Below are 56,709 nucleotides of genomic sequence, written 5' to 3'. Positions count from 1 at the left end.
GCGGCCCGCTCCGGCACCGGCGGGGTGGCGTCACCGATCTCGGCCGCACCGCGACGGCCGGCGAGTGCGGCGGCCAGCAGCAGGGCCCCGGCCACCACCAGGGCGGCCGCCCACGCCGGCAGGGCGAGCGCGACGCCGAGCACGGCCGCGGCGACCAGCGTGGCCAGGCCCAGGAAGGCCAGCACGCCGGCGGCGCCGACCACGCCGAGGCCCACGCCGGCGCGCTTCCCCTTCTCGGTCAGCTCGGCCTGCGCGAGCCTCACCTCGCTGCGGACCAGTGCCGGGACGTCCTCCGACAGGCGGTGCACGAGGGCCCCCAGGGTCTCCTCCTGCAGCGGGCCCGTGGACGTGTCGTGCGAGCCGTTCATGCCGTGCCCGTGCCCCGTCCCCGCGAGGTCAAACGTCGATCAACGACCAGGCGATGCCGTCGAGGATGTCGGCCTCGGAGGCGACCAGCTCCGTGACCCCGGCCCGGCGCAGCACCCGCGCCAGCACGAGGGCGCCGGCGTCGATCACGTCGGCCCGCCCCGGGTGCAGCCACGGCAGCTCCAGGCGCTCGGCCAGCGGCATCGCGACCAGCCGCTCCACGAACGCCGCCACGTCGGCGACCGGGACCACCGACTGGTCGATCGCGTCGCGGTCGTACGCCGGCAGGTCGAGCACGCCGGCCACCACCGACAGCACCGTGCCGGCCACACCGACGACTGTCGCCGCCCGGGCGGGATCGACGGGGCAGGCGTCAAGCGCAGCGTCGATGTCGGCGACGCAGGCGGCGACCTGGTCCGCGGTCGGCGGGTCGTCGTGGAGGTGCCGCTCGTGGAGCCGCACCGAGCCGATGTCCATCGAGTGCGCCACCTCGGGTCCGCCGCGGGTGCCGAGGACGAGCTCGGTGGAGCCACCGCCGATGTCGATCATCAGCAGCGGCTCGGCCGGCGGAGTCCGCAGGTGGCGCAACGCGCCGTCGTAGGCCAGTGCGGCCTCCTCGTCGCCGGTGACGACCTCGGGGCGCACCCCCAGCCGCGCCTCCACGCCGGCGGCGAACACCTCGGCGTTGGCCGCGTCCCGCGTGGCGGACGTCGCGCAGAAGCGGATCCGCTCCACGTCGTGCGCGGCGATGAGGGCGGCGTACTCGTCGAGGGCGGCGAAGGCGCGCTGGAGCGCCTCGTCGGCCAGCCTCCCGGTCCGGTCGACACCCTGCCCGAGCCGGACCATGCGGCTCTCGCGCACGGCCACCTCCGGCAGGTCGCCGATCAGCAGCTTGATCGTGTTGGTGCCGCAGTCGACGGCGGCGACGGTGGTCATGCTCCCGGCGCGGCCGGGTCGGGCTCCGGGTTCACAGGCTCCGGGCTCACGCAGGGGCCCTCGGCCCACCAGTCGCCGAGCCGGTCCAGCACCTCGTCGCCGAGCGGGTTGACGCCGCGGCCCTGGGCGAGCGACTGGCCCGCGAGGACGTGGAGGCACTTGACCCGGTCGGGCATGCCGCCCGCCGAGATGCCCTCGATCTCCGGCACGTCGTGGCCGCCGGCCCGCGCGATCTCGCCGCGTGCAGCGAGGTACCGCTCGTGGGCCTCCCGGTAGGCGGCCGCGAGCTCGGGGTCGTCGGCCAGCCGCTGCTGCATCTCCTTCATCAGCCCGGACCCCTCGAGGGTGCCGATGCGGGAGGCCGCACGCGGGCAGGTGAGGTAGTACGTCGTGGGGAACGGCGTCCCGTTGGGCAGCCGCGGCTCGGTGGTCACCACGTCGGGGTTGCCGCACGGGCAGCGGTGGCCGACCTCGTGGATCGCCCGGGGCTCGCGGCCCAGCTGGGCGTGGATCACGGCCTCGTCGGCGGGGTCGATCACGGAGTGCTGTCCTCGGTCTTCTCGGGGTCTGACTGCTCGGGGGGCGCCTTGATCTTCTCCGCCGGCGGCGGCGCGTGCCGCGGCGGGTTGCCGGCGAGCTCCACCGACTCCCACGCCCGGTCCCACCAGGCGACGGGCTCGGGCTCGAGCGCGGCCGACGGGGTCGGCAGCTCGGCATCGCCCTCCAGCGGGCGGCCGTCCTCGTCGAGCACGACGTACGACGTCTCGCCGGGCATGAGGTAGCCGAAGCGCTCGCGCGCCTGGGCCTGGACGTACGCCGGGTCGTTCCAGCGCCGCTTCTCACGCTCGAGGTCGTCGATGTTGGCGGAGCGGGCCGCGATCTCGGCCTTGAGGTCGCTGATGTGCTCGCGCTGCTGGAGGTAGGCCCGCAGCGACGACGCGTAGGAGACCGCCAGCACGGCCAGCACGAGCACCAGCACGGCGGCGCGGCCGGTCAGCCGCGGCCGGCGGCGGCCCGACCGGCCCGGCCGGCCCGAACGACCTGCTCCGACGGCGGGCAGGGAGCCACTGGTCGACGTCGAGACCCGGGAGCGGGCCGGCGCGGCCCGCTCCCCCGGTCGTCTGCTGCCGCCGGGCCCGCCCCGCGGCGTACGTCGCTGTGGCACCGGCAGCTCAGCCCTGGTAGCGCGGGAAGGCGCCGGCGCCGGCGTACCGGGCGGCGTCCCCGAGCTCCTCCTCGATGCGCAGCAGCTGGTTGTACTTCGCGACCCGCTCCGACCGCGCCGGGGCGCCCGTCTTGATCTGGCCGCAGTTGGTGGCGACCGCGAGGTCGGCGATGGTGGTGTCCTCGGTCTCGCCCGAGCGGTGGCTCATCATGCAGCGGAAGCCGTTGCGGTGGGCGAGCTCGACGGAGTCGAGGGTCTCGGTGAGCGAGCCGATCTGGTTGACCTTGACCAGCAGCGCGTTCGCCTGGCCGCCCGAGATGCCGCGCGCGAGCCGCTCGACGTTGGTGACGAAGAGGTCGTCGCCGACGAGCTGGGTCCTGCTGCCGAGCTGGTCGGTGATCTCCTTCCAGCCATCCCAGTCGTCCTCGTCGAGCGGGTCCTCGATCGACACGATCGGGTAGGCCGCGACGAGGTCGGCGTAGTAGGCGGTCATCTCGCCGGCGGTCTTCTTCGCGCCCTCGAACGTGTAGCTGCCGTCCTCGCAGAACTCGCTGGCGGCCACGTCGAGGGCCAGCACGATGTCGCGGCCGAGCTCGAGGCCGGCGGCGTCGACGGCCTCGGCGATCAGGTCGAGCGCCGCCCGGTTGGAGTCGAGGTTCGGCGCGAAGCCGCCCTCGTCGCCGAGGCCGGTGGCGAGGCCCTTCTTCTTCAGCACCGACTTGAGCGCGTGGTAGACCTCGGCGCCCGTGCGCAGCGCCTCGCCGAAGGTGGGCGCGCCGATCGGCGCGATCATGAACTCCTGGATGTCGACGTTGGAGTCGGCGTGGGAGCCGCCGTTGAGGATGTTCATCATCGGCACCGGCAGGAGGTGGGCGTTGGGGCCGCCCACGTAGCGGTAGAGCGGCAGCCCGGCGGAGTCCGCGGCGGCGCGGGCCAGGGCGAGCGAGACGCCGAGGATCGCGTTGGCGCCGAGATCCGCCTTGTTGGGGGTGGCGTCGAGCTCGAGCATCGTCTGGTCGACGAGCCGCTGGTCGTCGGCGTCGAGGCCCTCGATGGCCGGGCCGATCTTCTGGATGACCGCGTCGACGGCCTTCGTGACGCCCTTGCCGAGGTAGCGGTCGCCGCCGTCGCGCAGCTCCACGGCCTCGAACGCACCGGTGGAGGCGCCGCTCGGCACCGCGGCCCGGGCGAACGCTCCGTCGTCGAGCAGCACCTCGACCTCGACGGTGGGGTTGCCGCGCGAGTCGAGGATCTCGCGAGCGCCGACGGCTTCGATGGATGCCACGTTGATGCTCCTGCAGGTCGGGGTCCCGGGCTGGGGTCGTCGGGCTCAGCGTAGTCGCGCGGCGCGCCGAACCCGGGAGCACCCGCCCGTCCTCCGGACAGGGCCGGATCAGCCTCGCGGCCGGGTCAGAGCAGCCGGCGTACGGCGTCGCGCAGCGCCTGCTCCGGGTCGACCCCGGCGTCGCGGGCCTCGGCCACCAGCGCGAGCAGCCGGTTCCCGAGGTCGCTGCCCTCGTCGGCCGTCGGAAGGTCCGGGGTCTCACCCGCCCGACCGAGGCGGTCGAGCACCTTGTCGGCGTACAGCAGCGCGGGCAGGCCCGGCGGCAGACCGTCGGTCACCGACGTACGCCGTTTCTCGCTCGCCTTGATCGCCTCCCACGCCTCGTTGATCGCCGCTGCGTCGCCGCCCGGGGCGGGCTCGCCTCCCTCGGGCGGGAACACGTGGGGGTTGCGGCGCCGCATCTTCTCGATGATGTCGGCGGCCACGTCGTCGATCGTGAACTCGCCCGACTCCTCGGCGATCACGGCGTGGAAGTAGACCTGCAGGAGCAGGTCGCCGAGCTCCTCGCGCAGGTGCGCGGGGTCGCCGGACTCGATGGCCTCGATCGTCTCGTGGGTCTCCTCGAGGAGGTAGCGGGTCAGGGACCGGTGGGTCTGGCCCGCCTTCCAGGCGCACTCGGCCCGCAGTCGACGCATCACGTCGACGAACTCGACGAGCGGCTCCTGCGGCCCAGACGCCTGGGCGTCCATGTCAGCCGCAGCGCTGCGTCGCGGGCAGGCCGCGCGCGTACGCCTGGTCCGGGGAGTCGGCGACGCCCTGCTGGGCGGCCTCGCTGAACGGGTAGGAGACCGAGCTGTCGAGCGGCACGGGCACGCCGTCGGCCATCTCGAGGCGCAGCTGCGGGTCGAACTCGACGCCGTTCTCCTCGATCCAGTCGCGGAACTCCTGCTGGCCGCGCTCGACCGTGGCGGAGTACGGCGCCTCGGGCTCGCCCTCCTGGGCGAGCAGCCGCTCCCCGATCGAGGCCTGGATCGACTCGACGTAGGCGGCGGCGGTCTCGACCTGCACGACCGCGTCACGCACCTCCTCGGGCAGCAGCTGCACACTGCTGCGGAGGCTGGCGACCTGACGGTCGTAGACCCGGCCCGGCTCGGCGTCGTACTCGGCGGCGAGCTGCTCGCCGATGGAGCGCATCGCGAGCTGGCCCGCGATGCCACTGCGGAAGTAGCGGTTCGGAACGACCTGGTTGTTGCCCTCCAGCTGGCCCTCGATCGCCTCGCAGTAGTCGTCGGTGACCCCGTCGACCTCGCTGACCGAGATGGTCTCGTCGCCGACGCTGACGGCGGTGCCCGGCGAGAGCGAGCCGCATCCGGTCAGCAGGGCGACGGTCGCACCCACGGCGGCCAGTCCGAGACGGGGCTTTCTCACGAGGACTCCTTCTGCTGGGCCCGCTCCTGCGGCGGGTCGATCACGCTGTCGATGACCGAGCGGGCCCATTCAAGCAGGGCGACGCCGTCGAGCGGACGACCCCCGACGGACGCCGTCTGCGGCCGCGGCACCAGCACCGTGTCGACCTGCGCCTTGACGATGCTCCTCGGGTACATCCGGTTGAGCCGGACGACGCGCGACTCGGGCAGGCTCACCGGCGCGAACCGCACGTGCTTGCCGGCGATGGTCACCTCGCCGATGCCCGCCTGGCGGGCGCGGGCGCGGAACCGGGCGACCAGCAGCAGCGACGCCACCACCTCGGGCGGTTCGCCGTACCGGTCGACCATCTCCGCGAGCAGCAGGTCGACGTCGCCGTCGGTGCGGACCTCTGCGAGCCGCTTGTACATCTCGAGGCGCAGCCGCTCGCTGGGGATGTAGTCGTGCGGCAGGTGGGCGTCGACCGGGAGCTCGATGCGGACCTCCTTGAGCTCGGGCTCCTGGTCTCCCCTGAACTCGTGGACGGCCTCGCCCACGAGCCGGACGTACAGGTCGAAACCGACGTCGGCGATGTGGCCCGACTGCTCGCCGCCGAGCAGGTTGCCGGCGCCGCGGATCTCGAGATCCTTCATCGCGATCGCCATGCCGCCGCCGAGGTCGGAGTGCTGCGCCAGCGTCGCGAGCCGCTCGTGCGCGGTCTCCGTCAGCGGCTTCTCGGCCGGGTAGAGGAAGTAGGCGTAGGCGCGCTCCCGGGACCTGCCGACGCGGCCGCGCAGCTGGTGGAGCTGCGAGAGGCCGAGGGTGTCGCTGCGTTCGATGATCATCGTGTTGGCGTTCGACACGTCGAGGCCGGACTCGACGATGGTGGTGCACACCAGCACGTCGAAGCGCTTCTCCCAGAAGTCGAGCATGACCCGCTCGAGCTGGTGCTCGCCCATCTGGCCGTGCGCCGTGGCGACCCGGGCCTCGGGCACAAGCTCCTTGATCCGCGCCGCGGCCTTCTCGATCGACTGCACCCGGTTGTGGATGTAGAACACCTGGCCCTCGCGCAGCAGCTCGCGACGGACCGCCGCGATCACCTGCCGGTCCTCGTAGGCGCCGACGTAGGTCAGCACCGGGTGGCGCTCCTCGGGCGGGGTGGTGATCGTCGACATCTCGCGGATGCCGGTGATCGCCATCTCGAGGGTTCGCGGGATCGGCGTCGCCGACATCGACAGGACGTCGACGGAGGTGCGCAGCCGCTTCATCTGCTCCTTGTGCTCGACGCCGAACCGCTGCTCCTCGTCGACGATGATCAGGCCGAGGTCCTTCATCCGGATGTCGGGGTTCAGCAGCCGGTGGGTGCCGACGACGATGTCGACCGAGCCGTCGGCCAGGCCGTCGATGACCTCCCGCGCCTCCTTCTCGGTCTGGAACCGCGAGAGCCCCTTGAGGACCACCGGGAAGCCGCTCATCCGCTCCATGAACGTCGAGAGGTGCTGGGTGACGAGCAGCGTCGTCGGCACCAGCACCGCGACCTGCTTGCCGTCCTGCACCGCCTTGAACGCCGCCCGGACGGCGATCTCGGTCTTGCCGTAGCCGACGTCGCCGCAGACCAGCCGGTCCATCGGGACCGTCCGCATCATGTCGGCCTTGACCTCGTCGACCGTGCTGAGCTGGTCGGGGGTCTCCTGGAACGGGAAGGCGTCCTCGAGCTCGCGCTGCCACGGGCTGTCCGGCCCGAATGCGTGGCCCTGCGTGGCCTGCCGGGCGGCGTACAGCTTGATGAGCTCGGCCGCGATCTGCTTGACCGCCTTGCGGGCCCTGCCCTTCCGCTTGGCCCAGTCGGCGCCGCCGAGCCGGTCGAGCGAGGGCTGCTCGCCGCCGACGTAGCGGGTGACCTGGTCGAGCGCGTCCGCGGGGACGTAGAGCCGGTCCGGCGGGCCGCCGCGCTTGGAGGCGCCGTACTCGAGCACGAGGTACTCGCGGACGGCGCCGCCCACCTCGCGCTGCTTCATCTCGACGAAGCGGCCGACGCCGTGCTGCTCGTGGACGACGTAGTCGCCGGCGCTGAGCTCGAGCGGGTCGATCTGCCGCTTGCGGCGGGCCGGCATCTTGCGCATGTCACGGGTCGACGACTTCTGGCCGGAGAGGTCCTCGCCGGTCAGCAGCACGAGCCCGTTGCGCTCGTCGACGAAGCCCTCGCTCGCGACGCCGCAGGTCACCGAGACGACATCGGTCGAGAGGTCGGCGGCCGTGCCGACCTCCTCGAGCAGCCGGGCCGGCACGTCGTGCTCGGCGAGCACCTCGACCATGCGCTCCGCGGGTCCGTGGCCGGGGTGGACCACGACGATGCGGAGCCCGTTGCGACGCCACTGCTCGATGTCGGCGACGGCGCGCTCGAAGTCGCCGCGGTAGGTCTCGACCGGCTTGGCGGTCAGGGCGCGCGACTCCACACCGTCCACGTCGAGGGCGGCGGCGAGCACCGCGTCGGCGGAGCCGGCCGTGGGGTCGTCGGGGTCATCGGCCAGCCCGAACGGACTCATCGACCACCACGGCTTGCCCTGCGCCATGGTGTGCTCGCGGACATCGGCGATGGAGCGGTACGACGCGGCGCCCAGGTCGATCGGCGCCGTGCCGCCGCTGGCGGCGGCGGCCCAGCTGGCGCCGAGGAACTCCTCGCTGGTGGCGACGAGGTCGTGGGCGCGGGTGCGGGCCCGCTCGGGGTCGACGACGAGCACGTGGGTCTCGCCCGGCATCAGGTCGACGAGCAGCTCCATGTCGTCGACCAGCGCGGGCGCCAGCGACTCCATGCCCTCGACGGCGATGCCGGCGGCGATCTTGTCGGTGATCTCGACCAGGGTCGGGTGCTGCCGGCCGAGCTCGGCGGCCCGCTCGCGCACCTCGTCGGTGAGCAGCAGCTCGCGGCAGGGCGGCGCCCACAGCCGGTCGACCTTGTCGAGGGTGCGCTGGTCGGCGACCGCGAAGCTGCGGATCTCCTCCACGTCGTCGCCCCAGAACTCCACCCGCAGCGGGTGCTCCTCGGTGGGCGGGAAGACGTCGACGATGCCGCCGCGCACTGCGAACTCGCCACGCTTCTCGACGAGGTCGACGCGGGAGTACGCCGCGTCCGCGAGCCGTCGTACGACGTCCTCGAGCGGCGCGGTGTCACCGGGGGCGAGCTCGACCGGCTCGAGGTCGCCGAGCCCCTTGACCTGGGGCTGCAGGACCGAGCGGATCGGCGCCACCACGACCTTGAGCGGGCCGTTGGTCTCGTCGGAGCCGGGGTGGCAGAGCCGGCGCAGGACCGCGAGCCGGCGGCCGACGGTGTCGCTGCGCGGGCTGAGCCGCTCGTGCGGGAGCGTCTCCCAGCTCGGGTAGTAGCCGACCAGCGTCGGGTCGATGACGTCGCCGAGCGCGGCGACGAGGTCCTCGGCCTCGCGGGCGGTGGGGGTCACCGCCAGCACGGTCCGGCCGGCGTCGACGAGGCCGCGGACCACGAACGGGCGCAGCGCAGCGGGGCCGGTCAGGTCCAGTGCCGGGGAGGTGGCCTCCCGGGCGTCGGCCACCACCTCGGCGAGGACGGGGTCGGTGAGGACGGCCTCGGCCAGTCCGGTGAGGTGCACGGGTCGCTCCAGGGTCGCGGGACAGCACGACAGGCCCCCGGCCGGGCGGGACGGGGGTGACCCGCCCAGTGTACGGAGCGGGGGTACCGCCTCAGCGGGGCGCTTCGGCGGCGTACGCGGTGGCCGCGTCGTGCACCGCCTCGACGTACGAGGTGGCGTGGTTGTAGGAGAAGACCGCCCGCTCCCAGTCGGCGGCGGTGCCGAGGTCGGGGTCGCCCGCGCACAGGTAGCGCCGGGCCGCCGCGGCGGCGTCGTCGAGGTCGTGGGGGTCGGCGGTCCCGTCGCCGTCGCCGTCGGTGGCCCAGGTCTCCCAGCTCGCCGGGATGAACTGCATCGGGCCGACGGCGTGCTCCCAGTGCGGGTCGCCGTGCCACCCGCTGGAGCGCGGCGTCGCCGGGATGGCCGCGAACGAGCCGCTGCCGTCGAGCGCGGGGCCGAGGATCCGGCGCGAGGGGCGCCCGTCGCCGTCGAGATCCCGGCCGCCGATCGTGCCGTGCTGGGACTCGACCCACCCGATCCCGGCCAGCGTCGTCCAGCCGACCACGCACGTCGGGTCGGAGGCGAGGTGGGCGCGGGCGTAGGCCCGCAGCGCGGGCTCCGGGATGTCGGTGGCGGCTGCCGTCTCCTCGACCCACGCGGGGTCGGGCTCGGGCGGCCCGAGCGGCTCCCCCGGCGGCACGTCGGGGTCGACGGCGGGCGGGGTCGGGGCGGCCACGTGGTGGCGCTCCGTCAGCCGGGACCCGTCGTCCGGCGCGAGGACCGTCAGCGACGCCCATCGGGCGACCAGCACGGTGACGGCGAGCACGATGGCCAGCCCGCCCACGACCCGCCCAGTCACGGGCGGGAGTATCACGCGCGCCGCCGACGGTCCCCGCGCCGGGGTCAGCCGCCGGTGCCGGGCGACCAGGGGTCCCGGTGGTCCGGGTCGTCCTTGAGCCAGCCGAACGCCGCGACCGCGGCGAGCTGGGAGTTCACCTCGAGCTTGTGGAGAACGGCCTTGACGTGGCTACGCACGGTGGCCTCGGAGACGCCGAGCAGGCCGGCGATCGTGCGCACCGAGTCGCCGGCGTACAGCAGCCGCAGCACGGTGCGCTCGCGGGCGGTGAGGGAGCGCATCTTCTCGATGAGCACCTCCTTCTCGCTGCGCGCGCTGCGCCACTCGCGGATGAGGGCGTCGCGGTCCTCCTGGACCACGTCCTGCGGGTGGTCGGTGAGCTGGCGCAGCACCTCGCCGACCTCGTCGAGCGAGGTGGAGCTGGTACGGATGGTGGCCACCCCGGCCTCGAGCATCGCGCCCCAGAGCGGGCCGCGCTGGGCGGCGGTGAGCAGCAGCCACGGGACACCGCTGTCGAGGACCAGGGCCTGCGACTCGCGCAGCCGGGCCGCGGGCTCGAGCTCGGCGAGCATGAGCGCCACGTCGGGGCCGATACCGGCGACGGCCGCCGCGCCGGCCCCGCGTCCTGCCCACGGAACCACGACCGCATCGAAGCCCCGGCTCAGCAGGGCGGTCCGCACGGCCTCCGCCACGAGGGACTGGTCGGACGCGACGGCTACCCGTCGGGTGCGGCGCTGCATCACCGCCCCCTCTCCACGTTTGTCACGGCTCCCGAGAGGGATAGTCCGCGCACGTCCCTCGGCCATGGAGGTTGCCTTTCCATCTGGCCTCACACTCTGCAGGGCAGAAACGACTGTCCCGGCTGTCACACCGGCATCTCACCTACATTTGGGGATGGTGGCGAAGCGGGCCCCTGACCCATCGTGGGAGCAGGTCCTCGGACCTCGTGAACGGCCCACCAGCCGCGATCGACCTCGGCAGGGGAGGAGTCCAGGCGGTTACCGCTGCTACCGTCCCCCACGGCAGTGGGACGCGACCAGCCTCGCCGGCCTGGCGGGTAGGCACGCCGGGCCTCGCCCGGTCGCAGCGACTGGTGGGCCCTCACGACATGCTCGGACAAGTCAGCTTGCGGATTCCCGCTGAGCGGACGGACGCGGCGACTGATTCCATCGCCGAACGCTCCCCAATTTGTGGTAAGCATCCCCAATTTTGCTAAACCGCCCCGCACCACAAGGCATACGGTCACACTGTGTTTTGAAGGCACATGGGGCAGGCGGGGACACCAACACTGCGGGGGCGAGGGGGCAGCCGCGGTTCACGGGTTCCGGGGGAACGCCTGATGGTGAGCGGTGACGCGTGGGGCGGGACCATCATGACCAGCAAGGCTTTGCGCATCCCTCCGGGGGTGTGGGACTGGAGAGGGACAGCCATCGTCCTGGTGGTGGTGGGGGCACCGCCACTGGTGACGATCCAGCTGAGCCCGACAACCGAGACCTGGGGATCCGTCGCGTCGACGGTCGGCCTGGTGGCCTACCCCGTGGCGATGGCTGCCGCGCTGCTCCTGTACTTCCACTGGCGACTCGTCGACGGCCGGGGAACCGCGTGGCTGGTCGCTGCCCTCACCGCCGTATCCCTCAAGGGGATCGCCACGGCCGGCATGCGGGCGTCGTACGCCGAGGAGATCCGGGCCAACGCGACCAGCCTGATGCTCGTGGACCTCGCGTTCGCGGGCGGCGTGCTCGCCATGCTGGCCCTGTTCGCGCAGCGCCAGCGACCGCCGTTCGACCCGATGGCGATGGGCCTGCTGATCGGCCTCTTCGTCACCTCGGCCGAGTTCGCCCTCCTGACGAACCCGCCGTTCCTCGACCGGTCCTTCAGCGCCGTGACGCTCGGCAACGTGCTGCTGCTGACCCTGCAGCTCACGGCGGCGTACGCCGTGCTGCACATCGCCGCGCTGCCGCCCTGGGCGCGGGCGCGGCTCGGTGTGGCGCTCGGCCTGCTGAGCCTCAACCGCGCCATCACCTACCCCGTCGCCGGCTCCGCCGTGGTGAGCGCGACGGCCATCGTCACCGACTTCCTCGGCGCCGTGCTGGTCTTCGGGACGGCGCTCGCCCTGCTCCGCACCACCATCAACGACAACGCCGAGGCCGTCGACGAGCTGCACCAGCGGGTCGAGCACTTCGAGGCCGAGTCGCGCAACGACCGGGCACGGCTCCACGAGATCAACGCCACCATCGCCGGCATCGCCTCGGCCACCCGGCTGATCCACCGCGGCCCGGACCTCCCCTCGCACCGCCGCGGCCTGCTGCAGGAGATGCTCGACTCGGAGATCTCGCGGCTCGAGCGGCTGATGGAGGCCAAGGGCCAGCAGCTGCGCGACGTCGAGCTCGACGACGTGATCCGCCCCCTGGTCGTCGCCCAGCACGCGCTCGGCCGGCCCGTCTTCTGGACGCCGAGCGGGCAGTGGGCGCACGGGCGCGCCGACGACATCGCCGAGGTCGTCAACGTGCTCCTCAACAACTCAGCGCGCCACGCCCCCGGCGCCGCGGTCGTCGTCAACACCCGCCGGGTGGGTGACTGCGTGGAGATCCGGGTCTCGGACTCCGGTCCCGGGATCTCCAAGGAGATGACGGCACGGCTCTTCGAGTGGGAAGCCCACTCACCCGACTCCCCCGGCGAGGGAATCGGACTGCACGTGGCGCGTCGGCTCATGGAGGAGCAGGGTGGGTCGTTGAGACCTGTACTGTCCCATGCATCAGGAGCCGTCTTCGTCGTCGGTCTACAGCCTCCGAGGGACATCCATGAGTCAGCAAACGCTCGCGCGGAGTAGCGTCCGCATCCTCATCATCGAGGATCACACGCTGTTCGCAGAGTCCCTCGAGCTCGCGCTCTCGATGGAGGGCTACGACGTGCGCCGGCTTCCCGTCCAGGAGAACCACCTGACCCAGGGCGCGCTGCTCTCGTCGGTCGTGCGGCTGCACCCCCGGATCGTGCTCCTCGACCTCGACCTCGGCCACCTCGGCGACGGCGTCCGGCTGATCGCGCCGATCGCCCGCTCCGGCGCCCACGTGGTGGTGGTGACCGCCTCGCCCGAGAAGGGCCGCTGGGGCGAGTGCCTGCGGTACGGCGCCCGCAAGGTGCTGAGCAAGGCCCGGCCGCTCAACGAGATCATGGCGACGGTCCGTCGGCTCAACCAGGGACTGCCCGTCATGGACCGCGAGGAGCGCGAGGACCTGCTCCAGGCCTGGCACCGCGAGCGGCAGCACCAGCAGGAGCTGCGCACCCGGCTGCAGCGGCTGACCAACCGCGAGCGCGAGGTCCTCGGCCACCTCACCGAGGGGCACACCGTCCGCGACATCGCCCGCATCAGCGTGGTCTCCGAGGCCACGGTCCGCACCCAGGTGAAGTCGATCCTCGCCAAGCTCGAGGTGTCCTCGCAGCTGGCGGCCGTGGGCGTCGCCCACGCCGTCGGGTGGCGTCCGCCCGGTCCCTGACCCGCTGTTCCAGCCGCACTCCCGGGTGGGACACCGCCCGCCCTGACCCCGCCCGGGTTTCTGGCCTTCTTGCCGAATTTGTGGCATGCCCCCCGTGTCGTCCGCTGCCTACGGTTGCGGGACCGACCACACCAAGGGGGTAGGGGCGGTTTGACCTCACTGACTGACCTCGGCACGTCCGTCGCACCCGGTTCCCTCGCCGGAAGCCTGCGGAACGTCGCACGCCGGGCACGCGGTGCCCGCGGGGTGCACGCTGCCCCGCTGCCCGCGACCCGGACCCGGCCCGGCGCCGGGCGGCTCCCGCTGCTCGTGCTCGCCGACGTCGTCGCTGCGCTCCTCGCGGTGGCGGTGCTGGCGCTGACCGGTGGGCCCTTCGGGCTCCGGGTCGTCGTCGCGCTCGCCTCGACCTGGGTCGGCCTGCTCGCCGTGAGCCGCACCTACCAGGCCGGCCGCGTCGCCGTCGGCGCCACCGAGACCACCCGGCGCGTGCTGCGGGCCGGGGTCGCCCTGACGCTGGGCTGCCTGCTGCTCGCGCCCTTCACGGCGCTCCCCGACGGCTCGGCACTGCTGCTGGTCGCCGGCACCGCCAGCGCCGTGTCGCTGGCGCCGCGACTGGTGGCGCACGCCCGCGCCACCTCCTCGGACCACGCCGTCGGGCGACGGGTGCTGGTCGCCGCCAACCACCCCGACGACGCCGCCCAGGTCGTCGCGGAGCTGCGGCGCGACCGCTCGCACGCGTTCGAGCTCGTGGCCGTCTGCGTCGACGAGCCCGGCGAGGAGACCACGTTCGGCGTGCCCGTCACGACCGACGTACGCCGGCTCGCCGCGCACGCGACCGAGTGCGGCGCGGAGGCCGTCATCGCGATCCCGTCGCACGAGCTCGACGCCGCGACGCTGCGCCGGATCGGGTGGGAGCTCGAGCTCACCGGCACCCAGCTCTACGTCGGCACGCCGCTGCTCGACGTCGCCTGCGGCCGAGCCACCATGGCGCCCGTCGCCGGGCTCCGCATGCTGCACGTGGAGTCCCGGACCCGCCGGGTCTCCTGCCTGCTCGCCAAGGAGCTCCTCGAGCGTCCGCTCGCGGCGCTGATGCTGCTGGTGCTCGCGCCGGTCTTCGTCGCCGTCACGATCGCCGTACGCCGCGACACCCCAGGGCCGGCGTTGTACCGGCAGACCCGGATCGGTCGCGACGGCGTGGGCTTCACGATGCTGAAGTTCCGCACGATGACCACCGACGCCGACCGGATGCTGGCCGAGCTCAGCGAGCAGAACGAGTCCGACGGCAAGCTCTTCAAGATGCGTCAGGACCCCCGGATCACCAAGGTCGGCGCCGTGCTGCGCAAGTACTCCCTCGACGAGCTGCCGCAGCTCATCAACGTCGTGCTCGGCCACATGTCGCTCGTGGGGCCCCGGCCGGCGCTGCCCTCCGAGGTCGTCCGCTACGACTACGACGAGTGCCGCCGACTGGCGCTCAAGCCCGGCATCACCGGCCTCTGGCAGGTCTCCGGTCGCAGCGACCTCTCCTGGCAGGAGTCGGTCCGCCTCGACCTGAAGTACGTCGACAACTGGTCGCTCGCCCAGGACGTGGTGCTGCTCGCCCGCACCGCCAGCGCCGTCCTCTCCCACCGCGGCGCCTACTGATCTCATCCGCACCGGTGCTCGAGGTGCGGGCACAGCGAGCGGCGCCGGTGGTCGAGGCGCGAGCGGAGCGAGCCTTGAGACCTCCGTCGCCGGTGCAGGGCAGCGAGGTACGCCGGTCGAGCTCGTCGAGACCTGCCGACCCGGTTGGTTGCGGCCCTGCGTTCCCTCCGGGGCTTCGAGACTCGGGGCCGGGACGTCTCGCGCCTCAGCCACCGGCCGGGTCGCGGTCTCGAAGATCTTTACTTTCTTCTTTCCCCAGATGCCCTCAACCACGGCCTTCTCGGGCCGGGAGTGTCGGTGGCCGCTGCTTGAGTGGACCCATGACAGCCACCGCCGAGCACACCTTCCCGGGCGAGTCCCCGGTCGAGGTGCTGGCCCAGGCCCGGGACCGCCGGCGTGCGGCCCAGGTGGCGGAGGCCGAGCTGCTGCAGCTCGCCGTGGAGTGGGCGGTGCACCACCCCGCCGAGTCGCTGGCGGCCGCGGCCACCATCGAGCTCGACGGTGTCGACACCGGCATCCCGGTCGCCGGGGAGGGGGCGCCGTGGATCACCGAGTTCTGCGTCGCCGAGTGGGCCGCCTCGCTGGGGATGTCGACCGACGCGGGTCGGGCGTTCCTGGGTGAGGCGGTCGAGCTGCGCTACCGGCTGCCGAGGGTCTACCGCCGCGTCGTCAATGCTGAGCTGCCAGCCTGGCGGGCTCGCCACATCGCACAGAAGACCCAGGCCCTCAACCCCGAGGCCGCCGACTACGTCGACCGGCACGTCGCGCACGTGGCCCACAAGATCGGCCCCACCCAGACGATGAACCTCATCGACGAGGCGATCGCCCGCCACGACCCCGCCCTGGCCGCCGAACGCTTCCAGAAGGCGATCGACCACCGGGCGTTCAACATCCACCTCGGTCAGGCCTCGCTGGATGGCACCGTCGACGTGACCGGCGTCCTCGACGCCGCCGACGCGGTCGACCTCGAGCACGCCGTGGCCGACCTCGCCACCCAGCTGCGCCGGCTCGGCTCCGAGGAGTCCCTCGACGTCCGCCGCTCCCGGGCGGTGGGTGAGCTGGCCCGCGGCGCCCAGACGTTGGACCTGACCGGCGACCCAGCCGAGGAGGGTCCGCGGCGGTTGCACCGGCGGCCCGCACGCCGCCGCAGGGTCAGCCTGGTGATCCACCTCTCCGAGGACGCCGTCACCGGCCACGAGGGTTCTGCCCCGCTCGGGCGGGTCGAGGGGATCGGCTGCCCGATCACCAGCGAGCAGATCCGGACCTGGCTCACCGCCCCGGACGTGGACATCACCGTCAGGCCGGTGGTCGACCCGTCCGGCTGCGCCCCGGTGGGGGCCTACGAGGTGCCGGACCGGCTGGCCGACCTGGTCGACGACCGCGACCACCACTGCGTCTTCCCCTGGTGCACCCGCAAAGCACGCGGCTGCGACCACGACCACGTCATCCCAGACTCTGCTGGCGGGCCGACGTGCCGCTGCAACCTCGCCGCCCTGTGTCGCAAGCACCACCGGCTCAAGACCCACGGCGGCTGGACCCACACCCACGTCGACGACGGCACCTTCCTCTGGCGCAGCCCCCACGGCCACGCCTACCTCCGCGACGAGACCGGCACCCGTGACGTCACCCCCGACCCCGACGCCACCCGACGCCGCATCGTCGAGGCACACCGTCGGGTCGACCCGCCCGAGCAGTAGCTGCCCCGCCCCACACCCCGCCAGACGACGCTCGGCGGGGACACGGGCATGTCCGGTCACCGCGCCCTGCACCGGCTGCGGGGGTCTCGAGGCCCGCTCCGCTCGCAGCTCGACCGGTGCGGGGGGCTCAGCCGGCCTCGACGACGACCTCGACCTCGAAGCCCTCGGAGTTCTCGAGGTACAGCGCGGTGTGCTGCTCGCCCCCGGCGTGGGGGTAGCGGTCGGCGAAGAGCTCGTGCCAGCCGTGGCCGGAGGACTCCGCCCGCATCCGGTCCAGCAGCTCGCGCGACTCGCAGGTAAGCGCCAGGTGGTTGATCCCGGGACGGAGCCGGTCGTGGGGAGCGTCGACCTGGTCGGCCGACCGCTCGAGGAAGGCGTAGGTGCCGTCGGGGTGGACCCAGGAGCGGTCGCCGTCGGCCTCCCAGCCGAGCTCGCCGAGCAGCCAGGCCCACTCCCCCGCGGCGACCTGCGGGTCGCCGACCCACAGGTCGAAGTGGTGGATCGCCCGGCCCACGCCGGCGCTCACTCCGCGCTCATCCCGCGGTCACTCCCACTCGATGGTGCCGGGCGGCTTCGAGGTGATGTCGACGGTGACCCGGTTGACCTCGGAGACCTCGTTCGTGATGCGGGTGGAGATCCGCTCGAGGACGTCGTACGGCAGCCGCGCCCAGTCGGCGGTCATCGCGTCCTCGGAGGTCACCGGCCGCAGCACGACGGGGTGGCCGTAGGTGCGGTGGTCGCCCTGGACGCCCACCGAGCGGACGTCGGCGAGGAGCACGACGGGGAACTGCCAGATGTCGCGGTCGAGGCCGGCGCGGGTGAGCTCCTCGCGGGCGATGGCGTCGGCCTCGCGCAGGATGTCGAGTCGCTCGCGGGTGACCTCGCCGATGATGCGGATGCCGAGCCCCGGCCCCGGGAACGGGTGGCGCCAGACGATCTCGGACGGCAGCCCGAGCTGCTCGCCGACCAACCGCACCTCGTCCTTGAACAGGGTCCGCAGCGGCTCGACGAGCTCGAACTCCAGGTCGTCGGGAAGCCCGCCCACGTTGTGGTGGGACTTGATGTTGGAGGTGCCGGCACCGCCGCCCGACTCCACGACGTCGGGGTAGAGCGTGCCCTGCACGAGGAAGGCGACCTTCTCGCCCTTGTCGACGACCGCCGCGCCGAGCACGTCGGCCTCCGCGGCCTCGAAGACCCGGATGAACTCGCGGCCGATGACCTTCCGCTTCTCCTCGGGGTCGCTCACCCCGGCGAGCGCGTCGAGGAAACGCTTCTCGGCGTCCACGACGTGCAGGTCGACGCCGGTGGCGGCGACGAAGTCGCGCTCCACCTGCTCGGCCTCGCCCTTGCGGAGCAGGCCGTGGTCGACGAACACGCAGGTGAGCCGGTCGCCGATGGCCCGCTGCACCAGCGCCGCGGCCACCGCGGAGTCGACGCCGCCGGACAGGCCGCAGATCGCGTGGCCCTCGCCGATCTGCTCGCGGATCCGCTCGATCTGCTCCTCGACGATGTTGACCATGGTCCACGTCGGCCGGCAGCCGGCGATGTGGTGGAGGAAGTGCTCGAGCACCTTCTGGCCGTGCTCGGTGTGCATCACCTCGGGGTGCCACTGCACGCCCGCCATCCGCCGCTGGACGTCCTCGAACGCCGCCACCGGGGTCACGTCGGTCGAGGCGAGCACGGTGAAGCCGGCCGGGGCCGCGGTCACCGAGTCGCCGTGCGACATCCAGACGGAGTGCGCGGTCGGGATCTCGCTCAGCAGCGTGCCGGGCTCGACGACCGAGACCGGGGTGCGGCCGTATTCGCGGGCGCCGGTGTGGGCGACCTCGCCGCCCAGGCCCTGCGCCATGAGCTGGAATCCGTAGCACATGCCGAAGACCGGGACCCCGGCGTCGAACAGGCCCGGGTCCAGGGACGGGGCTCCCTCGGCGTACACCGACGACGGGCCGCCGGAGAGGACGATCGCCTTCGGCCTGCGCGCCAGCATCTCCTCGACCGGCATCGTGTGGGGCACGATCTCGGAGTAGACCCGCGCCTCGCGGACGCGGCGGGCGATGAGCTGGGCGTACTGGGCGCCGAAGTCGACGACGAGGACCAGGTCGTGCTCGGGGTGATCCATGCGCGAAGCCTAACGGCGCGGCCCCGGGGGTCGTGAACTGCGGACGTACGCCGGTCCGGTGCCCCCACGCTGCCCTGCACGCCCGAGCGCGGGCAGGGCGCGTGGAAATGCACCAGGGCCCGGCCGGGGAGGGAGGGTGGCCGGGCCCTGATCGTCCACGCTTCTGCTGGACAGAGCCTGGACCTTGGGACCCGGCTTGGGAGGGAGCGGTGCCGGGTCCGACCCCTCAACGAGACCCCGACCCGGGGGTTACGGGAGTGACGCAGGAATTTTCCGGAAGTTCCCGGGAGGTCTAGCTGACCCCCACGATCGGCAGCCGCAGCGCCCCCGGAGCCGCCTCCGGCACCGCCGGGGACCTCGGCGGGACGGGCGCCAGCGGCTCGTACGCCGAGCCCAGCGGCGGCCGCGGGTCGGCCTCGCCCTTGTTGGGCCAGTAGGCCATCGCCCGCTCGGCCTGGGCGGTGATCGTGAGCGACGGGTTGACCCCGAGGTTGGCCGAGATCGCCGAGCCGTCCACGACGTGCAGGCCCGGGTAGCCGTACATCCGCTGGTAGGGGTCGACGACCCCGGTCTCCGGGCTGTCGCCGATCGCGCAGCCGCCGATGAAGTGCGCGGTCAGCGGCCGGTTGAACGGCTCGCCGATAGAGCCGCCCTCGGTGCCGCCCATGATCCGCGCCATCCGGCGCACCGCGTCGTTCGCGGCCGGGATCCAGGTCGGGTTGGGCCTCCCGTGCCCCTGCCGCGACGACATCATCCAGCCGAACGGCGTCTTCTTCGGGAACGTCGTGATCGAGTTGTCGAGCGACTGCATGACCAGCGCGATGACGGTCCGCTCGCTCCAGTGCTTCACGTCGTAGAGCGCCCGGACGCTGGACTTCTTCCGCCACAGCTCGCCCAGCCAGGTCCGCCAGCGCGGCATCGGCCCGTCGCCGTCGGTGAGCACCGTCTGCATCAGCGAGAGCAGGTTGGAGCCCCGGCCGTAGCGGACCGGCTCGATGTGGGTGTGCTCGTCGGGATGGAACGACGAGGTGATCGCGACGCCCTCGGTGTAGTCGACCGACAGGTCGGGCGCGATCGCGCCGAGGATCGACTCGGAGTTGGTGCGGGTGAGGTAGCCGAGCCGGCCGGAGATGTCCGGCAGGTCCCCCTCCACCTTGAGCCGGTGAAGCAGCCGCTGGGTGCCGAGCGAGGCCGCCGAGAAGACGACGTGGTCGGCGGTGAACGTCTTGGTGGCGGTGCGTCGCGACAGCTTCGCCTTCGTCCAGCGGGCGTCGACGACGTACCCGCCTTCGTCCCGCGGCCGGACCCGGGTCACCGTGGTGAGCGGGTGGACCTGCGCGCCTTGCTTCTCGGCGAGGTAGAGGTAGTTCTTGACCAGGGTGTTCTTGGCGTTGTGGCGGCAGCCGGTCATGCACTCGCCGCAGTGGCGGCAGGGGCTGCGGTCGGGCCCCGCGCCGCCGAAGAACGGGTCCGGCACGGTGTCGCCCGGCTGCTGGCCGCCCTGGCCGAAGAACACGCCGACGGGGGTCGGGTGGAAGGTGTCCCCGACGCCCATCTCCTCGGCGACCTGCTTCATCACCTCGTCGCTGGGGGTGTGCCGGGGCTGCTGGACCACGCCGAGCATCCGCTTCGCCTGGTCGTAGTACGGAGCGAGCTCGCTGCGCCAGTCGCAGATGTGGGCCCACTGCGGGTCGGTGTAGAAGGCCGGCAGGGGCTCGTAGAGCGTGTTGGCGTACACCAGCGAGCCGCCGCCGACGCCCGCACCGGCCATGATCATGCAGTCGCGGACCATGTCGATGCGCTGGATGCCGTAGCAGCCCGCCTCGGGCAGGAACAGGAACTTGCGGACGTCCCACGACGTCTCCGGGTACGACGCGTCGTCAAACCGCGCCCCCGCCTCGAGGACGCCGACGCGGTAGCCCTTCTCCGTCAGCCGCAGTGCGGTGACCGAGCCGCCGAAGCCGGAGCCGATGACCAGGACGTCGTAGTGGACCGGGTCTCGCCGGTTGGGGGCCACGTTCACTTCCTTCCGATGCGGTGCAGGAACCGCAGCTGGGCCGTCATCACCTTCGCGTAGGTCTCGTCCGACATGCCGAGCATCGGCGCGAACCGCACCAGCCGCTGCGTCGCCACGGACTGCGACTCGGTGTAGCGGTGGATGCCCTCGCTGCCCTGGCGTCGGCCGAGGCCGGAGAGCCGCATGCCGCCCATGGGCGAGTCGATGCTGGCGAACGTGGCACCGAAGGCCTCGTTGACGTTGACCGTGCCGCAGCGGATCTCGCGGGCCAGCCGCCGGGCCCGCGACGTGTCGCGGCTGTAGATCGAGGCGTTGAGGCCGTACTCGCCGGCGTTGGCGCGGGCCACCGCGTCGGCCTCGTCGTGGAAGCGGTAGACGGCGATGACCGGGCCGAACGTCTCGTTGCCGAAGCAGGTCATCTCGGGGGTGACGCCCTCGAGGATGGTGGGCTCGTAGAAGTAGGGGCCGAGGTCGGGTCGCGCCTTGCCGCCCGCGAGCACCCGCGCCCCCTTGGCGACCGCGTCGTCGACGTGGGCGACGACCGTGTCGAGCTGGGCCTGCGAGATCAGCGACCCCATGTCGTTCTCCCAGCCCAGGGTGGCGCCGAGCGTCATGGCCTGGGTCCGGGAGACGAAGCGCTCGACGAACCGGTCGTAGACCTGGTCGGCGACGAAGAGCCGCTCCATCGACACGCACAGCTGCCCGGCGTTCGAGAACGACGCCCGCACGGCACCCTCGGCGGCGCGCTCGAGGTCGGCGTCGCGGAGCACCAGCATCGGGTTCTTGCCGCCGAGCTCGAGGGAGCAGCCGATCAGCCGGTCGGCGCACCGCTTGGCGACGGCCCGGCCGGTGCCGGTCGAGCCGGTGAAGCAGATGTAGTCGGCACGGTCGATGATCGACGTGCCGACCTGCGAGCCGGGGCCGGCGACGACCTGCCACAGGTCGGCGGGGAAGCCGGCCTGCTCCAGCAGCTCGGCGCCGAGCAGCGCGGACAGCATGGTCTGCGCGTCGGGCTTGGCGACGACGGCGTTGCCGGCCAGCAGCGCCGGCAGGCCGTCGCAGAGCGCCATGGTGAACGGGTAGTTCCAGGGCGAGATGATGCCGACGACGCCCTTGGGGATGCGGTTGAGCTCGACCCGGGTGAGGCCGGGCACGACGCCGATCTTGCGGTGGGTGTCGAGGTGCTCGTGGGCGGTGCGGCCGTAGTAGCGCGCGGTGAGGGCGACGTGGAGCGGCTCGTCGAACGCGTGCTTGCGGGCCTTGCCCGACTCCCACACGATCAGGTCGATGATCTCGTCCTGCCGGTCGAGGATCAGGTCGTGCAGCCGCAGCAGCATCGCCGCCCGCTCGTCGAGCGGGGTGCGGGCCCAGACCTCCTGCGCCCGGTGCGCGCGCTCGAAGGCACGGGCCACGTCGTCGTCGCTGGACTGGGGGATGTGGGCGAGCGGCTGCCCGTTGAGCGGCGAGCGGACCTCGATGCTCTCGCCGGTCGACGCGAGCACGCGTCGGGTGAGGCGGGCGACGTAGTCCGGCTCGAGGGCGTACGACGCGGCCGGGTCGTGCTCGGGGTCCGCGGGCCCGTCCAGGAGGGGGCCGCCGGGGGCGTTCTGCGCACTCATGTACCGAGAGTATGTGACGCCCGTCTCGCTATCTACCCTTCAGTAGCAAGTGAGAGGCTTGACACATCACCTTGAAATGTCAAGCGGGCCGAGGCAGCCACCGGCCGTGCCCCCGGCGTGCCGGGGCGCGGACGCTCCCGACCGGGGTTGCCGGGGCCCCGCACACTGGAGGCGTGCTCACCCGCGAGATGGCCCAGGCGCTGCGCGACGCCGGACTGGTCTGGACACCTGCCAGCGGCGACCGCTTCGTCGTGCCCGACCGCGACCTCGACGACGACGTCTTCGTCGTGAGCGAGATGGTCATCGAGTCCGTCGAGATCCCCAGCGGGGACCGGCTGCTGGCCTTCAACGGCACCACCGAGTGGGCGCTCGACAGCCTCGAGGCAGCCGAGGCCCTGTGGCTGCCGCGCGAGGACCAGCTGCGGCAGCTGCTCGGCGAGGCGTTCGTGTCGCTCGAGCACACCGGCCGGGAGCCGGAGGGGTACGCCGTCACCACGGCGGGGCCCGACGGGCCGGCCCGCCACGTCGACGTCACCGCCGAGGCGGCCTACGCCCGCGCCCTGCTCGCCCTGCTCGGCTGACGCGCGGCCGCGGTCAGCTGGCCACGCCGGCCGCGCGGGACTCCTCGAGACCGCGGGCCGCGAGCCGGTCGGCCCGCTCGTTGAACTCGTCGCCGGCGTGCCCCTTGACCCAGAACCACTCGACGGTGTGCCCGGCGCTCAGCTCGACGAGGCGCTGCCACAGGTCGACGTTCTTGACGGGCTCCTTGGCGGACGTCTTCCAGCCGTTGCGGGACCAGCCGGCCACCCACTTGGTGATGCCGTTGCGCACGTAGGTCGAGTCGGTGTGGATGTGCACGACCGACGGCCGCTTGAGCGCCTCCAGCGCGCGGATCGGAGCGGTGAGCTCCATCCGGTTGTTCGTGGTCGTGCCGGGGTCGCCGCCGCGGATCTCGAGCGTGTGCGAACCCTGTCGCAGCACCGCTCCCCAGCCGCCGGGTCCCGGGTTGGGGACGCAGGCCCCGTCGGTGTGGACGACGACCGGAGCCGTCTCACTCACTCGACGACGACCTCGACCCGCTGGAACTCCTTGACCTCGGTGTAGCCGGTGGTGGCCATCGACCGGCGCAGCGCGCCGATGAGGTTCATGGTCCCGTCGGCGACCCGCGAGGGGCCGAAGAGGATCTCCTCCATCGTGCCGACAGGTTCGAACGCGACCCGCTGGCCGCGCGGCAGGTCGGCGTGGTGCGCCTCCGTGCCCCAGTGGAAGCCGCGACCCGGCGCGTCGGAGGCGCGGGCGAACGGAGAGCCCACCATGACGGCGTCGGCACCGCAGGCGATCGCCTTGGCGATGTCGCCGGAGCGGCCGATCGAGCCGTCGGCGATGACGTGGACGTAGCGGCCGCCGGACTCGTCGAGGTAGTCGCGGCGCGCCGCGGCGACGTCCGCGACGGCGGACGCCATCGGCACCGCGACCCCGAGCACGGTGCGGGTGGTGTGGGCGGCGCCGCCGCCGAAACCGACCAGCACGCCGGCCGCGCCGGTCCGCATCAGGTGGAGCGCGGCCTGGTACGTCGCGCAGCCGCCGACGATGACCGGCACGTCGAGCTCGTAGATGAACTCCTTGAGGTTCAGCGGCTCGGCCTGGGAGGAGACGTGCTCGGCGGAGACGGTGGTGCCGCGGATGACGAACATGTCGACGCCCGCGTCGACGACCGCCTTCGCGAACTCCTTGGTGCGCTGGGGCGACAGCGAGCCCGCCACCGTCACGCCGGCCTCGCGGACCTGGCGGAGCCGCTCGGTGATCAGCTCGGCCTGGATGGGAGCGGAGTAGATCTCCTGCATCCGGCGGGTCGCCTCGGGACCCTCGAGGCCCGAGACCTCCTCCAGCAGCGACGTCGGGTCGTCGTACCGGGTCCAGAGCCCCTCGAGGTTGAGGACGCCGAGGCCGCCGAACCGGCCGAACGCGATCGCGGTCTCCGGCGACATCACGGAGTCCATCGGCGCGGCGATGACCGGCATCTCGAAGCGGTAGGCGTCGATCTGCCAGGCGACGCTGACCTCCTCGGGGTCGCGGGTGCGCCGCGAGGGCACGATCGCCACGTCGTCGAAGGAGTAGGCGCGTCGCGCCCGCTTGGCCCGTCCGATCTCGATCTCGGTCACCGGGCCACTCTAGTTGGCGGTCGCCGTCAACGAGCGGGCAGCAGGTCGAGCAGGTGGCGCGCCTGCGCCTCCGTGCTCCCCGGCGGGTTCCGCCGGAACCCGCCGGCCCCGGGCAGCAGCATCGCCAGCCAGAAGCTGGCGTGGAGCCGCCGGCAGGCCAGCAGCCGCTCCTGCTCCCCCGCCGGCACCCCGACCGCGGCGGCCACCGCGGCGGGATCCGCCAGGCCCGGCAGCCGCAGCGCCACGTGCTCGACGAGGTCGGCGAGCTCGAAGGCGCGGTCGGACAGCCCGGAGTCCTCGAAGTCCAGCAGCCTGACGCGCTCGCCGTCCCACATCAGGTTGGCCGGGTTGCCGTCAGCGCGCGACAGCACCGGTCCTGCGCCTGCTGCCAGCGCCTCGTCGGGGGCGGCCAGCCACTCGCCGGCGGCAGCCACCGCCTCCGCGACCAGGGCGGGCTCGCGGCACCCGGTCAGGTCGGCGCCGGCAGCGTCCTCCAGCCACCCGGTGACGGAGCCGGGGAAGTCGGCCGGGCCGTGGACGCGCTCGCCGAGGTGGGCGACGGCCGCCACGGGCACGGCGTACAGCCGGGCGAGCGCGTCGCCCACGGCGTCGAGCTGCCGGGGCGTGAGGGACTCCGCGCCGAGCGGCTCGCCGGGGATCCGCGACATCACCACGGCGGGCCGACCCTCGACCTCGAGCCGGTCGATCGGTTCGGGAGCCAGTCCTCGGGCGTGCTCGTGAAGCAGCGCGAGCACATCCCACTCGCGGTCGGGCTCGCCGCGGTCCCAGGAGCTGAAGACCTTGGTGACGCGGTCCCCGTCGTAGCGCAGGTCGTGCGTGTGCTGACCCCCGGGCACCCGCTCAGCGCCCGTTGTAGTTGGGCGCCTCGACCGTCATCTGCACGTCGTGCGGGTGGCTCTCCTTCAGCGACGCCGAGGTGATCCGGATGAACCGGCCCTTGTCCTGCAGCTCCGGCACGGTGCGGGCGCCGACGTAGAACATCGACTGCTGCAGGCCACCGACGAGCTGATGGGCGACGGCGGCGAGCGGGCCGCGGTAGGCGACCTGGCCCTCGATGCCCTCGGGGACGATCTTGTCGTCGCTGGTGACCTCCGCCTGGAAGTAGCGGTCCTTCGAGTAGGACTTCTTGCCGCGGCTCGACATCGCGCCGAGCGAGCCCATGCCGCGGTAGGCCTTGTACTGCTTGCCGTTGACGAAGACCAGCTCGCCGGGCGACTCCTCGCAGCCGGCGAGGAGGGAGCCGATCATCACGGAGTCGGCGCCGGCGACCAGCGCCTTGGCGATGTCGCCGGACTGCTGCAGGCCGCCGTCGGCGATCACCGGGACCCCGGCCGGCCGGCAGGCCAGCGAGGCCTCGTAGACGGCCGTCACCTGCGGCACGCCGCAGCCGGTGACGACGCGGGTGGTGCAGATCGAGCCGGGGCCGAAGCCGACCTTCACGGCGTCGGCGCCGGCGTCGACGAACGCCTGCGCCCCCTCGCGGGTGGCGACGTTGCCGCCGATGACCTGCACGTGGCGGGTCGCCGGGTCGGTCTTGAGGCGCTTGACCATGTCGAGCAGCATCCGCACATGGCCATGGGCGGTGTCGGCGACGAGCACGTCGACGCCGGCGTCGACCAGCGTCGTGGCGCGCTCCCAGGCGTCGCCGAAGTAGCCGATCGCGGCGCCGACCATGAGCCGGCCGTCGGCGTCCTTGGAGGCGTCGGGGAACTGCTCGGACTTCACGAAGTCCTTGACCGTGATGAGGCCCGCGAGGCGGCCCTCGTCGTCGATCAGCGGCAGCCGCTCGCGCTTGTGCTGGCGCAGCAGCGCGGCCGCGTCGTCGCGGGAGATGCCGACCGGGCCGGTGACCAGCGGCGGCCGGGTCATCACCTCGTCGACCTTGGTGGTGGCCCAGTCGGCGACGGGGGTGAACCGCAGATCGCGGTTGGTGATGATGCCGAGCAGGCGGTTGTCGGCGTCGACGACGGGCAGGCCGGAGACGCGGTACTCGCCGCAGATCCGGTCCAGCTCCTCCAGCGTCGCGTCCGGGCCGATGGTGACCGGGTTGGAGATGATGCCCGTCTGGGTCCGCTTCACCAGGTCGACCTGGTAGGCCTGGTCCTGGGTCGACAGGTTGCGGTGGAGCACGCCGACGCCACCCTGCCGGGCCATCGCGATGGCCATCCGCGACTCGGTGACGGTGTCCATGGCGGCGCTGATCAGCGGCACCTTGAGCGAGATCTCGCGGGTCAGCCGCGAGGTCGTGTCGATCTCGTCCGGGGCGAGGTCGGACTGCCCGGGGAGCAGCAGGACGTCGTCGTAGGTGAGGCCGAGGGCGGCGAACTTGTCGGGGACTCCGGGGTCGGACATGGGGTCCTCTCGGGCGAGCGGCGGCGGGGCCTTCATCGTACGGCCCGCGCCTCCGCCGCCCGCAGCCCGGCTCAGTCCTGCGCAGCCGGTCGCAGCGGACGCAGGTCCCGCACCGGCACCCGCACCGTCAGCACGTCGGCGGACATCCGGATCCGGCCGCGCAGGCCCGCGCCCAGCACCATCGGCAGCACCGCCTGGTTGTCGGCGCGGGTCGTCAGCACGATCTCGGCCGCACCGCGGGCGGTCGCCAGCCGCGCCACCTCCACCAGCAGCCGGGTGCCGATCCCCCGCCGCTGCCAGGCCGGGTCGACCCGCAGCGTGACGGGGTGGACCCCCTCGTCCCCGGTCCCGGGCCGCAGGACCGCCAGCCCCACGGAGGTGCCGTCGACGACCGCGGTGACCGCGTCGTCGGAGGCGACGTACTCCGGGGTGGCCCCGGCGCCGAGCCGTCGGCCGGGCGCCACGGCGACGGCCTCGGCCCGACCGCGCTCGAGCACGTCGGTGACGAGGTCGGCCATCGCGGCGCCGCGGGCGTGCTCGGTCGCGGTGAACGGCGCCGTACGGCGCACCTGCACCTGCACCTCGCCGACCGTCATGTCCATGACGTCCTGCACCGGCGCCCGGGAGACGTCGGCCGGGTCCGCCTCCGCGTCGAAGAGCCGGGCGACGACCTCCGGGAAGGAGGCCGGCTGGGCCAGGACCTCGCGTGCCGCCTGCACGTAGCGGGTGGGCTGATCCGTCAGCGCCGCCTCGGTGCACGGCGCCGCGCTGACGGACCGGCCGCCGGACCGCCCCAGCAGCTCGGCGATCTCGGCCGGCCCCCAGCCCTCCGGCGACTGCAGCACCAGCTCGTCGGTGACCGTCTCGATGCCCGGGAAGATCTGCAGTCCCAGGATGTTCACGCCCGCGTCGCCGCACTCCTTCGCCAGCGCCGCCAGGGCGCCCGGCCGGTCCGGCAGCGCCGTCCTCACTCGCCACAGCATGTCGGGTCCCCCACTCTCGCCGCACTTCGCGTTCTCCGTGGAAGGAGCGTGCACCGTGGGCGTTGCGCGGCCGGGTCGCCCGTGTTTCGCAGGTGAAAACTTGCGACCGGGAGGCAACCGATCGACGCTTCGGTGCGTCGATGGAGCATGAGGACTCGGGGACCCCGTGGGGGGACACATGAGGCGTGACGAGGAGTCGTTCACGCAGTTCGCTGCCGCCTCTCACGACCGGTTGCGCCGCACGGCCTACCTGATGTGCGGCGACTGGGACCGCGCCGCCGACCACGTGCAGGAGGGACTCGTGCGGGTCTACGTCGCCTGGCCACGCCTGTCGCGCCAGGGTGCCGAGCTCGCCTACGCCCGCAAGGCGGTGGTCAGCGCGTTCCTCGACTCCCGCCGACGGCGGTCGAGCACCGAGGTGCCGGTGTCCGAGCACCCGGAGGGTGCGGGCGCGCACGAGGACCCGACGCACCACCTGGCCGACCGTGACGCCCTGATGCGCGCGCTGGCGCAGCTCCCCGAGCGGCAGCGCGCCTGCGTGGTGCTGCGCTTCTTCGACGACCTCGACGTCCACCAGACCGCCGTGGCGATGGGCTGCTCGGAGGGCACCGTCAAGAGCACCACCTCACGGGCACTGGCCGGGCTGCGGTCCATCTTCGAGAAGGCGGCGCGCGACGAGCTCGTCGACTCCATCCCACGCGACGAGAGGAGCCTGCCGTGGGTCACGACCTGAGCAGCCTGCTGCGCGAGGCCGCAGCACAGCCGACCAGCGAGGTCGCCTCCGACGTCGTCGAGGTGGTGCGGCTCGGCCGGGCGCGCGTACGCCGCCGCCGCCGCACCGTCGCCGTCTCCGTCTGCGCGGCCGCGGTGGCCGTCGCCACGACGGTCTCCGTGCTCGCGTCGGGCGCCGGCCTCGGCCGGATCGACCCCGCCGAGCAGCGGCTCGAGCCGGTCGGCCCGGTGGTCTCCCCCGACGACGCCGTGCCCGGCAGGGCCGGGCGCGACTGGACGCAGCTGGCCACGTGGACCAACGACAACCTCAACCGCGCCAACGGGCAGTACCTCTCCGGCGTCACCCCCGATGGCATGGCGCTCATCAAGGACGGCCCGCACGGCATCCGCAACCTGGTCCGTTGGGGGCTGCTCCAGCCCCGCAGCGGCGCGGTCTCGTGGCTGCCGGGCACGCCGCGCAACGACCTCGAGCGCCCCCTGCTGATCGAGGACCACCGGATCGTCTTCTACGGCAGCGTCGGCCGGGAGGCTGCGGTGATCGTCTTCGACCGCGACGCGGTCACGTGGTCGGATCCGCTGCCGCTCGGCATGAGCGCGATGGAGGTCAGCCAGGCCCAGCTCGGCGCCGACGACCGCGTCTACTTCGTGGAGGACGACGGGTCCTACGGAGGGCGGCTGTGGTCGCGCTCGCTCAACCCCGGCGACGAGCCTCGCGACGAGGGCCTGAACGTGGGCGAGCTGGTGGCCCAGGGCGACCTCCTCGTCTGGACGAAGGTCACCAACGACCCCAACGACCAGGTCACGATCCGCGACCTGGTCACGGGTGAGGAGCGCACCTTCGACCCGCAGTCGGGCGACCGGTGCAACCAGCTCTCGCTGCAGGTGGCCGGCGAGCACCTCGTGCTGGGCCAGTACTGCGGCACCACCAACGGCGGTCGCACCCCCGTCCGTGACGACCGGGTCCAGGTCGTCGACCTCGAGGGCGACCCCGTCGTCACGGTCCGTGGTCACGGCGTCGAGGCCGGGACGGCGTCGGCCGACGGGGTCGTGGTCACCGCCTACGGCTCGATCGACGACCCCGATGGGACGACCTACCTCTGGCACTTCGAGCGCGGCGAGCTGCTCGAGCTCGCCGACTCGAGGTCCAACTACTCGTGGACGTGGCTGCCCGACCACTCGGTCCTGACCTGGACCGAGGCCACCAACGGCCGGCGCGGCGCCGCCCAGGTCATCGCCACACTCGAGTGACCCGGAAATCACATCGACCCGTCGTCAGTTGACGACGGGTCGATGTGGAAGGGGTGGATCAGTGGCCGTGGCCGTGACCGTGGCCGTGACCGGCGCCGGCCGCGGCCTCCTCCTCCTCGGGCTTGTCGACGACCAGGGTCTCGGTCGTGAGCAGCATGCCCGCGATCGAGGTGGCGTTGACCAGCGCGGAGCGGGTCACCTTGACCGGGTCGATGACGCCCTGGGCGATCAGGTCGCCGTACTCGCCGGTGGCGGCGTTGTAGCCGGTGCCGGCGCCCGCGTCGCGGACCTTGGCGACCACGACGTGGCCGTTCTCGCCGCCGTTCTCCGCGATCCAGCGCAGCGGCTGGTCGGCGGCCTTCCGGACGATGCGGGCACCGACGGCCTCGTCACCGGTGAGGCCGAGGTCGTCGTCGAGCACGGAGACCGCGTGGATGATCGCGGAGCCACCGCCGGCGACGATGCCCTCCTCGATCGCGGCGCGCGTCGCGGAGACGGCGTCCTCGATGCGGTGCTTCTTCTCCTTGAGCTCCACCTCGGTGGCGGCGCCGACCTTGATGACGCACACGCCGCCGGCCAGCTTCGCGAGGCGCTCCTGGAGCTTCTCGCGGTCCCAGTCGGAGTCGGTGGACTCGATCTCGGCCTTGATCTGGTTGACGCGGGCCTCGACGTCCTTCGCCTCGCCGGCACCGTCGACGATCGTGGTGTTGTCCTTGGTGACCACGACGCGGCGGGCCTGGCCCAGCACCTCGAGGCCGACCTGGTCGAGCTTGAGCCCGACCTCGGGGGCCACGACCTGGCCGCCGGTGAGGGTCGCGATGTCCTGCATCATCGCCTTGCGGCGGTCACCGAAGGCCGGCGACTTCACCGCGACGGCGTTGAAGGTGCCGCGGATCTTGTTGACGACCAGGGTCGAGAGCGCCTCGCCCTCGACGTCCTCGGCGAGGATGAACAGCGGCTTGCCCGCGGCCATGACCTTCTCGAGCAGCGGCAGCATGTCGGCGATCGCCGAGATCTTGCCCTGGTGGAGCAGGATGTACGGGTCGTCGAGGACGGCCTCCATGCGCTCCGGGTCGGTCACGAAGTACGCCGAGATGTAGCCCTTGTCGAACTGCATGCCCTCGGTGAACTCGAGCTCGGTGCCCATGGTGTTGGACTCCTCGACCGTGATCACGCCGTCCTTGCCGACCTTGTCGAAGGACTCGGCGAGCAGCTCGCCGATGTGGCTGTCACGGCTCGAGATCGTGGCGACCGAGGCCATGTCGGACTTGGTCTCGATCTCGCGGGCCGCCTCGCGCAGCGCGTCGCCGACGGCCTCGGCCGCGGCGTCCATGCCCCGCTTGAGGCCCATCGGGTTGGCGCCGGCCGCGACGGCGCGCAGGCCCTCGTGGACCATCGCCTGGGCGAGCACGGTGGCCGTGGTGGTGCCGTCACCCGCGACGTCGTTCGTCTTGGTGGCGACCTCCTTGGTCAGCTGGGCGCCGAGGTTCTCGAACGGGTCGTCGAGCTCGACCTCACGAGCGACGGTCACGCCGTCGTTGGTGATGGTCGGCGCGCCCCACTTCTTGTCCAGCACGACGTAGCGGCCCTTGGGGCCGAGCGTCACCTTGACGGTGTCGGCGAGGGCGTCGACGCCCCGCTCGAGCGCCCGGCGGGCGTTCTCGTCGAACTCCAGGATCTTGGGCACTGCTTACTCCTTAGAGACAAAAGACCTGACGTGCCTGGCGCCCGGCTGGCAAGGCGCCGCCGCGAAGTCGACCTGTGGAGCGGAGCGGTCGTCGAGCGGCGGCAACGCTGCCAGCCGGGATGCCAGGTGCGTCAGGAGACGACGGCCAGGACGTCGCGGGCAGAGAGGATGAGGTACTCCTCACCGGCGTACTTGACCTCGGTGCCGCCGTACTTGCTGTAGATGACCTTGTCGCCCACGGCCACGTCGAGCGGCACGCGGTTGCCGTTGTCGTCGATCCGACCCGGACCGATGGCCAGGACCTCGCCCTCCTGGGGCTTCTCCTTGGCGGTGTCCGGGATGACCAGGCCCGAGGCCGTGGTCTGCTCGGCGTCGAGCGGCTTGACGACGATCCGGTCCTCGAGGGGCTTGATGTTGACCGACACTGTGTCGACCTCCACTTTCGATCTGACGTAGGTGCGGGGGCTCCCCGGCGGGTCGCCCCCCGACGTAGGGGCCTGCGGTGAGGTACGCCGTCGCGGGTGTCGTACGTCGTCGCAAGCGCTGGCACCCTCAGGGCGAGAGTGCCAGATCAGACGTTAGCACTCCCCCTGATCGAGTGCCAGAGAGACTCCCACCGGCCCAGACGGGGCGCCGCTGCACGCCCCGTCCGGCCGGCCCCGGGCCCCCGCCCCGGACCCCTGTCTCAGGACCCGACCTGGGGCAGCGCCAGCCACTCCTCCCAGGTCAGGTCGCGCCCGACGTACCGGGGGGCCTCGAGCGGCCACTCCTCGGCGACCCAGCGCGGCACCAGCTCGGCGAGGGCCGCCTCGAGGTCGGTGCCGACGCACTCGTCGACCACCCACCAGGAGATGTCGGCGTCGGCGCCGGGCCGGTCGGTGGGGTCGATGTAGACGCAGCCCAGCAGGGCGGTCTCGTCGGCGTCGAAGAGCGCGTAGTTGAAGGAGGCGTTCACGGCCATGTCGTCGGCGTGGTGCTGCAGGTCCTCGCGGTCCTGCTCGTGGGTCATGTGGGCGGGCGGCCACCCCCACGCCTGTCCGTAGATGCTCCAGAGCCGCTCGCGCGACCCCATGACGGCGACCATGTCGAGGTCGACGTCGTCGGCGCGGATCGGTCGGAGGTGGTGGCCGAAGGCGACCGGCACCCGGGTGGGGTGCACGAAGTCGGCGGGCAGCCAGGTCGACGTGGAGGCGGGCATCTCGAGGCCTTTCGGGAGGAGTGGCTCACCGCGGCGCGGCTGAGGAGGACTGCCGCGCCGCGGTGGATCAGGGGTGGGGACCGGGCCGTCTCAGCGGCCGCGGCGGCTGAGGCCGATAGCGACCGCGGTCAGCCAGAGCGGCCCGGTCATGCCGGCCATGTACTGCATGGGGCTGACGAGGAACAGCGCGGACAGGCCACCGAGCACCAGGCTGGTCCAGCCGATCCAGCGCGGGTAGGCACCCTGCCGGAACGAGGCGTGTGCGAGGGCCAGCGCGGTCAGGCCCGCCCCGCCCCAGATCCACGGCACGGTGCCGACCCAGTGGCCGAAGAAGGCCATCGTCTCCGGCACGAAGGCGTAGTCGCCGGCGGCGAAGGCGAACGCGAACTCGGTGGTCAGGCCCGCCCCCATCAGCTGGGCGACGGCCACCAGGCCGAGGCCGCCGGCCGCGATGCCGGGCAGCAGGCTGTCGCCGCCCACGCGGTGCCGGAGCTGGCGGTGCAGGCCGGCGGCGAAGACGACCATCAGGGCGCAGGACAGCATGGTGGAGACGTGGAAGAGCAGGATCTGCGGGACCTGCTCGGCGAGCCGGTCGGCGATCGCCTCGGGGTCCCCCTGCACGTCGGAGGCGTAGACCGCGTCGGTCAGGCTGCTGCCGACGATCGAGAGGATGCCGGCGACGCCGGCGCCGACACCGGCCAGGGCCCAGCCGCGGCCATGGCGGTGCGGGGTGCCGGTGCGGCCGCCGGTCTGGTCGCCGGTCTGGTCGAGGGTGGTGCTCACGGGGTCATCTCCTGGGGTCGGGACTGCGGCGTACGTCGCCGCGACCCAACCCTCGGGCCCCGGGACCCGGCCCACCACGGACAGTGCGAGGTGTGCGACTGGTGTGCGGCCGGCGTGCGGCTCCGGAGAAGCCGGCCTCAGACCGCTGCGGCGCCGGCCGCCAGCGCGACCGCAGCCTCGGGCGCGAGGCCACGGCCGTGGTCGAGGGCGTCGTCGTACCGGTCCTCGCCGAGGTGGCCCCGGGCCTCCTCGGCCGCGGCGGCGATGGCGGCGGGGTCCGGGTGGTAGTAGCCGTAGCCCGCCGTGCCGACGACCTCGCGGATGCCCTGCGCGGCACCGAGCAGGATCGGCACCCGGGCGTGGGTGCCCTCGGCAGCCTCCAGCACCGCCATCGCGTCGAGGAAGTAGGCGAGGTTGGCCTGGTCCCCGGTCTCGAGCGAGAGCCGCATGCCCTCGTCGAGGTGGCGCCGGGCGTGCTCGTGCTGCTGCCGGCCGAGCTCGAGCTGCGAGAGGTTGTAGAGGGCGATGTACGCCGTCAGCCGGTCGCCGCGCCGCCGGGCCGAGGCGAGGCCCTGCTCGAGGTGGCCGACCGCGGAGTCGGCGTCGCCCTCGAGCAGGTCGACGGTGCCGAGCCAGATGCGGGCGAGCGCGAGGGTCCAGTCCCCCACCTCGCCCGCGGCCTCGCCGAGCGGGATGGCGCGCTCGAAGCAGTCGCGGGCCTCGGCGAGCTCGCCGGCCGCGAGCGCAGCGGCCCCGGTCCCGGCGACCGCGTTGACGGCCGCCTCGAGGTCGTCGCCGGTGTGCGCGGTGGCGTCTGCCCACCAGTGGCGGGCCGCCGGGAGGTCGTCCATCGCGAAGCTCATGGTGGCCGCGGCGAGCGCCGCCCGCGCCCGCACCTCCTCGGGCGGCCCCTGCGCCATCGCCGCCTCGCTGATCCGCCGGCCGTGGGCGTGGTGGCCGCGCAGCCACCAGTAGAGCCACAGCGCCCAGGCCAGCCGCGCCGCCGTCTCGACGTCGCCGGTGGCGAGGCAGTGCTCGGCCGCAGCGGTGAGGTTGGGGTGCTCGAGGTCGATGCGGCCCAGGGCCGCGACCTGGTCGCCGTCGCGGTAGTGCGGCGCCGCCTCCTCGGCGAGAGCGAGGAAGTGGCGGGCGTGGGCCGACGCCGTCTCGCGGTCCTCGCCCGCCTCCTCGAGGCGGTCGCGGGCGTACTGCGCCACGGGCTCGAGGAGCCGGTGGCGTCGCGGGCCGGGCGCCTCGACGTTGACCACCAGCGACTGCTCGACCAGCGCCTCGAGCACGCAGAGGACGTCTGCGTCGCCGGGGTCGCCGAGGCCGCCGAGGAGGTCCACGACCTGCTCGACGTCGTCGAGCCGGAAGCCTCCCCGGAAGACGGAGAGGATCCGCAGCAGCTTCTGCTCGTCCCGGAGGAGCAGGTCGTAGCTCCAGTCGAGGGTCGCGCGCATGGTCCTCTGCCGCGCGGGGTGGTCCCGCCCGCCCGCGAGCAGGGCGGTGTCGAGCCGGTCGAGCAACGACGCCGGGTCGAGCAGCCGGCACCGGGCGGCGACGAGCTCCATCGCCAGCGGGATGCCCTCGAGCCTGCGGCAGATCTCGGACACGACCGGCAGCTGCCGACTGCCCTGGCCCCAGCCGGGGCTCACCGCCGAGGCGCGCTCGAGCAGCAGCGTCAGCGCGGGTGCGGCGTGGTCGTTGTCGCCCGCCGGCACGGCCAGCGGCTCGACCGGCACCTCGACCTCGCCGCGGACCCGCAGCGGGGCCCGGCTGGTGGCGAGCACCGTCAGGCACGGGACCGCCTCGACGAGGGCGGCCACCCGGGGCGCGACCCCCAGCAGGTGCTCGACGTTGTCGAGGACCAGCAGCAGCTCCTGCCCCTGGAGGTGGGCGGCGAGGGCCGCCACGAGGTCGGCGTCCGGGCCGGGCGCGGCGTCGACCGCCTCGGCGATGGCCGGCAGCACCGCCTCGACGTCCAGCAGCGGCGCCAGCTCGACGTACGCCACGCCGCCGGCGCGGCGGGCGGCCACCTCGGTCGCCGCGGCGAGGGCGAGCCGGGTCTTGCCGACGCCGCCGACGCCGGTCAGCGTCACGAGCCGCTCGCGCTCGACGAGCGTCCGCAGCCGGGCGAGGTCGTCGGTGCGCCCCACGAGGGGCGTGGCCGGCACCGGGAGAACGGCGCCACGGAGCTCGGGGGCCGGCCCGGCCGCCGCGGCACGCGTCGCGCGGGCGCGACCGGGCACCGCGGCGAGCAGCGCGGCGCGTTCTGCCTCGTCGGCCCCGAGGGCGTCGGCGAGACAGCGCACGGTGTGGGGGTAGGGCCGGGTGCGGGTGCCGCGCTCGAGCGCGCTGACGGCGTGGCTGCTGAGCGAGGCACGCTCCGCGAGCTTCTCCTGGCTGAGGCCCGCGGCCTCCCGGAGCCGGCGCAGGACGGCGCCGAAGGAGTCCTGTCCTGCCACCCCTCCTCCTCCCGGTCGGGGAGGAGTCTACGGCGGCTGGGACACTCGTGGGATGGACCTCGAGGCGTTCCGGTGGCTGCTGACCGAGCCCGGGCAGGAGCTCCTCGCCCGCGCCGCCGAGGCCCCGGAGGACCCGCTGCGGGCGCAGACCGAGCTGCGGCGCCACGCCTCCGCCGAGCACGCCGCCGCGGCGCTCACCCAGGCCTCGCTCCGACGCCGGGCCGAGCCCAAGTTCGGCGACCTCGCGCCCCGGATGTACTTCACCCCCGACGGCCTCGAGCAGGCCACCCGGCTGCCGGTGGCCCGCCACCGCGCGGCACGGCTCGCCGCCGCGTCGACGCAGACGCTCATCGACCTCGGCTGCGGCATCGGCGGCGACCTCGTGGCCGCCGCCGAGGTGGGCATCGTCTGCGCCGGCGTGGACCTCGACCCGGTGCGGGTGGCGGTCGCCGAGGCGAACCTGGCCGCGCTCGACCTGTCGGGGGCCGTGCAGGTCGCGGACGCCACCACGATCGACACCTCGCCGTTCTCGGTCGCCTTCGTCGACCCGGCCCGGCGCAGCAGCCGCGGCCGCAGCTTCGAGGTCTCGGACTGGACGCCGCCGTGGTCCTTCGTCGAGCAGCTGATGCGGCGCGACGCCGTCGTCAAGGCCGCCCCGGGCATCCCCCACGACCTCGTCCCCGCAGGCGTCGAGGCGGAGTGGGTCAGCGACCACGGCGAGGTGAAGGAGGCCGTGCTGTGGTCCGGCCGGCTGGCCACCACCGACCGGCGCGCCACCGTCATCGGGCGCGGCGGCCTCGCCACCCTCACCGACGAGGACGACCCGGGCGCCGGCGTGCGGGCCGTGGGCGACTACCTCTACGAGCCCGACGGGGCGGTGATCCGCGCCGGCCTGGTGACCGCCGTCGCGGCCGGCGTCGACGGCGGCCTCGTCGACGAGCACATCGCCTACGTCACCGGGGACGAGGCGTTCCATACGCCGTTCGCCCGCGGCTACCGGGTGCTGGAGACGCTCCCCTACCGCGAGAAGGCGCTGAAGGCCGCGCTGCGCGAGCGCGGCATCGGCCGGCTCACCATCAAGAAGCGCGGCGTCGACGTCGTCCCCGACCAGCTCCGCAAGCGGCTCGACCTCCACGGGGAGGGCGAGGCCACGATCGTGCTCACCCGGGCCGCCGGGCACGGCACGGCGCTGCTGGTCGAACCGTTCTGACCCGCCCACCCCCGAGTCGCGGGCGGGTCAGCCGGTCAGCCTGCGGCGGCTCCGGAGAGGCCGTCCTCGAGGTCCCCCCGCGCCTCCGCGGGGGTGGCCGGGGTGGCCGGGGTGGCCGACCCGGCGAGGTGGACCCGCGCCAGCGGATGCCCCCTGAGCGGCTCGGCCAGCAGCGCCCAGACCTCGTCCACGAGGCCCTCGGGCGCGGCACGGCGGGCCAGTACCTGGGTCAGCCAGTCGCGCACCTCGACCATGATCGTCTCGTCGCCCGTCACCAGCGCCGCCATCAGGCAGCCGACGAGGTGCTCGAGGTGGCCGGGGAAGTCCGTCCACCAGTCCGGCTCCGCCCCGTCCGCGACGTGCTGCCGCGCGACCGCGCGGACGACGTACGGCGTGATCTCGTTGCGGTACTCGTGGATCCACGCCGCCTCGAGGTCGCCCGGACCGGGCTCGGGCGCCGGGACCGGCCTGAGCCGCGGGGGCAGCGCCTCCAGCATGGAGACCACGTCGTCGACGCTCTCGGCGTACGCCGTGGCGCCCAGCGCGGTGGCCCGGCGGGCGTCGCCGCCGAACGCCTGGCCACCGACGACGACCGGGATGCCCACGGCCCGGATGTTGTGGAAGAGCGACTTCTGGCGGCCCAGCGACGAGGTCAGCGAGACGCTGAACAGCACCGCCCGCGGCTTGAGCACCAGCACCTGCCGCAGCAGCTCGGAGGGCTCGGGGTCGCTGCCCACGAAGGTGACGCGGTAGCCGGCCCAGCCCAGCGCCTCGGCCACCACCAGGGCGGCGAGCTCGTGGCGCTCGCCCTCGGCGCAGGAGACCAGGACCAGCGGGCTGTCGGCCGGCGGCTCGGGCGAGAAGGAGCCCAGCCAGTGCACCAGGCCCTCGTTGATGTCGGTGGCGCGGTGCTCCTGCCGCGACGACCAGGTGCCGTCGAGCCACAGCTCGCCGATGCGCGCCTGGGCGGGGACCACGAGACGGTCGATGATCTGCACGGCGCCGACACCCCGCTCGTGCAGGTCCCGGACGATGCCCAGCGCGGCCGGACGGTCCGCGGCCTCCAGCGCCTCCCAGTAGGCGTCCCAGGCCTCGGCCGGCAGGTCGCCGGCCGGCTCGTCGTGGAGATGGGTCTCGCGCATGTCCCCCGTCCCTCGTCCGCGGCTGCTCCCCGTGCACGCCGTCGCCGGTCTCGTACCCCCGTGGCGAGCAGTTGAACCCTTGCCGGCGTAATTTGATGCGCGGTGCAACCATCCGGGGGCGGCACCGTGTGTGAGGGGTGTGGACAGCACGATGCAGGCGGGGGAAGCCACGCTCACGGACTTCGAGTCGTGGCTCGTGGCCCGCGAGGGCGCGCTCCAGCGCACGGCCCACCTGCTCGCCGGCGACCCGCACTCGGCACAGGACCTGGTCCAGACGACCCTCACCAAGCTCTACCTCGCCTGGGACCGGATCGCGGACCGCGATCGCGTCGACGCCTACGCCCGCAGGATCCTCGTCAACGAGCACCGCAGCACCTGGCGACGCGCCTTCCGGCGCCGTGAGGTGGTGACCGACGAGGTCCCCGACCGCGCGACCCCGATGACCGGGTACGACGGGACCCGCGAGGCGGTGTGGCAGGTCGTGGCCGCGCTCCCCCCGCGACAGCGGGCCGTCATCGTGCTGCGCTACTACGAGGACCTCACCGAGGCGCAGACCGCCGACCTGCTCGGGATCTCCGTCGGCACCGTGAAGTCCCAGGCCCACCGGGCGCTGGCCACGCTCCGCGAGCTCGCCAGCCTGCACGAGCTCGACCACCGCGCCGTCACGGCCCGGGAGGAGGACCGATGAGCACGCCGAACGACACCGAGGACCTGCTGCGCGACGCGCTGCACGCGCAGGCCGACCGCACCACCTACGAGCCGACCCGGGCGGCCGACGTGGCCAGCCGGGCCCGGTTCGCACAGCGCCGGCAGAACCGGGGCCGGCTCCTCGTGGCCGCCGCTGCTGCGGCTGCCATCGCCCTGCCCGTCGGCGCCATCCTCGCCGACCGCCCCGCAACGGCACCCGCACCCGCTGAACCGCCCGGGAAGCCGGTGACGCTCCGTCTCGACAGCGCAGCCGAGCTCCCGCAGGGCGCTCCCCCGGCCGTCGACCACGCCTTCGGCGGCACCTACGTGTTCGCCGACGGCGACACCGTCGAGCTGCCCGTCGGCGGTGGACCGATCCGCGACGCCGCCCCCTACCTCGACGGTGTCCTGGTCGCCAGCCTGCCGCGCAGGAACGGCGGCTACCCGCTCGACCTCACTCTCGTCGACCGGAACGGGGAGACCAGGTGGACCAGGTGCGGCCTGGGGCCGCGAGTGAGCGGGGACGGCTCGACCACCGGGTTCGCCTGGATGGAGGGCGACTGCGACATCTCGTGGCGGGGCGCCCGGCTCGAATGGGGACCGGCCACCGACAGCGGACCGGTGAGTGGCGGGCCGCTGGCGCAGGACGCGCAGATCAGCCCCGTCGCCGTCACCGAGGACCGCATTGTCTACAACATCGGCGAGTACGACCCCGCGGTGGAGGGCGTGCGGATCGCCGAGGGCAGGTCGGGCCCGGAGGTCGTCCCCGGAGTTGCCTGGGCGGCGACGGCGGCCCCCGAGGCAGGGCTTGTCGGTGGTATCGACGACACGGGCACCTGGGGCGTCTACGACGAGTCCGGCGACGGCGTCCTGCGACTGCGCGACCGCAACGAGCGGCCGGTCTCGTTCTCCCCTGACGCCCGGTTCGTGGTGACGCGTCACGATGCTGGGGGCAACCCGACCCTGCGGATCCGTGAGATCGCCACCGGCAGGGCCGTGGTGACGCTGCAGGGACTCGGCCTCGGCGGCGCGTTCAGCTGGGAGGACCCGCTGCACGTCCTCCTGGCGTGCTTCGACGGCGACGGCCGCCAGTCCCTCGTCCGGCTCGGTGTCGACGGCTCGTTGGAGCGGGCGACACCGGCCCGGGAGTCGACGCAGGGCGACTACCTGCTGCCCAGGTCCTGACCCCTCCGGGCCCGCGAAACCGCCGATTGCAACCCATCTCCATCCGACTGCGTCTTGGTGGCGGAAGGATGGAGGTGCAGGAGTGCACACGACGGGGACCACGCTCGACCGGACGGGGGTGACCATGGGCAGGACGGACGACCGCGACGCCGAGTTCGCGGCGTACATGCAGGCGCGCCAGCCGAGCCTGCTGCGGACCGCCTACCTGCTCACGGGCGACCGCCACACCGCCGAGGACCTGGTGCAGACATCGCTGGCCAAGCTCTACCTGGCCTGGGACAAGGTCCACCGCCGGGAGTCGGTCGACGGCTACGTACGCCGGATCCTGGTGAACGAGAACAACTCGCTGTGGCGGCGCGCCTGGAAGCGGCGCGAGCACAGCACCGACGACGTGCCGGAGACCGGCCAGGTCGTCGACCGGTACGACACCGGCCAGAGCGCCGAGCTGTGGGACCTCGTGCAGACGCTGCCCCGGAAGGCGCGCGCCGTCGTGGTGCTGCGCTACTACGAGGAGCTCTCCGAGGCCGAGACCGCCGAGATCCTCGGCATCTCGGTCGGCACCGTGAAGTCCCAGACCAGCCGCGCGCTCGCCGCCCTGCGCGAGCGCACCCCCTCACACCTGAGCCCCCGGGACCGGGAGGACCTGCGATGAACGCCCAGAACCACGACGAGCTCGAGCGGATGCTCGGCCGCGAGCTGCACGGCCGCGCCGACGGCCTGCACGGCTCCCCCCTCGGCCTGGCCGACGTCAAGGGGCGGGCGAGCCGGATCCGGCGCACCCGACGAGTGGTGGCGGGCGGCGTCGTCGCCGCAGCGCTGGCGGTCGTCGTGCCGACCGTGATGACGCTCGGCGGACCGGTGAGCGAGTCCCAGCGGGAGATCGAGCCCGCACCGTCGCCGGACACCCCGACCGAGGTGGCCCGTACGACGCTCACGCTCGACGGGCTCGAGCGGGGCGACGACCCCGCCATCGAGTTCTTCACCCCTGACGGGGTGGTGCTGCCCGGGCAGGGTCTGGTCGAGCTCGACGCGAGCTACCAGGCGCTGGTCGAGAACCCGGCCGACGGCGGCTGGATCGCCATCGAGCCCGACGGCCAGTCCATCCGCTACCTCTCGCAGGACTTCGAGCCACAGGGCGGCTCGTCGGGCACCACCGGCCTCGTCACCAGCGCGGACCGCGAGTGGGTGGCGTGGGTGGCGCCGGAGCCGGGAGCCCAGACACTGCAGGTCGTGAGCACGACCGACCCTGGCGCGGGGCGCTCCTGGCCGCTGCCGGAGTCCCCCGTCGCCGAGCCGGTGGGCTTCCTCGGTGAGGACCGGGTCCTCTACGAGACCCGGAACCCGACCGGTGTCAGCACGTTCGGCGTCGCCGAGCCCGACGGCTCGACCAGCGAGCTGCCCGGCTGGGTGGACGCGCAGTCGACGAGCGAGGTGGCGGGGCTGGTCGCGGTGCAGACCTCGGCGGACGACTACGACGGCGGCTGCTTCGCGGTCGTTGACGCCGACGCGCCGCGCACGACCCTGTGGGAGACCTGCGACTACGCCCTCGGCGCCTTCAGCCCCGACGGACGCTACGTGATGGCGAGCGACCCGCTCCAGGACGGCCTCGGCCCGACGTCGCTCAGCATCCTCGACGCCGCCACCGGCGAGCCGGTGGCCGAGTTCACCCGCGTGGGCCGACGGCCGGAGGTCACCCTCGTCTCCCCCGCCTGGGAGGGCAACGAGGCAGTCGTCGCCTCGGCCCTGGGCAACGGCGAGCAGGCGCTGGTCCGGATGGGCGTCGACGGATCGCTGGAGGACGCTTCCGATCGCGTTGCCAGCACGGACACCGACTTCCACTACTACCTGGGGCGGGACCGGGCCGGCCTCTGAGGCCGGCCCGTCCACCCAGTCAGACGCCGGTCAGGCCAGGACGGCGGTGACCGGCTGGGAGGAGTCGGCGGGGAGGTCGAGGTGGCTCGGGGTGCGTCCCCGGGCCACCATCTCCGCGCCGAGGGCGGCGACCATCGCACCGTTGTCGGTGCACAGGCCCGGCCGCGGCACCCGCACCCGGATGCCCTTCTCGGCCGCCCGCTCCTCCGCCATCGCCCGGAGCCGGGAGTTGGCGGCCACGCCGCCGCCGATGAGCAGGTCCTCGATGCCGTGGGTGACCGCGGCGTCGAGGGCCTTGCGGGTCAGCACGTCGCAGACCGCCTCCTGGAAGGACGCGGCGACGTCGTTCACCGGCACCGGCTCCCCGGACCGCTCGCGCGCCTCGACCCAGCGCGCGACGGCCGTCTTCAGGCCGGAGAAGGAGAAGTCGAAACGGTGACGCTCGAGGTCCCGGCGGCTGGTCAGCCCGCGCGGGAAGTCGACGTACACGCTGTCGCCCTCGCGGGCGGCGCGGTCGATGTGGGGGCCGCCGGGGAACGGCAGGCCCAGCAACCGGGCCACCTTGTCGAAGGCCTCGCCTGCGGCGTCGTCGATGGTGGAGCCGAGCGGGTCGACGCCGGTGGTGACGTCCTCGACCCGGAGCAGGCTCGAGTGGCCGCCGCTGACGAGCATCGCGAGGCAGGGCTCCGGCAGCGGGCCGTGCTCGAGCTGGTCGACCGCCACGTGGGAGGCGAGGTGGTTGACGCCGTAGATCGGCTTGCCGAGACCGAGCGCGAGCGCCTTGGCCGCGGCGACTCCGACGAGCAGCGCGCCCGCGAGGCCGGGGCCGCTGGTCACGGCGATCGCGTCGACGTCGTGGAGCCGGATGCCGGCCGTGTCGCAGGCCCGCTCGATGGTCGGCACCATCGCCTCGAGGTGGGCCCGGCTGGCGACCTCGGGGACGACGCCGCCGAAACGGGCGTGCTCGTCGACGCTGCTCGCCACCGCGTCGGCCAGCAGGGTGTGGCCGCGGACGATGCCGACGCCGGTCTCGTCGCAGGAGGTCTCGATGCCGAGCACGAGGGGGCCGTCGTTCATAGGGCTCATGATGCCGTGGGCTTGGGCGGCGCGGGAGGATGGGGGCCGTGCGCACCCTGGGGGCCGACGAGCTGTCGGTGAGCAGCCACCCGTTCGTCCGGCACCAGGTCGACCCGGACGCGGTCACGGCGGTGTACGAGCACGACGGCGCCGTGGTCGTCGACGGCGGCCGGAGGCTGCCGGGCCGGTCGCGCCGGTTCGTCTTCGCGCTGGGCCCGGCCGAGCCGCTGGCGACGCTCACGTCGACGGTGGTCGGGCTGGTCGAGCCGCCGGAGCGGGTGAGCGTGGAGGCCGCCTCGCTGGCGGCGCTGCCCGCCGAGTGGCGGCAGGCGACGGTCAGGGAGTGGCACTGGATGCTGACCCGGCGTCCGCCGGCGCAGGTCGACCTGGACGTCGTCGAGGTGACCGACCACGACGAGCTCGACGCGCTGCTCGACGAGGCCAACCCTGACGCCCACGCCCGCCCCGGGATGCCGGACATCGAGTGCTGGCTCGGCGTGCGCTCGGAGGGCCGGCTGGTCGGCGTCGGTGCCGTCGCGCGGCAGGTCGACGGCACCGGCCACCTGCGGGCGGTGACCGTGCTGCCGTCGCACCGCGGACAGGGCCTCGGGACCGGGCTGTCGGCGGCGCTCACGTCGCGGGCGCTGGCGGGGCGGTCGCGGACGGCGACGCTCGGGGTGTACGTCGACAACGACGTCGCCGTGGGCCTCTACCGGAGGCTGGGCTATGAGGTGGTGCACACCTTCGCGTCCGGTCCGGTCACGGCTCCGGCCTGAACTGGTGCTCGGTGAGGTGGCGCTCCAGCACGATCGCGGTGGCGCCGTCGGCGTAGTAGGCACGCCGCCGGTCGATCTCGACGAAGCCGTGCCGGGCGTAGAACGCGATCGCGGCCGCGTTGTCCTCGCGGACCTCCAGCAGGATTCGCTCGGCGTGGTGCTTCTCGGCCTCCGCGGCGACCGCGTCGAGAAGGGTGGTGGCGAGACCGGAGCGGCGGTGCTCCTCGAGAACGGAGATCCGCTGGAGCTCGGCGAGGTCGGCCACGATGCTGGCAACCGCGTGCCCGACGACGGCCCCGCCGAGCTCGGCCACCAGGTAGTGGATGGTCGGCAGCTCGCCCTCGACCCCGTGCCGGACGAGGCCCTCGGACCAGGCGTCCTGCCGCAGGTTGGCGCGTTCGAGCTCCGCGATCGCCGCGACGTCGTCGGACGTGGCGCGGCGGACCGTCACGACACCGGCTTGGGCGGGTGCGGAGCCATCGCGTCGGGACGGCGCAGGTAGAGCGGCTCGGGGTCGCGCAGCTCGGCGCGCTCCTCGGCGACGGTGCGGGCCAGCCAGCCGGCGGAGGGCCGCTGCGGCCCGGCGGCGTTGGGGAACGCCTCCGCGTAGAGGTGGGCGCCCTCCCCCACGACCGGCCGGTCGGTTGCCAGGGTGGCCGGCTTGTCCACCACCGGGCCCTCGAGGCGCTGGCCGTCGGCGTCGTACGACGCGAGGTAGACCTCCTTGCGCCGGGCGTCAGTAGCGACCACGAAGTCCCCGTCGACCGTCCCCGTCGCAGCGGCCTCGACGGCGAGGACGTCGAGCGAGCACACGCCGTACACCGGGATCTCGAGGACGAAGCCCAGCGTCCGCGCTGTCACCAGCCCGACCCGCAGCCCGGTGAAGGGGCCCGGCCCGACCCCCACCGCGATCGCGCTGAGGTCCTGCCGGACGATGCCCGCCTGCTGCAGCGCCCGGTCGATCAGCGGCGCCAGCTGCTCGCCGTGCTTCATCTTCTGGTCCGAGGCGAGCTCGACCACGACGTCGTCCCCGTCGTGGAGGGCGACGGTCACCAGGGGCGTGGCGGTGTCGAACGCGAGCAGCACGGTCCGAGCCTAGAACCTCCCCGCCCACGCAGCCCACCGAGGTACGTCCCTCGCACACGGCGGTCAACCCCGTCGAGACCCAGTGGCACCGGTGGTTGAGGTGCGAGCGCAGCGAGACGGTGAAACCCCCGCAGCCGAGGCAGGGCGGCGATGTAGCCGGTCGAGCCCGTCGAGACCCGGCGAGATGCGCAGGGCAGCGACGCCCGCCGGTCGAGCCCGTCGAGACCCAGTGACCTCGGTGGTCGAGTAGCGAGCGCAGCGAGCGTGTCGAGACCCCCGCAGCGTGCGCAGGGCGCTGAGGTACGCCGGTCGAGCCCGTCGAGACCCCTTTCGGCTCACGCCCGCTTCGTGCCCTGGCCGCCTTGATCGGGTTACGTGGTCGCCCGCCGCTTGGGTTGCGGTGCTTGGTCGCGGCTGCTTCCTTGCTCGCGGCCCGCTGGGGTCGACCGCTTGGGTCGCGGTCTCCGAATTCTTTACCTTCCTCTTTCCCCAGATGGCCTCAACCACGGGCTCTTTGGGCCGGTTGTGTCGGTGGTCGCTGCTTGAGTGGACCCATGACAGCGACCACGGTCACCACCGCACCGGGCGACAGCCCGGTCGAGGTGCTGGCCTTCGCCCGCGAGCAGCGGGCGAGCGCGAACCGGTCGGAGGCGAACCTCCTGGTCGCGGCCGTGGAGTGGGCGGTCCAGCACCCCGCGGAGTCGCTGGTCGAAGCGGCGGGGTTCGAGCTGGACGGGTCCGAGACGGCGGTCCCGATCGCCGGCGAGGGCACCCCGCTGATCACCGAGTTCTGCGTCGCCGAATGGGCAGCCTCGCTCGGCATGTCCACCGACGCGGGTCGGGCCTACCTGGGCGAGGCGGTCGAGCTGCGCTACCGCCTCCCGCGGCTCTACCGCCGCGTGGTCCACGGGGACCTGCCGGCCTGGCGAGCACGACACGTCGCCCGCCACACCATCGCCCTCAACCCCGCCGCGGCGGAGTTCGTGGACCGGTTCGTCGCCCACGTGGCGCACAAGATCGGCCTGGCCCGGATCAAGGACCTCGTCGACGAGGCCATCGCCCGCCACGATCCCGACCTGGCCCAGGAACGCTTCGGCAAGTCGGCCGACCACCGGTCCTTCGACATCCACCTCGGCCAGGCCTCGCTGGACGGGACCGTCGACGTCCACGGCGTCCTCGACGCCGCCGACGCGATGGATCTCGAGCACGCCGTGGCCGACCTCGCCACCCAGCTCCGCCACCTCGGCTCCGAGGAGTCGCTGGACGTGCGCCGGTCCAAGGCCGTCGGAGAGCTCGCTCGCGGGGCGCACACACTCGACCTCACCGGCAGCGATGAGGAAGAGACGGAGTCAGGCTCTCCGCGGCGGTTGCACCGACGCCCCACCCGCCGCCGCAGGATCAGCCTCGTGATCCACGTGTCCGAGGACGCCGTGGTCGGTGCCGGCCCGCTGGGCCGGGTCGAGGGACTGCGGTGCCCGGTGACGACCGACCAGATCCGGACCTGGCTCGCGGCATCCGACGCCCAGATCGTCGTGAAGCCGGTGGTCGATCCGTCCGGCTGCGCGCCCGTGGGGGCCTACGAGGTGCCCGACCGGCTCGCGGACCTGGTCGACGACCGCGACCACCACTGCGTCTTCCCCTGGTGCACCCGCAAGGCCAAGGCCTGCGACCACGACCACGTCATTCCGCATGGCCCGGGCGATGGGGGCGGCGGGCCGACGTGTCGGTGCAACCTCGCCGCCCTGTGTCGCAAGCACCACCGGCTCAAGACGCACGGCGGCTGGTCGTACACCCACGTTGACGACGGCGTCTTCCTGTGGCGCTCACCCCACGGGCACGCCTACCTGCGTGACGAGACCGGGACCCGCGACGTCACCCCCGACCCCGACGCGTGTCGGCAGCGACTGATCGACGCCCACCGCGCCGGGACTCCACCCGAGGAGTAGCTGCCCCGCCCCACACCCCGCCAGGCACCGCTCGGCGGGGGCACGGGCATGTCACCACACCTGTTTCCGGGGTCTCGACGGGCTCGACCTCCGTATGGTCGCCGCCCTGCGCACCTCACCGGTCTCGGCTGGCTCCCTTCGACACGGCGCTGGCGCGCCTACTCAGGACAAGCGACCGCCGTGTGGTCGACAGCGGGGCAGGCTTCTCACTCGCAACTGCTGCTGTGCGCGCTCGCCCGGGCGATGAAGCGGTCGGTCTCGCGCCGGGTCCGCAGCCGGTGGAAGTCGAGGTGCTGCCACTGCGGGTCGTCCATCGCCTGCGCGTAGCGTTCCTGCGTGCGTGCGTATGTGGTCCATGCCCACCAGAGGATCGAGTCCTCACCGCGCCAGAACATGAGGCCGCGCCAGCTCTCACGGTTCCCGGCCCACAGCTCCTGTCGGGTGGCGGCTCGCCGGAACGTGCGTGTGACGGACTGCCACATCGCACGCCATCGCGGCGGGCTGACCCACACCACGGTGTCGGCCGTGGCCCACACCTGGGGACCGATCTTGCTCCAGTAGTTCCCGTCCACCACCCACCGTTCGCCGGTGGTCGCCGCCGCTACACGCTCGCCGAGCTCGTCCTTCGTCGCCGCACTCCACTTGGGCCCCCAGTGCAGGGCGTCCAGCTCGACGTAGGGGGCGGACAGGGCCTCGGCCAGCCGCTTGGCGACAGTTGTCTTGCCCGAGCCAGAGCTGCCGACCACCGCGATGCGCTTCATCGAGACTGGAGCATAGGTGGGAACGCACCCCGAGCCGGCCGTCGGAAGGCCACGTCTGCGATCGCGTCGACGACGACCAGCTCGTCGCCCAGCGACCACTCGGCGACGCGGCGTACCTCCGCGGCAGACACAGCCGGAGCGGCACCGTCTGCGCGAATGTCGTACGTCGAGTGGGCGTCCCTCGGCAGCACGACCTCGAACCCCCGACGAAGCGCAGATCGGACAGCCTCGGAGACGCACATCTCAGACATCAGCCCGCCCACCGCGAGGGTCTCGACGGCGGCGTCGCGCAGGATCTCCTCCAGAGCCGTGCCCTCGAAGGCATCGCCTGACAGCTTCCGGACGACGGCGTCACCTGGGTGAACGTGCAGCGCGAGGTCTCGCCCCGTACTGCCCATCGGCACCGTCGGGTCCTCGGCGCCGACGTCCTGCACGTGCACCACCAGGGCACCGGCCGACCTTGCCGCGGAGGCGGCGGACTCGAGCGCTTCGACCAACCGATCGGCGTCGGCCACGGCACTGTCGCCAGTCACCCAGCCCAGCTGCAGGTCCACGACCACGAGCGCGTCCGCTCGAGGGCCCGGTGCGCTCACGCAGGCTTCTCATCGCCGAGGGCGATGCGGGCCAGGTGGCAGTCGATCGGCGAGAGGGCGTCGAAGTCGTGCAGGACGTCCCACCAGGCGAGCTTGTCGACCTCGTCGGTGGCGTCGAAGGACGGCAGCTCGGGGAGCACGGTGTGGAAGAGCGCGACGTGCTCGATGGTGCGCTCGTGCCCGACCTGGACGGTGCCGGTCCCGACGAAGGTCACCTCGCCGGCCTCGGCGCCCGTCTCCTCCTTGAACGTGCGTACGGCGGTCTCCCGTGCGGTCTCCTCCTCACGGATCTCGCCGCCCGGCAGCTCCCACTCGCCACGCCAGGAGTTGTGCACGATCAGCACCCGCCCGTCGTGCTCGGCCACCAGCAGGGACAGCCGCAGCGGGATGGCCGGGTCGAGGTCGTCGAGCTCGTCCTCGACAACACCGGGGTGGAAGTCGAGGAGGATGTTCTCGTTGAGCTTCTCCGCCAGCGGCTCGCGCTGGGTGGAGGGCACCTCCATCTCGTACCACCGAGGTCCGATCGGCGTCATCAGCACGCGGCGCGGGTCGAGGTCGGCGTGCTCGTCCTCGTGGGCGAGCGCCCGGATGATCCGCACCTCCAGCCGCGACTCGGCGAGCCCCTCGGCGATCCCCTCGCCCCACTCCACGACCGTGACCGCCTCGTCGAGCGCGGTGTCGAGGTCGAGGTCGTCGAGCTCGTCGATCCCGCCGAGCCGGTAGGCGTCGACGTGCACCAGCGGCGGCCCGTCGACCAGCGACGGGTGCACCCGCGCGATCACGAACGTCGGGGAGGTGACGTCGCCGCGCACCTTCAGCCCCTCGCCCAGTCCCTGCGTGAACGTCGTCTTCCCGGCGCCGAGCTCTCCGCTCAGCACCAGCAGGTCGCCGGCGGTCAGCTGCCCGGCGAGCGACCGCCCGAGCTCCCGCATCGTCTCGGCGTCGGGCGCGTTGAAGAGGAAGGTCCGCAGCGGCCGCCGCAGCTCGACGTTGGGCGACTCCCGCAGCACCTCCCGGAAGCCCTGCCGCTCCCAGAACTGCAGGGTCCGCGGCAGCTCCTCACGGGCAACGACCGTGAGGTCGTCGTACCCGTTGGCGGCGTCGACCGCGTGCTCGATGAGCAGCGCGGCGATGCCGTGGCCGCGCGCCTCCGGCACCACCCCGAAGCGTCGCAGGTACATCGTCGTGCCGATCGGGTCGAGCACCAGGGCGCCCACCGGCTCGTCGTGCAGGGTCGCGAGCAGCCCGCCGTGCTTCTCCAGCAGCCGGCTCATCGACTCGACGGTCTCCACCAGCGCCGAGGCGGGCGGGTCGAGGGCGGGACGCGCCTCGAAGGCGGTGCGCACCACGCGCAGCACCACCTGGGCGCTCTCGGGCCCGACCCGGCGTACGTCGACACTCACTGGCTGTGGACCCCTTCAGCCGCCGCCGCGATGAGCTGGTCGAGCGCGGCGTTGACCTGGTCGTGACGCTCCATGATCACCAAGTGTCCGGCTCCTTCACACTCCACCAGGGTCGATCCCTCGATGCGGCTGTGCAGCTTGCGGCTGTGGCCCACCGAGGTCATCTTGTCGGCGGTGCCGCAGATGATCGCGGTCGGCACCCTGCCGATCGTGTGCACCGTGTCGAACTTGTCCATCAGGCCGAAGTCCGGGAAGAACTCCGCCAGCACCTCGAACGGCGTCGCCGACAGCATCTCGTCGGCGAAGTCCACGTAGCTGGCTGGCACGTCGTCGCCGAACGCGAACATGTCGGTGAAGACGCTCGCGATCGCCCGCCCAGCGCGGCGCAGGCTGTCGACGGTCCGGTGCCCGCGCGCGAGGGTGGCCATCAGCCGCATCGCCAGCTGCCGGCCAAGCCCCGACGGCATCAGCGGCACCACGATCCGGTGCGGGTCCAACCCGCCCGCGGTGGTGGCGACCAGTCCGACGCCGACGATCCGGTCGCCGAACAGCTCGGGGTGCTGCTCGGCGAGGGCGAAGATCGTCATGCCGCCCATCGAGTGGCCGATCAGCACGACCGGCCCCTCCGGAACCGCCTCCTCGAGGACCCGCGCCAGGTCGCGGCCGAGCTGGTCGATGGTGGCGTTCTGCGCGCTCGACCGGCCGGACCGGCCGTGGGAGCGCTGGTCGTAGTAGACGGCGCGGACGAGGCCGCGGTAGCCGGCGCGCTGGAAGTGCCAGCAGTCCATGTTCAGCGCGAAGCCGTGGACGAAGACGAGCGTGAGTGCGGTGCCGTCGACGCTGCGCGCCCGGCGGCGGCCGGACGGCGCGGCGTACTCGTCGATCTCGACGTGCAGCGGCACCCCGTCGTCGGCGATCACCGTGAACGGTTCCGAGCGCAGCTCGCCGAACGGCGTGGTGTCGCCGGCGCCCCGGCGCGCGATGACGCGCCGGCGGTGGGCGACGACACCGACGGCGGTACCGGCGACGGCGACGCCGACGGCGCCCGCGGCGACTCCGGCGATCCTGCGGCGGGCACTCACGTACGGTCCTCCCCGTCGTCGTAGCGGTGGGCCATCCGGCCGCCGATCCTGGTCACGATCTCGTAGTTGATGGTCCCGCACGCCTCGGCCCAGTCCTGCGCGGTCGGCTCGCCGTCGCGGCCGGCGCCGAAGAGCAGCACCTCGGTCCCTCGCTCCACCTCGTCGTCGTCGAGGTCGACCACGAACTGGTCCATGCAGACCCGGCCGCGCAACGGCCGCCTCCGGCCCGCGACCCACGCCTCGGCGGCGTTCCCGGCGTTGCGCAGCACGCCGTCGCCGTAGCCGACGGGCACGAGCCCGATGGTCGTGTCCGTGGCCGCGGTCCAGCTGTGGCCGTAGGAGACACCGTCGCCCGCCCGGATCCGCTTCGCCAGCGCCAGCGTGGCCCGCGCCGTCATCGCCGGCACCAGGCCGAGGTCGGGCGTGGCACCGGGGGCGGGATCGAGGCCGTACGACGCGATGCCGCACCGGACGAGGTCGAACCGCGCGCTGGGCCGCAGCACCGCGGCGGCGGAGTTGGCGAGGTGCCGGGTCTCCGGCTGCAGCCCGGCGGCCTCGGCCTTGGCCAGCGCGTCGCGAAAGACCTGCTCCTGCCGGTCGTTGGCCGGGTGATCCGGCTCGTCGGCGCAGGCGAGGTGGGACCAGATTCCGGTGAGGACGACGTCACCGTCACGCACCGCGGCGGTCGCGGCCTCGACGAGGTCGGGCCAGTCGTCGGGGGTGGCGCCGCCTCGGGAGAGGCCGGTGTCGACCTTGAGCTGGAGCCGCGCCGGCTTGCCGGCGGCGCGGGCGAAGCGGACCACCTCGTCGAGCTCGGCCCGGGAGTACGCCGTGACGTCGACGTCCTCGACGATCGCCTCGAACCACCGGTCGTCCGGCACCGTCAGCCAGCAGAGGACCGGGCCGGTGTCGCCGGAGGCCCGCAGCGCCAGCGCCTCGTCGATCGTCGCCACGCCCAGCCAGTCGGTGCCGGCGGCGCGGGCGGCGCGGGCGACCTCGATCATCCCGTGGCCGTAGCCGTTGGCCTTGACGACGGTCATCATCTGCGCCGGCGCGACGAGCTCGCGCAGCGTGCGCACGTTGTGCCGGATCGCGGCGAGGTCGACCACGAGCTCGGCGCGGGCGACCTGGGCGACACTCATGGACCGCGATTCTTCCATCCCCGTCCCGGAGATCAGCGGGACGTCGCCACGCGGACCGCGTCGGGCAGCGCGGCGGCCACCGCGCCCGCCACGAGCGGCCCGCCCCGGGAGGCGATGGTGGCGGCCGCGCCGTGCAGCCAGGACCCGACCGAGGCGGCGTCGTACGGCGTGAGGCCGGCCGCCAGCAGCGACCCGATGAGCCCGGTGAGCACGTCGCCGGCCCCCGCGGTCGCCAGCCACGGCACCCCGGTGGTGGTGACCCGGACGTCGCCGGACGGCGCCGCGACGACGGTGTGTCGTCCCTTGAGCAGCACCACCGCGTCGTACGCGCGGGCCGCGGCGCGGGCGTGGTGGAGCATCCGCGCCTCGACGTCGGACCGCTGCGCGCCGGTCATCGCGGCGAGCTCCCCGGCGTGCGGGGTCAGCACCGCCGGGACCCCGAGCGGGCCGTCGACGTGCGCGAGCGCGTCGGCGTCGACCACGGTCGGCAGGCCGTCGGCGAGCGCCGCGCCCAAGACCTCGCCGGCCGACTCGCCACCCCCGGAGCCGACGGCCCAGGCCTGCACCCGGCCCTCGCCGACCACCTCGGGGTGGGTGCTCCGAACCCGGTCGGCGACGGCGTCCTCGCCGAGGTAGCGGACCATGCCGCACAGCCCCGCGGACGCGCCGGCGACGCAGAGCAGCGCGGCGCCGGGGTACTGCGACGAGCCGGCCCGTACGCCGACCACGCCGCGGGTGTACTTGTGGTCGGCCCCAGCCGGCCGCGGCAGCAGCGCCGCGACGTCGGCGGGCTGGAGCGCCTCGACGGCGGCGGGCGGCAGGTCGAGGCCGATGTCGACGAGCTGCACGGCGCCGCAGGCCGACGCGGCCGGCTCGACGAGGTGGGCGACCTTGTGGGTGCCGAAGGTGACCGTCAGGTCGGCGGTGACGTGCGGGCCGTCGAGCTCGCCGGTGTCGACGTCGACGCCGGAGGGCGTGTCGACCGCGACCACGGGCACCCCTGCCAGCGCGTCCAGCACCGCCACCGCGTCGGGCCGCAGCCCCGGCTTGCCGCCGATGCCGACGATGCCGTCCACGACCACGTCGGGTGCCGGACCCCGCCGGCCCGCGCCCGCCGCGTCAGCGGCCGCCAGCGCCACCCCGCCCGCAGCACGGAGCGCCGCCAGCCCGGCCTCGTGGGCGTTGTCCGAGAGCAGCCACGCCTCGACCCGGCAGCCGCGCCGCGCCAGCAGCGCGCCCGCGTGCAGCGCGTCGCCGCCGTTGTTGCCGGCGCCGACGAGCAGCACCACCCGGCGGCCGTAGGCCGAGCCGAGCAGGTCGAGGACGGCGTAGGCGAGGCCGGTCGCGGCGCGCGCCATCAGCGCGCCCTCCGGCAGCCTGGCCATCAGCTGTTCCTCGGCCGCCCGGATCTGGTCGACGGTGTGCGCGTACCGCATGCCCCGACCGTAGCGGCAGGGGACGACCGGTTCAGGCTTCCAGGACGACCATCGCCGACGCGATGCCCGCGTCGTGGGAGAGCGACAGGTGCACCGAGGCGACGCCGAGCTCGGCGGCCCGCGCCGCGACGGTGCCGCGGATCGTGAACCGCGGGCGGCCCGAGGACTCCGAGACCACCTCGGCGTCGTGCCAGGCCATGCCGACGGGGGCGCCGAGCGCCTTGGCCAGCGCCTCCTTCGCGGCGAACCGCGCCGCCAGCGAGGCGGGCGGGCGGCCGGCCTCGTCCGGTGTGAAGAGCCGGTCGCGCAGCCCCGGGGTCCGCTCCAGGGACTCCATGAAGCGGTCGATGTCGACCACGTCGATGCCGACGCCGATCACGGCCACCGCAGCCCCCTACTCGACCGTGACGGACTTCGCGAGGTTGCGCGGCTGGTCCACGTCGTGGCCCATCGCGGTCGCAAGCTCGCACGCGAACAGCTGCATCGGCACCACCGCCACCAGCGGCTGCAGCAGCGTCGGCACCTTCGGCAGCCGGATCAGCTCGTCGGCGTACGGCGTGATGGTCTCGTCGCCGTCCTCGGCGAGGCAGATGGTGCGGGCGCCGCGGGCGCGGACCTCCTGGATGCCGCTGACCATCTTGTCGTGGAGCTGGTCCCGGCCCCGCGGTGGCACGACGCACAGCACCGGCATGCCGTCCTCGACGAGGGCGATCGGGCCGTGCTTGAGCTCGCCGGCGGCGAAGCCCTCGGCGTGCAGGTAGGCCAGCTCCTTGAGCTTGAGCGCGCCCTCGAGGGCGACCGGGTAGCCGGCGTGGCGCCCGAGGAAGAGCACCGAGCGGGTGTCGACGTGCTGCCGGGCGAGCTCGTAGACGCGCTCGGCGTCGTCGAGCATCCGCTGGATGTGGTCGGGCATCGCCTCGAGCTGGTCGAGGATGTCGGCGATCTCCTCGCCGTACCGGGTGCCCTTGACCTGTGCCAGGTAGAGCGCCAGCAGGTAGCAGGCCACGAGCTGCGTCAAGAAGCCCTTGGTGGAGGCGACGCCGATCTCGGGGCCGGCGTGGGTGTAGATGACGGCGTCGGACTCGCGCGGGATGGTCGAGCCGTTGGTGTTGCAGATCGCCAGCACCCACGCCTTCTGGGCGCGGGCGTGCCGGATCGCCTGGAGCGTGTCGGCGGTCTCGCCGGACTGGCTGATCGCGACGACCAGCGTGGAGTGGGTGAGGATCGGGTCGCGGTAGCGGAACTCCGAGGCGAGCTCGACCTCGACCGGGATCCGGGTCCAGTGCTCGATGGCGTACTTGGCGACCATGCCCGCGTAGAACGACGTGCCGCAGGCGATGATGATGACCTTGTCGACCTCGCGCAGGTCCTCGTCGGCGAGGCGGACCTCGTCGAGCATCAGCTCGCCCGAGGGTCCCCGCCGGCCGAGCAGCGAGTCGGCGACCGCCCGCGGCTGCTCGTGGATCTCCTTGCGCATGAACCAGTCGTGGCCGTCCTTCTCGGCGGCCGAGAGGTCCCAGTCGACGTGGTAACGGCGACCCTCGGCGGGCGTCCCGTCGAAGCCGGTGACCGACACGCCCTCGCGGGTGATGGTGACGACCTGGTCCTGGTCGAGCTCCATCGCCTCGCGGGTGTGCTCGATGAACGCGGCGACGTCGGAGCCGAGGAAGTTCTCGCCCTCGCCGAGCCCGACGACGAGCGGCGAGTTCCGGCGGGCCGCGACGACCCGCGACGGGTCCTCCGCGTCGGCGGCGACGAGCGTGAAGGCGCCCTCCAGCCGGCGGCACACCTGCTGCATCGCGGCAGTCAGGTCCGCCCCGGCCAGCACCGCCTCCTCGAGGAGCCTGGAGACGACCTCGGTGTCGGTCTCCGAGAGCAGCTCGTGACCGGTGTCCTCCAGCTCGGATCGGAGCGCGACGAAGTTCTCGATGATCCCGTTGTGCACCAGCGCGACCCGGCCGGTGCGCCCGGAGTGCGGGTGGGCGTTGACGTCGTTCGGCGCGCCGTGGGTCGCCCAGCGGGTGTGGCCGATGCCGGTGGTCGACTCGGGGAGCGGCGCGTCCGCGATCCGCTTCTCGAGGTTCGCCAGCTTGCCGGCCTTCTTGGCCCACACCATGCTGCCGTCGGCCACCAGCGCGACGCCGGCCGAGTCGTACCCGCGGTACTCCAGCCGACGCAGACCCTCGATGACGACACCCTCGGCCTGCTTCCCGCCGACGTAGCCCACGATCCCGCACATGGCAGACGAGTCTAGGGCCGCAATCGCGGCGCGCCCGAGCCTCGGGGTCCCTCGCAGGCGGGCGGCGTGACGACTGCAACAATGCCCGCCATGTCCCAGAACGGCGGCTTCCCCCACGGCGGAGTCGGCAACGGCTCCGACGAGCGCGAACCGTCGCCGTACGTCGAGCTGGACCGGGCCGCGTGGGCGGCGCTGGCGAACTCGACGGAGAGCCCGCTGACCGCGGACGAGGTGGCGCGGCTGCGGGGCCTCGGGGACTCCCTGGACCTCGACGAGGTCGAGCAGGTCTACCTGCCGCTGTCGCGGCTGCTCAGCATGTACGTCGAGGCAGCGGGTCGGCTCCACCAGCGGCAGGAGGAGTTCCTGGCCCACCCGCACCCGCCGCGGACGCCGTTCGTCATCGGCCTCGCCGGGTCGGTGGCCGTCGGGAAGTCGACGACCGCCCGCGTGCTGCAGCAGATGCTGGCCCACTGGCCCGAGCACCCCAACGTGGCGCTGGTGACCACCGACGGCTTCCTCTACCCCAACGCCGAGCTCGAGCGTCGCGGGCTGCTGCAGCGAAAGGGCTTCCCGGAGTCCTACGACCGCAAGGCGCTGCTGCGGTTCGTGGTCGACATCAAGTCCGGCAAGGACGAGGTCCTCGCCCCGATCTACTCCCACCTCGTCTACGACGTGGTCCCCGACGAGAAGGTCGTCATCAAGCGGCCCGACATCGTCATCGTGGAGGGCCTCAACGTCCTCCAGCCGGCGCGGGTGCGCGACGACGGCCGCACCGGCCTCGCGGTCAGCGACTTCTTCGACTTCAGCGTCTACGTCGACGCGGCCACCGGCCACATCCGCGACTGGTACGTCGAGCGCTTCCTCAGCCTGCGCGAGACCGCCTTCCGCGACCCCCACTCCTACTTCGCCAAGTACGCCGCCCTCAGCCACGACGAAGCGGTCGTCGAGGCGCAGCGGATCTGGGACACCATCAACGGGCCGAACCTCAAGCAGAACATCCTGCCCACCCGGTCCCGCGCCACCCTGGTGCTGCGCAAGGACCGCGACCACTCGGTGCGGTACGTGAGGCTGCGCAAGCTGTGACGGTGGTTGAGGTGCGAAGGCCGCAAGGTGGGTTCAAGGTGCGTGCGCAACGCCCTGGGTGATCTGGGGTGAGGGGTATGCCGCGTCCGCCGGTTCGGGTGGAGGTGCAGCGCAGGTTCTGGGACCGGGTGGCGCAGGGTGAGTCGGTGGT

51 protein-coding genes (1 of these 51 only partly in view) are annotated in these 56,709 nt (G+C 73.2%); 15 read left to right on the top strand and 36 right to left on the bottom strand.

The window, feature by feature from the left end; all coding sequences use genetic code 11:
- The 10 genes from ACFP2E_RS06885 to ACFP2E_RS06840 all read right to left on the bottom strand — a co-directional run.
- Nucleotides 1–368, bottom strand: the 5' portion of a protein-coding gene (locus tag ACFP2E_RS06885) for a phage holin family protein (protein ID WP_378522632.1). It extends 85 nt beyond the left edge of the window; only the first 368 of its 453 coding nucleotides appear in the window; the start codon lies at nt 366–368; its stop codon lies beyond the left edge, outside the window.
- A gap of 28 nt (nt 369–396) precedes the next feature.
- A complete protein-coding gene (locus tag ACFP2E_RS06880; RefSeq protein ID WP_378522633.1) occupies nt 397–1,302 on the bottom strand; it encodes an exopolyphosphatase in 906 nt (301 codons plus the stop codon).
- The gene (locus ACFP2E_RS06875) at nt 1,299–1,841 is read right to left on the bottom strand and encodes a DUF501 domain-containing protein (RefSeq protein WP_378522634.1); all 543 of its coding nucleotides are present in this window, start codon (nt 1,839–1,841) and stop codon (nt 1,299–1,301) included. Before ACFP2E_RS06875 ends, ACFP2E_RS06880 begins: the two co-directional genes overlap by 4 nt.
- Nucleotides 1,838–2,467, bottom strand: a complete 630-nt coding sequence (locus ACFP2E_RS06870) for a septum formation initiator family protein (RefSeq protein WP_378522635.1) — start codon at nt 2,465–2,467, stop codon at nt 1,838–1,840. The genes ACFP2E_RS06875 and ACFP2E_RS06870 overlap by 4 nt, the downstream gene beginning before the upstream one ends.
- Nucleotides 2,468–2,474: 7 nt before the next feature.
- Entirely contained in the window at nt 2,475–3,752 is a 1,278-nt protein-coding gene (eno, locus tag ACFP2E_RS06865; RefSeq protein WP_378522636.1) for a phosphopyruvate hydratase, read from the bottom strand.
- Between the two features lie 125 nt (nt 3,753–3,877).
- A complete protein-coding gene (locus tag ACFP2E_RS06860) occupies nt 3,878–4,501 on the bottom strand; it encodes a MazG family protein (protein WP_378522637.1) in 624 nt (207 codons plus the stop codon).
- A gap of 1 nt (nt 4,502) precedes the next feature.
- Nucleotides 4,503–5,180, bottom strand: a complete 678-nt coding sequence (locus ACFP2E_RS06855; protein ID WP_378522638.1) for a hypothetical protein — start codon at nt 5,178–5,180, stop codon at nt 4,503–4,505.
- Nucleotides 5,177–8,782: a transcription-repair coupling factor gene (gene mfd / locus ACFP2E_RS06850; RefSeq protein ID WP_378522639.1), complete on the bottom strand. Its 3,606-nt coding sequence runs from the start codon at nt 8,780–8,782 to the stop codon at nt 5,177–5,179. The genes ACFP2E_RS06855 and mfd overlap by 4 nt, the downstream gene beginning before the upstream one ends.
- A 91-nt stretch (nt 8,783–8,873) precedes the next feature.
- Complete coding sequence (locus ACFP2E_RS06845; protein ID WP_378522640.1) at nt 8,874–9,620, bottom strand: lytic murein transglycosylase; 747 nt, start codon at nt 9,618–9,620, stop codon at nt 8,874–8,876.
- Nucleotides 9,621–9,664: 44 nt separating this feature from the next.
- Nucleotides 9,665–10,357: a LuxR C-terminal-related transcriptional regulator gene (locus ACFP2E_RS06840; protein ID WP_378522641.1), complete on the bottom strand. Its 693-nt coding sequence runs from the start codon at nt 10,355–10,357 to the stop codon at nt 9,665–9,667.
- 722 nt (nt 10,358–11,079) lie between these two features.
- Here ACFP2E_RS06840 and ACFP2E_RS06835 point away from each other — a divergent pair.
- From ACFP2E_RS06835 to ACFP2E_RS06820, 4 genes are all read left to right on the top strand, one after another.
- Nucleotides 11,080–12,447 carry a sensor histidine kinase gene (locus ACFP2E_RS06835; RefSeq protein WP_378522642.1) on the top strand — a complete coding sequence of 456 codons (1,368 nt, stop codon included), beginning with the start codon at nt 11,080–11,082 and terminating at the stop codon, nt 12,445–12,447.
- Nucleotides 12,419–13,111 (top strand): LuxR C-terminal-related transcriptional regulator, encoded by a 693-nt coding sequence (locus tag ACFP2E_RS06830; protein WP_378522643.1) that lies wholly within the window; start codon nt 12,419–12,421, stop codon nt 13,109–13,111. The genes ACFP2E_RS06835 and ACFP2E_RS06830 overlap by 29 nt, the downstream gene beginning before the upstream one ends.
- A 150-nt stretch (nt 13,112–13,261) precedes the next feature.
- Nucleotides 13,262–14,752 carry a sugar transferase gene (locus tag ACFP2E_RS06825; protein ID WP_378522644.1) on the top strand — a complete coding sequence of 497 codons (1,491 nt, stop codon included), beginning with the start codon at nt 13,262–13,264 and terminating at the stop codon, nt 14,750–14,752.
- 320 nt (nt 14,753–15,072) lie between these two features.
- Entirely contained in the window at nt 15,073–16,449 is a 1,377-nt protein-coding gene (locus ACFP2E_RS06820; RefSeq protein ID WP_378522645.1) for an HNH endonuclease signature motif containing protein, read from the top strand.
- 127 nt (nt 16,450–16,576) lie between these two features.
- Here ACFP2E_RS06820 and ACFP2E_RS06815 read toward each other — a convergent pair whose 3' ends face one another.
- The 4 genes from ACFP2E_RS06815 to ACFP2E_RS06800 form a co-directional block, all read right to left on the bottom strand.
- Nucleotides 16,577–16,975, bottom strand: a complete 399-nt coding sequence (locus ACFP2E_RS06815) for a glyoxalase (protein WP_378522646.1) — start codon at nt 16,973–16,975, stop codon at nt 16,577–16,579.
- An 18-nt stretch (nt 16,976–16,993) separates the two neighbouring features.
- Nucleotides 16,994–18,568: a glutamine-hydrolyzing GMP synthase gene (guaA, locus tag ACFP2E_RS06810; protein ID WP_378522647.1), complete on the bottom strand. Its 1,575-nt coding sequence runs from the start codon at nt 18,566–18,568 to the stop codon at nt 16,994–16,996.
- A 292-nt stretch (nt 18,569–18,860) separates the two neighbouring features.
- The gene (locus ACFP2E_RS06805) at nt 18,861–20,585 is read right to left on the bottom strand and encodes a GMC family oxidoreductase N-terminal domain-containing protein (protein WP_378522649.1); all 1,725 of its coding nucleotides are present in this window, start codon (nt 20,583–20,585) and stop codon (nt 18,861–18,863) included.
- 2 nt (nt 20,586–20,587) lie between these two features.
- Nucleotides 20,588–22,204, bottom strand: a complete 1,617-nt coding sequence (locus tag ACFP2E_RS06800) for a succinic semialdehyde dehydrogenase (RefSeq protein ID WP_378522650.1) — start codon at nt 22,202–22,204, stop codon at nt 20,588–20,590.
- A gap of 173 nt (nt 22,205–22,377) precedes the next feature.
- On the opposite strand from ACFP2E_RS06800, the gene ACFP2E_RS06795 reads away from it, so the two are divergent.
- On the top strand, nt 22,378–22,785 hold the full coding sequence (locus tag ACFP2E_RS06795; protein WP_378522651.1) for a pilus assembly protein CpaE: 408 nt from the start codon (nt 22,378–22,380) through the stop codon (nt 22,783–22,785).
- A 13-nt stretch (nt 22,786–22,798) separates the two neighbouring features.
- Here ACFP2E_RS06795 and rnhA read toward each other — a convergent pair whose 3' ends face one another.
- The 5 genes from rnhA to ACFP2E_RS06770 all read right to left on the bottom strand — a co-directional run bounded on the left by rnhA (nt 22,799) and on the right by ACFP2E_RS06770 (nt 27,710).
- Complete coding sequence (gene rnhA / locus ACFP2E_RS06790; protein ID WP_378522652.1) at nt 22,799–23,263, bottom strand: ribonuclease HI; 465 nt, start codon at nt 23,261–23,263, stop codon at nt 22,799–22,801.
- Nucleotides 23,260–24,366 (bottom strand): GuaB3 family IMP dehydrogenase-related protein, encoded by a 1,107-nt coding sequence (locus ACFP2E_RS06785; RefSeq protein ID WP_378522653.1) that lies wholly within the window; start codon nt 24,364–24,366, stop codon nt 23,260–23,262. The genes rnhA and ACFP2E_RS06785 overlap by 4 nt, the downstream gene beginning before the upstream one ends.
- Nucleotides 24,367–24,392: 26 nt before the next feature.
- Nucleotides 24,393–25,223 (bottom strand): phosphotransferase, encoded by an 831-nt coding sequence (locus ACFP2E_RS06780; RefSeq protein WP_378522654.1) that lies wholly within the window; start codon nt 25,221–25,223, stop codon nt 24,393–24,395.
- Nucleotides 25,224–25,227: 4 nt separating this feature from the next.
- Complete coding sequence (guaB, locus tag ACFP2E_RS06775) at nt 25,228–26,739, bottom strand: IMP dehydrogenase (RefSeq protein WP_378522655.1); 1,512 nt, start codon at nt 26,737–26,739, stop codon at nt 25,228–25,230.
- A gap of 71 nt (nt 26,740–26,810) precedes the next feature.
- Complete coding sequence (locus ACFP2E_RS06770; RefSeq protein WP_378522656.1) at nt 26,811–27,710, bottom strand: GNAT family N-acetyltransferase; 900 nt, start codon at nt 27,708–27,710, stop codon at nt 26,811–26,813.
- A gap of 190 nt (nt 27,711–27,900) precedes the next feature.
- On the opposite strand from ACFP2E_RS06770, the gene ACFP2E_RS06765 reads away from it, so the two are divergent.
- On the top strand, nt 27,901–28,455 hold the full coding sequence (locus ACFP2E_RS06765) for a SigE family RNA polymerase sigma factor (protein ID WP_378522657.1): 555 nt from the start codon (nt 27,901–27,903) through the stop codon (nt 28,453–28,455).
- Nucleotides 28,440–29,702, top strand: coding sequence for a hypothetical protein (locus ACFP2E_RS06760; protein ID WP_378522658.1), 1,263 nt, complete (start codon nt 28,440–28,442; stop codon nt 29,700–29,702). Before ACFP2E_RS06765 ends, ACFP2E_RS06760 begins: the two co-directional genes overlap by 16 nt.
- A 58-nt stretch (nt 29,703–29,760) precedes the next feature.
- On the opposite strand, the gene groL is transcribed toward ACFP2E_RS06760, so the two are convergent.
- From groL to ACFP2E_RS06735, 5 genes are all read right to left on the bottom strand, one after another.
- The gene (gene groL, locus ACFP2E_RS06755; RefSeq protein WP_378522659.1) at nt 29,761–31,389 is read right to left on the bottom strand and encodes a chaperonin GroEL; all 1,629 of its coding nucleotides are present in this window, start codon (nt 31,387–31,389) and stop codon (nt 29,761–29,763) included.
- A gap of 131 nt (nt 31,390–31,520) precedes the next feature.
- Nucleotides 31,521–31,814: a co-chaperone GroES gene (groES, locus tag ACFP2E_RS06750; protein WP_378522660.1), complete on the bottom strand. Its 294-nt coding sequence runs from the start codon at nt 31,812–31,814 to the stop codon at nt 31,521–31,523.
- 260 nt (nt 31,815–32,074) lie between these two features.
- A complete protein-coding gene (locus ACFP2E_RS06745) occupies nt 32,075–32,587 on the bottom strand; it encodes a GNAT family N-acetyltransferase (RefSeq protein WP_378522661.1) in 513 nt (170 codons plus the stop codon).
- A 90-nt stretch (nt 32,588–32,677) separates the two neighbouring features.
- Nucleotides 32,678–33,370: a hypothetical protein gene (locus ACFP2E_RS06740; RefSeq protein ID WP_378522663.1), complete on the bottom strand. Its 693-nt coding sequence runs from the start codon at nt 33,368–33,370 to the stop codon at nt 32,678–32,680.
- Between the two features lie 137 nt (nt 33,371–33,507).
- Nucleotides 33,508–35,838, bottom strand: coding sequence for an ATP-binding protein (locus tag ACFP2E_RS06735; protein ID WP_378539299.1), 2,331 nt, complete (start codon nt 35,836–35,838; stop codon nt 33,508–33,510).
- Between the two features lie 52 nt (nt 35,839–35,890).
- On the opposite strand from ACFP2E_RS06735, the gene ACFP2E_RS06730 reads away from it, so the two are divergent.
- Nucleotides 35,891–37,048 carry an SAM-dependent methyltransferase gene (locus tag ACFP2E_RS06730; RefSeq protein ID WP_378522666.1) on the top strand — a complete coding sequence of 386 codons (1,158 nt, stop codon included), beginning with the start codon at nt 35,891–35,893 and terminating at the stop codon, nt 37,046–37,048.
- 35 nt (nt 37,049–37,083) lie between these two features.
- Here ACFP2E_RS06730 and ACFP2E_RS06725 read toward each other — a convergent pair whose 3' ends face one another.
- The gene (locus tag ACFP2E_RS06725; protein WP_378522667.1) at nt 37,084–38,190 is read right to left on the bottom strand and encodes a B12-binding domain-containing protein; all 1,107 of its coding nucleotides are present in this window, start codon (nt 38,188–38,190) and stop codon (nt 37,084–37,086) included.
- 139 nt (nt 38,191–38,329) lie between these two features.
- On the opposite strand from ACFP2E_RS06725, the gene ACFP2E_RS06720 reads away from it, so the two are divergent.
- From ACFP2E_RS06720 to ACFP2E_RS06705, 4 genes are all read left to right on the top strand, one after another.
- Complete coding sequence (locus ACFP2E_RS06720) at nt 38,330–38,878, top strand: SigE family RNA polymerase sigma factor (protein ID WP_378522668.1); 549 nt, start codon at nt 38,330–38,332, stop codon at nt 38,876–38,878.
- Entirely contained in the window at nt 38,875–40,062 is a 1,188-nt protein-coding gene (locus ACFP2E_RS06715; protein WP_378522669.1) for a hypothetical protein, read from the top strand. Before ACFP2E_RS06720 ends, ACFP2E_RS06715 begins: the two co-directional genes overlap by 4 nt.
- A 124-nt stretch (nt 40,063–40,186) precedes the next feature.
- Nucleotides 40,187–40,714, top strand: a complete 528-nt coding sequence (locus ACFP2E_RS06710) for a SigE family RNA polymerase sigma factor (protein WP_378522670.1) — start codon at nt 40,187–40,189, stop codon at nt 40,712–40,714.
- The gene (locus tag ACFP2E_RS06705) at nt 40,711–41,934 is read left to right on the top strand and encodes a hypothetical protein (protein WP_378522672.1); all 1,224 of its coding nucleotides are present in this window, start codon (nt 40,711–40,713) and stop codon (nt 41,932–41,934) included. The genes ACFP2E_RS06710 and ACFP2E_RS06705 overlap by 4 nt, the downstream gene beginning before the upstream one ends.
- Before the next feature lie 30 nt (nt 41,935–41,964).
- Here the strand turns inward: ACFP2E_RS06705 and tsaD are convergent, their stop codons facing one another.
- Nucleotides 41,965–43,011, bottom strand: coding sequence for a tRNA (adenosine(37)-N6)-threonylcarbamoyltransferase complex transferase subunit TsaD (gene tsaD, locus ACFP2E_RS06700; RefSeq protein ID WP_378522673.1), 1,047 nt, complete (start codon nt 43,009–43,011; stop codon nt 41,965–41,967).
- Between the two features lie 47 nt (nt 43,012–43,058).
- Between tsaD and ACFP2E_RS06695 the strand changes: the two genes are divergently transcribed.
- On the top strand, nt 43,059–43,787 hold the full coding sequence (locus ACFP2E_RS06695) for a GNAT family N-acetyltransferase (RefSeq protein ID WP_378522674.1): 729 nt from the start codon (nt 43,059–43,061) through the stop codon (nt 43,785–43,787).
- Here the strand turns inward: ACFP2E_RS06695 and rimI are convergent.
- Nucleotides 43,771–44,238, bottom strand: a complete 468-nt coding sequence (gene rimI / locus ACFP2E_RS06690) for a ribosomal protein S18-alanine N-acetyltransferase (RefSeq protein WP_378522675.1) — start codon at nt 44,236–44,238, stop codon at nt 43,771–43,773. The genes ACFP2E_RS06695 and rimI overlap by 17 nt on opposite strands.
- Nucleotides 44,235–44,873: a tRNA (adenosine(37)-N6)-threonylcarbamoyltransferase complex dimerization subunit type 1 TsaB gene (gene tsaB, locus ACFP2E_RS06685; RefSeq protein WP_378522676.1), complete on the bottom strand. Its 639-nt coding sequence runs from the start codon at nt 44,871–44,873 to the stop codon at nt 44,235–44,237. The genes rimI and tsaB overlap by 4 nt, the downstream gene beginning before the upstream one ends.
- 554 nt (nt 44,874–45,427) lie before the next feature.
- On the opposite strand from tsaB, the gene ACFP2E_RS06680 reads away from it, so the two are divergent.
- Nucleotides 45,428–46,819 carry a DUF222 domain-containing protein gene (locus tag ACFP2E_RS06680; protein WP_378539297.1) on the top strand — a complete coding sequence of 464 codons (1,392 nt, stop codon included), beginning with the start codon at nt 45,428–45,430 and terminating at the stop codon, nt 46,817–46,819.
- A 206-nt stretch (nt 46,820–47,025) separates the two neighbouring features.
- Here ACFP2E_RS06680 and ACFP2E_RS06675 read toward each other — a convergent pair whose 3' ends face one another.
- From ACFP2E_RS06675 to glmS, 8 genes are read right to left on the bottom strand one after another with little or no spacing between them, the layout of a single operon-like run.
- Nucleotides 47,026–47,580, bottom strand: coding sequence for an AAA family ATPase (locus tag ACFP2E_RS06675; RefSeq protein WP_378523155.1), 555 nt, complete (start codon nt 47,578–47,580; stop codon nt 47,026–47,028).
- Entirely contained in the window at nt 47,577–48,173 is a 597-nt protein-coding gene (locus ACFP2E_RS06670) for an isochorismatase family protein (RefSeq protein ID WP_378523156.1), read from the bottom strand. Before ACFP2E_RS06670 ends, ACFP2E_RS06675 begins: the two co-directional genes overlap by 4 nt.
- Entirely contained in the window at nt 48,170–49,576 is a 1,407-nt protein-coding gene (gene tsaE, locus ACFP2E_RS06665) for a tRNA (adenosine(37)-N6)-threonylcarbamoyltransferase complex ATPase subunit type 1 TsaE (RefSeq protein ID WP_378523157.1), read from the bottom strand. The genes ACFP2E_RS06670 and tsaE overlap by 4 nt, the downstream gene beginning before the upstream one ends.
- A complete protein-coding gene (locus tag ACFP2E_RS06660) occupies nt 49,573–50,658 on the bottom strand; it encodes an alpha/beta fold hydrolase (RefSeq protein ID WP_378523158.1) in 1,086 nt (361 codons plus the stop codon). Before ACFP2E_RS06660 ends, tsaE begins: the two co-directional genes overlap by 4 nt.
- Nucleotides 50,655–51,800, bottom strand: a complete 1,146-nt coding sequence (alr, locus tag ACFP2E_RS06655; protein ID WP_378523159.1) for an alanine racemase — start codon at nt 51,798–51,800, stop codon at nt 50,655–50,657. The genes ACFP2E_RS06660 and alr overlap by 4 nt, the downstream gene beginning before the upstream one ends.
- Nucleotides 51,801–51,832: 32 nt before the next feature.
- On the bottom strand, nt 51,833–53,236 hold the full coding sequence (locus tag ACFP2E_RS06650) for an NAD(P)H-hydrate dehydratase (RefSeq protein ID WP_378523160.1): 1,404 nt from the start codon (nt 53,234–53,236) through the stop codon (nt 51,833–51,835).
- Nucleotides 53,237–53,267: 31 nt separating this feature from the next.
- A complete protein-coding gene (locus ACFP2E_RS06645; RefSeq protein WP_378523161.1) occupies nt 53,268–53,621 on the bottom strand; it encodes a holo-ACP synthase in 354 nt (117 codons plus the stop codon).
- A gap of 9 nt (nt 53,622–53,630) precedes the next feature.
- Complete coding sequence (glmS, locus tag ACFP2E_RS06640; protein WP_378523162.1) at nt 53,631–55,475, bottom strand: glutamine--fructose-6-phosphate transaminase (isomerizing); 1,845 nt, start codon at nt 55,473–55,475, stop codon at nt 53,631–53,633.
- Nucleotides 55,476–55,565: 90 nt separating this feature from the next.
- Here glmS and coaA point away from each other — a divergent pair, with 90 nt between their 5' ends.
- Nucleotides 55,566–56,558, top strand: coding sequence for a type I pantothenate kinase (gene coaA, locus ACFP2E_RS06635; protein WP_378523163.1), 993 nt, complete (start codon nt 55,566–55,568; stop codon nt 56,556–56,558).
- Nucleotides 56,559–56,709: the final 151 nt, after the last annotated feature.

Origin of the sequence: Nocardioides sp. GCM10027114 (assembly GCF_042659625.1) — a bacterium.
Taxonomy (GTDB): Bacteria; Actinomycetota; Actinomycetes; order Propionibacteriales; family Nocardioidaceae; genus Nocardioides.
The sequence above is the reverse complement of the archived record's forward strand: the minus strand, read 5'-3'. Positions and strand labels throughout refer to the sequence as shown.

What these genes read in the sequence shown, in the direction of transcription:
- ACFP2E_RS06715 (WP_378522669.1), top strand. Translation starts at nt 38,875, where the DNA reads ATGAGCACGCCGAACGACACCGAGGACCTGCTGCGCGACGCGCTGCAC.
- ACFP2E_RS06675 (WP_378523155.1), bottom strand. Translation starts at nt 47,580, where the DNA reads ATGAAGCGCATCGCGGTGGTCGGCAGCTCTGGCTCGGGCAAGACAACT.
- glmS (WP_378523162.1), bottom strand. Translation starts at nt 55,475, where the DNA reads ATGTGCGGGATCGTGGGCTACGTCGGCGGGAAGCAGGCCGAGGGTGTC.
- ACFP2E_RS06725 (WP_378522667.1), bottom strand. Translation starts at nt 38,190, where the DNA reads ATGCGCGAGACCCATCTCCACGACGAGCCGGCCGGCGACCTGCCGGCC.
- ACFP2E_RS06830 (WP_378522643.1), top strand. Translation starts at nt 12,419, where the DNA reads ATGAGTCAGCAAACGCTCGCGCGGAGTAGCGTCCGCATCCTCATCATC.
- ACFP2E_RS06745 (WP_378522661.1), bottom strand. Translation starts at nt 32,587, where the DNA reads ATGCCCGCCTCCACGTCGACCTGGCTGCCCGCCGACTTCGTGCACCCC.
- ACFP2E_RS06680 (WP_378539297.1), top strand. Translation starts at nt 45,428, where the DNA reads ATGACAGCGACCACGGTCACCACCGCACCGGGCGACAGCCCGGTCGAG.
- guaB (WP_378522655.1), bottom strand. Translation starts at nt 26,739, where the DNA reads ATGTCCGACCCCGGAGTCCCCGACAAGTTCGCCGCCCTCGGCCTCACC.
- ACFP2E_RS06820 (WP_378522645.1), top strand. Translation starts at nt 15,073, where the DNA reads ATGACAGCCACCGCCGAGCACACCTTCCCGGGCGAGTCCCCGGTCGAG.
- ACFP2E_RS06705 (WP_378522672.1), top strand. Translation starts at nt 40,711, where the DNA reads ATGAACGCCCAGAACCACGACGAGCTCGAGCGGATGCTCGGCCGCGAG.
- ACFP2E_RS06800 (WP_378522650.1), bottom strand. Translation starts at nt 22,204, where the DNA reads ATGAGTGCGCAGAACGCCCCCGGCGGCCCCCTCCTGGACGGGCCCGCG.
- ACFP2E_RS06860 (WP_378522637.1), bottom strand. Translation starts at nt 4,501, where the DNA reads ATGGACGCCCAGGCGTCTGGGCCGCAGGAGCCGCTCGTCGAGTTCGTC.
- ACFP2E_RS06880 (WP_378522633.1), bottom strand. Translation starts at nt 1,302, where the DNA reads ATGACCACCGTCGCCGCCGTCGACTGCGGCACCAACACGATCAAGCTG.
- guaA (WP_378522647.1), bottom strand. Translation starts at nt 18,568, where the DNA reads ATGGATCACCCCGAGCACGACCTGGTCCTCGTCGTCGACTTCGGCGCC.
- coaA (WP_378523163.1), top strand. Translation starts at nt 55,566, where the DNA reads ATGTCCCAGAACGGCGGCTTCCCCCACGGCGGAGTCGGCAACGGCTCC.
- alr (WP_378523159.1), bottom strand. Translation starts at nt 51,800, where the DNA reads ATGAGTGTCGCCCAGGTCGCCCGCGCCGAGCTCGTGGTCGACCTCGCC.
- ACFP2E_RS06730 (WP_378522666.1), top strand. Translation starts at nt 35,891, where the DNA reads ATGGACCTCGAGGCGTTCCGGTGGCTGCTGACCGAGCCCGGGCAGGAG.
- ACFP2E_RS06840 (WP_378522641.1), bottom strand. Translation starts at nt 10,357, where the DNA reads ATGCAGCGCCGCACCCGACGGGTAGCCGTCGCGTCCGACCAGTCCCTC.
- ACFP2E_RS06765 (WP_378522657.1), top strand. Translation starts at nt 27,901, where the DNA reads ATGAGGCGTGACGAGGAGTCGTTCACGCAGTTCGCTGCCGCCTCTCAC.
- ACFP2E_RS06650 (WP_378523160.1), bottom strand. Translation starts at nt 53,236, where the DNA reads ATGCGGTACGCGCACACCGTCGACCAGATCCGGGCGGCCGAGGAACAG.
- ACFP2E_RS06710 (WP_378522670.1), top strand. Translation starts at nt 40,187, where the DNA reads ATGGGCAGGACGGACGACCGCGACGCCGAGTTCGCGGCGTACATGCAG.
- tsaD (WP_378522673.1), bottom strand. Translation starts at nt 43,011, where the DNA reads ATGAACGACGGCCCCCTCGTGCTCGGCATCGAGACCTCCTGCGACGAG.